The organism is Aquibacillus albus (assembly GCF_016908325.1).
Classification (GTDB): domain Bacteria; phylum Bacillota; class Bacilli; order Bacillales; family Amphibacillaceae; genus Aquibacillus_A; species Aquibacillus_A albus.
The window spans coordinates 1-57,671 of sequence record NZ_JAFBDR010000010.1 but is presented as its reverse complement, the minus strand read 5'-3'; the positions used below and the strand labels follow the sequence as shown (position 1 = coordinate 57,671).

Annotated in this window: 54 protein-coding genes, 1 tRNA gene and 1 rRNA gene (1 of these 56 running past the window's edge); 43 read left to right on the top strand and 13 right to left on the bottom strand. The window is 36.3% G+C overall.

The window, feature by feature from the left end:
* The 6 genes from hpaB to JOC48_RS10380 all read right to left on the bottom strand — a co-directional run.
* Positions 1-611, bottom strand: partial view of a 4-hydroxyphenylacetate 3-monooxygenase, oxygenase component gene (gene hpaB, locus JOC48_RS10405; protein ID WP_204499434.1) — the 5' end (the start) only. It extends 832 nt beyond the left edge of the window; 611 of the gene's 1,443 nt are visible here — the first part of the coding sequence; the start codon lies at positions 609-611; its stop codon lies off the left edge, out of view.
* A 212-nt stretch (positions 612-823) separates the two neighbouring features.
* Entirely contained in the window at positions 824-1,672 is an 849-nt protein-coding gene (gene dat, locus JOC48_RS10400) for a D-amino-acid transaminase (RefSeq protein WP_204499431.1), read from the bottom strand.
* 149 nt (positions 1,673-1,821) lie between these two features.
* Positions 1,822-2,697 carry a metal ABC transporter permease gene (locus JOC48_RS10395; RefSeq protein ID WP_204499429.1) on the bottom strand — a complete coding sequence of 292 codons (876 nt, stop codon included), beginning with the start codon at positions 2,695-2,697 and terminating at the stop codon, positions 1,822-1,824.
* Entirely contained in the window at positions 2,694-3,557 is an 864-nt protein-coding gene (locus JOC48_RS10390) for a metal ABC transporter permease (protein ID WP_204499427.1), read from the bottom strand. Before JOC48_RS10390 ends, JOC48_RS10395 begins: the two co-directional genes overlap by 4 nt.
* A gap of 1 nt (position 3,558) precedes the next feature.
* Positions 3,559-4,311: a metal ABC transporter ATP-binding protein gene (locus JOC48_RS10385; protein ID WP_204499424.1), complete on the bottom strand. Its 753-nt coding sequence runs from the start codon at positions 4,309-4,311 to the stop codon at positions 3,559-3,561.
* A 12-nt stretch (positions 4,312-4,323) separates the two neighbouring features.
* The gene (locus JOC48_RS10380) at positions 4,324-5,253 is read right to left on the bottom strand and encodes a metal ABC transporter solute-binding protein, Zn/Mn family (protein WP_204499422.1); all 930 of its coding nucleotides are present in this window, start codon (positions 5,251-5,253) and stop codon (positions 4,324-4,326) included.
* A gap of 466 nt (positions 5,254-5,719) precedes the next feature.
* Between JOC48_RS10380 and JOC48_RS10375 the strand changes: the two genes are divergently transcribed.
* The 20 genes from JOC48_RS10375 (at position 5,720) to JOC48_RS10280 (ending at position 31,126) form a co-directional block, all read left to right on the top strand.
* A tRNA-Gly gene (locus tag JOC48_RS10375) sits at positions 5,720-5,793 on the top strand.
* Between the two features lie 184 nt (positions 5,794-5,977).
* Positions 5,978-7,690 (top strand): ABC-ATPase domain-containing protein, encoded by a 1,713-nt coding sequence (locus JOC48_RS10370; protein ID WP_204499419.1) that lies wholly within the window; start codon positions 5,978-5,980, stop codon positions 7,688-7,690.
* A 37-nt stretch (positions 7,691-7,727) separates the two neighbouring features.
* Complete coding sequence (queG, locus tag JOC48_RS10365) at positions 7,728-8,867, top strand: tRNA epoxyqueuosine(34) reductase QueG (protein ID WP_204499417.1); 1,140 nt, start codon at positions 7,728-7,730, stop codon at positions 8,865-8,867.
* A 94-nt stretch (positions 8,868-8,961) separates the two neighbouring features.
* Positions 8,962-9,492 carry a methylated-DNA--[protein]-cysteine S-methyltransferase gene (locus tag JOC48_RS10360; protein ID WP_204499415.1) on the top strand — a complete coding sequence of 177 codons (531 nt, stop codon included), beginning with the start codon at positions 8,962-8,964 and terminating at the stop codon, positions 9,490-9,492.
* A 124-nt stretch (positions 9,493-9,616) separates the two neighbouring features.
* A complete protein-coding gene (locus tag JOC48_RS10355) occupies positions 9,617-10,483 on the top strand; it encodes an amidase domain-containing protein (protein ID WP_204499413.1) in 867 nt (288 codons plus the stop codon).
* 114 nt (positions 10,484-10,597) lie between these two features.
* Entirely contained in the window at positions 10,598-11,071 is a 474-nt protein-coding gene (trmL, locus tag JOC48_RS10350) for a tRNA (uridine(34)/cytosine(34)/5-carboxymethylaminomethyluridine(34)-2'-O)-methyltransferase TrmL (RefSeq protein ID WP_204499563.1), read from the top strand.
* Between the two features lie 456 nt (positions 11,072-11,527).
* Positions 11,528-13,426, top strand: coding sequence for a PrkA family serine protein kinase (locus JOC48_RS10345; protein WP_204499411.1), 1,899 nt, complete (start codon positions 11,528-11,530; stop codon positions 13,424-13,426).
* Between the two features lie 392 nt (positions 13,427-13,818).
* Complete coding sequence (locus tag JOC48_RS10340; RefSeq protein WP_204499410.1) at positions 13,819-16,671, top strand: 2-oxoglutarate dehydrogenase E1 component; 2,853 nt, start codon at positions 13,819-13,821, stop codon at positions 16,669-16,671.
* The gene (odhB, locus tag JOC48_RS10335; protein ID WP_204499409.1) at positions 16,668-17,951 is read left to right on the top strand and encodes a 2-oxoglutarate dehydrogenase complex dihydrolipoyllysine-residue succinyltransferase; all 1,284 of its coding nucleotides are present in this window, start codon (positions 16,668-16,670) and stop codon (positions 17,949-17,951) included. The genes JOC48_RS10340 and odhB overlap by 4 nt, the downstream gene beginning before the upstream one ends.
* 162 nt (positions 17,952-18,113) lie before the next feature.
* Positions 18,114-19,277: a sporulation protein YhbH gene (yhbH, locus tag JOC48_RS10330; protein WP_204499408.1), complete on the top strand. Its 1,164-nt coding sequence runs from the start codon at positions 18,114-18,116 to the stop codon at positions 19,275-19,277.
* Between the two features lie 221 nt (positions 19,278-19,498).
* On the top strand, positions 19,499-20,005 hold the full coding sequence (locus tag JOC48_RS10325) for a hypothetical protein (RefSeq protein ID WP_204499407.1): 507 nt from the start codon (positions 19,499-19,501) through the stop codon (positions 20,003-20,005).
* Positions 20,006-20,254: 249 nt separating this feature from the next.
* Positions 20,255-21,325 carry an undecaprenyldiphospho-muramoylpentapeptide beta-N-acetylglucosaminyltransferase gene (locus tag JOC48_RS10320; protein ID WP_204499405.1) on the top strand — a complete coding sequence of 357 codons (1,071 nt, stop codon included), beginning with the start codon at positions 20,255-20,257 and terminating at the stop codon, positions 21,323-21,325.
* 49 nt (positions 21,326-21,374) lie between these two features.
* On the top strand, positions 21,375-21,704 hold the full coding sequence (locus JOC48_RS10315; RefSeq protein ID WP_204499402.1) for a hypothetical protein: 330 nt from the start codon (positions 21,375-21,377) through the stop codon (positions 21,702-21,704).
* 140 nt (positions 21,705-21,844) lie between these two features.
* Positions 21,845-22,669: an aldo/keto reductase gene (locus JOC48_RS10310; protein WP_204499400.1), complete on the top strand. Its 825-nt coding sequence runs from the start codon at positions 21,845-21,847 to the stop codon at positions 22,667-22,669.
* 1,304 nt (positions 22,670-23,973) lie between these two features.
* Positions 23,974-24,795, top strand: a complete 822-nt coding sequence (locus JOC48_RS10305; RefSeq protein WP_204499397.1) for a S1C family serine protease — start codon at positions 23,974-23,976, stop codon at positions 24,793-24,795.
* A 460-nt stretch (positions 24,796-25,255) separates the two neighbouring features.
* On the top strand, positions 25,256-25,993 hold the full coding sequence (gene sigI, locus JOC48_RS10300) for an RNA polymerase sigma factor SigI (RefSeq protein WP_204499395.1): 738 nt from the start codon (positions 25,256-25,258) through the stop codon (positions 25,991-25,993).
* A complete protein-coding gene (locus JOC48_RS10295) occupies positions 25,990-27,135 on the top strand; it encodes an anti-sigma-I factor RsgI family protein (protein WP_204499393.1) in 1,146 nt (381 codons plus the stop codon). The genes sigI and JOC48_RS10295 overlap by 4 nt, the downstream gene beginning before the upstream one ends.
* Before the next feature lie 238 nt (positions 27,136-27,373).
* Positions 27,374-28,921: a bifunctional GNAT family N-acetyltransferase/carbon-nitrogen hydrolase family protein gene (locus JOC48_RS10290; protein ID WP_204499392.1), complete on the top strand. Its 1,548-nt coding sequence runs from the start codon at positions 27,374-27,376 to the stop codon at positions 28,919-28,921.
* Positions 28,922-29,054: 133 nt separating this feature from the next.
* On the top strand, positions 29,055-30,482 hold the full coding sequence (locus JOC48_RS10285; RefSeq protein ID WP_204499391.1) for a GAF domain-containing sensor histidine kinase: 1,428 nt from the start codon (positions 29,055-29,057) through the stop codon (positions 30,480-30,482).
* A gap of 2 nt (positions 30,483-30,484) precedes the next feature.
* Positions 30,485-31,126: a response regulator gene (locus JOC48_RS10280; RefSeq protein ID WP_239584299.1), complete on the top strand. Its 642-nt coding sequence runs from the start codon at positions 30,485-30,487 to the stop codon at positions 31,124-31,126.
* Positions 31,127-31,193: 67 nt separating this feature from the next.
* On the opposite strand, the gene JOC48_RS10275 is transcribed toward JOC48_RS10280, so the two are convergent.
* Entirely contained in the window at positions 31,194-31,430 is a 237-nt protein-coding gene (locus JOC48_RS10275; protein ID WP_204499390.1) for a YhdB family protein, read from the bottom strand.
* A gap of 317 nt (positions 31,431-31,747) precedes the next feature.
* On the opposite strand from JOC48_RS10275, the gene JOC48_RS10270 reads away from it, so the two are divergent.
* From JOC48_RS10270 to JOC48_RS10220, 11 genes are all read left to right on the top strand, one after another.
* The gene (locus JOC48_RS10270) at positions 31,748-32,503 is read left to right on the top strand and encodes a YhcN/YlaJ family sporulation lipoprotein (RefSeq protein ID WP_239584298.1); all 756 of its coding nucleotides are present in this window, start codon (positions 31,748-31,750) and stop codon (positions 32,501-32,503) included.
* A gap of 191 nt (positions 32,504-32,694) precedes the next feature.
* Positions 32,695-33,333, top strand: a complete 639-nt coding sequence (locus tag JOC48_RS10265) for a class I SAM-dependent DNA methyltransferase (RefSeq protein ID WP_204499388.1) — start codon at positions 32,695-32,697, stop codon at positions 33,331-33,333.
* 37 nt (positions 33,334-33,370) lie between these two features.
* A complete protein-coding gene (locus tag JOC48_RS10260; RefSeq protein WP_204499386.1) occupies positions 33,371-33,838 on the top strand; it encodes an S-ribosylhomocysteine lyase in 468 nt (155 codons plus the stop codon).
* Between the two features lie 11 nt (positions 33,839-33,849).
* On the top strand, positions 33,850-34,773 hold the full coding sequence (locus JOC48_RS10255; protein WP_204499385.1) for a PLP-dependent cysteine synthase family protein: 924 nt from the start codon (positions 33,850-33,852) through the stop codon (positions 34,771-34,773).
* Positions 34,773-35,906 (top strand): bifunctional cystathionine gamma-lyase/homocysteine desulfhydrase, encoded by a 1,134-nt coding sequence (locus JOC48_RS10250; protein ID WP_204499384.1) that lies wholly within the window; start codon positions 34,773-34,775, stop codon positions 35,904-35,906. Before JOC48_RS10255 ends, JOC48_RS10250 begins: the two co-directional genes overlap by 1 nt.
* 219 nt (positions 35,907-36,125) lie before the next feature.
* The gene (locus tag JOC48_RS10245; protein ID WP_204499383.1) at positions 36,126-36,320 is read left to right on the top strand and encodes a hypothetical protein; all 195 of its coding nucleotides are present in this window, start codon (positions 36,126-36,128) and stop codon (positions 36,318-36,320) included.
* 30 nt (positions 36,321-36,350) lie between these two features.
* On the top strand, positions 36,351-36,983 hold the full coding sequence (locus JOC48_RS10240; protein WP_204499382.1) for a DUF2085 domain-containing protein: 633 nt from the start codon (positions 36,351-36,353) through the stop codon (positions 36,981-36,983).
* A gap of 42 nt (positions 36,984-37,025) precedes the next feature.
* Positions 37,026-38,396 carry a dipeptidase gene (locus JOC48_RS10235; protein ID WP_204499380.1) on the top strand — a complete coding sequence of 457 codons (1,371 nt, stop codon included), beginning with the start codon at positions 37,026-37,028 and terminating at the stop codon, positions 38,394-38,396.
* Positions 38,397-38,656: 260 nt separating this feature from the next.
* Complete coding sequence (locus JOC48_RS10230; protein WP_204499378.1) at positions 38,657-39,025, top strand: rhodanese-like domain-containing protein; 369 nt, start codon at positions 38,657-38,659, stop codon at positions 39,023-39,025.
* A 19-nt stretch (positions 39,026-39,044) separates the two neighbouring features.
* Positions 39,045-39,305 carry a metal-sensitive transcriptional regulator gene (locus JOC48_RS10225; RefSeq protein WP_204499376.1) on the top strand — a complete coding sequence of 87 codons (261 nt, stop codon included), beginning with the start codon at positions 39,045-39,047 and terminating at the stop codon, positions 39,303-39,305.
* Between the two features lie 212 nt (positions 39,306-39,517).
* Positions 39,518-40,942: a SpoVR family protein gene (locus tag JOC48_RS10220; protein ID WP_204499374.1), complete on the top strand. Its 1,425-nt coding sequence runs from the start codon at positions 39,518-39,520 to the stop codon at positions 40,940-40,942.
* Between the two features lie 114 nt (positions 40,943-41,056).
* Here JOC48_RS10220 and JOC48_RS10215 read toward each other — a convergent pair whose 3' ends face one another.
* The gene (locus tag JOC48_RS10215) at positions 41,057-41,707 is read right to left on the bottom strand and encodes an HD-GYP domain-containing protein (protein ID WP_239584297.1); all 651 of its coding nucleotides are present in this window, start codon (positions 41,705-41,707) and stop codon (positions 41,057-41,059) included.
* Between the two features lie 180 nt (positions 41,708-41,887).
* Positions 41,888-43,354: a potassium/proton antiporter gene (locus JOC48_RS10210; protein WP_204499369.1), complete on the bottom strand. Its 1,467-nt coding sequence runs from the start codon at positions 43,352-43,354 to the stop codon at positions 41,888-41,890.
* 242 nt (positions 43,355-43,596) lie between these two features.
* Here JOC48_RS10210 and JOC48_RS10205 point away from each other — a divergent pair, with 242 nt between their 5' ends.
* The 3 genes from JOC48_RS10205 (at position 43,597) to JOC48_RS10195 (ending at position 46,044) form a co-directional block, all read left to right on the top strand.
* On the top strand, positions 43,597-44,187 hold the full coding sequence (locus JOC48_RS10205; RefSeq protein ID WP_204499366.1) for a YitT family protein: 591 nt from the start codon (positions 43,597-43,599) through the stop codon (positions 44,185-44,187).
* 267 nt (positions 44,188-44,454) lie between these two features.
* Complete coding sequence (locus tag JOC48_RS10200; protein ID WP_204499364.1) at positions 44,455-44,820, top strand: Na-translocating system protein MpsC family protein; 366 nt, start codon at positions 44,455-44,457, stop codon at positions 44,818-44,820.
* A gap of 216 nt (positions 44,821-45,036) precedes the next feature.
* Positions 45,037-46,044 (top strand): sodium-dependent bicarbonate transport family permease, encoded by a 1,008-nt coding sequence (locus tag JOC48_RS10195; protein ID WP_204499362.1) that lies wholly within the window; start codon positions 45,037-45,039, stop codon positions 46,042-46,044.
* A 27-nt stretch (positions 46,045-46,071) separates the two neighbouring features.
* On the opposite strand, the gene JOC48_RS10190 is transcribed toward JOC48_RS10195, so the two are convergent.
* Positions 46,072-46,677, bottom strand: coding sequence for a YczE/YyaS/YitT family protein (locus JOC48_RS10190; RefSeq protein ID WP_204499360.1), 606 nt, complete (start codon positions 46,675-46,677; stop codon positions 46,072-46,074).
* Between the two features lie 201 nt (positions 46,678-46,878).
* Here JOC48_RS10190 and cspD point away from each other — a divergent pair, with 201 nt between their 5' ends.
* The 4 genes from cspD to JOC48_RS10170 all read left to right on the top strand — a co-directional run bounded on the left by cspD (position 46,879) and on the right by JOC48_RS10170 (position 51,572).
* A complete protein-coding gene (gene cspD, locus JOC48_RS10185) occupies positions 46,879-47,079 on the top strand; it encodes a cold-shock protein CspD (protein ID WP_204499357.1) in 201 nt (66 codons plus the stop codon).
* A 248-nt stretch (positions 47,080-47,327) separates the two neighbouring features.
* Entirely contained in the window at positions 47,328-48,659 is a 1,332-nt protein-coding gene (locus JOC48_RS10180) for an ATP-binding protein (protein WP_204499355.1), read from the top strand.
* A gap of 287 nt (positions 48,660-48,946) precedes the next feature.
* A complete protein-coding gene (locus JOC48_RS10175) occupies positions 48,947-49,543 on the top strand; it encodes a DUF5317 domain-containing protein (RefSeq protein ID WP_204499352.1) in 597 nt (198 codons plus the stop codon).
* Between the two features lie 172 nt (positions 49,544-49,715).
* Positions 49,716-51,572, top strand: coding sequence for a bifunctional diguanylate cyclase/phosphohydrolase (locus JOC48_RS10170; RefSeq protein WP_204499350.1), 1,857 nt, complete (start codon positions 49,716-49,718; stop codon positions 51,570-51,572).
* Positions 51,573-51,618: 46 nt separating this feature from the next.
* On the opposite strand, the gene JOC48_RS10165 is transcribed toward JOC48_RS10170, so the two are convergent.
* On the bottom strand, positions 51,619-52,614 hold the full coding sequence (locus tag JOC48_RS10165; protein WP_204499348.1) for a TIGR00341 family protein: 996 nt from the start codon (positions 52,612-52,614) through the stop codon (positions 51,619-51,621).
* A gap of 172 nt (positions 52,615-52,786) precedes the next feature.
* Between JOC48_RS10165 and JOC48_RS10160 the strand changes: the two genes are divergently transcribed.
* The gene (locus JOC48_RS10160; RefSeq protein WP_204499346.1) at positions 52,787-53,416 is read left to right on the top strand and encodes a LysE family translocator; all 630 of its coding nucleotides are present in this window, start codon (positions 52,787-52,789) and stop codon (positions 53,414-53,416) included.
* 157 nt (positions 53,417-53,573) lie between these two features.
* On the opposite strand, the gene JOC48_RS10155 is transcribed toward JOC48_RS10160, so the two are convergent.
* On the bottom strand, positions 53,574-54,317 hold the full coding sequence (locus JOC48_RS10155) for a glucose 1-dehydrogenase (protein WP_204499344.1): 744 nt from the start codon (positions 54,315-54,317) through the stop codon (positions 53,574-53,576).
* A gap of 354 nt (positions 54,318-54,671) precedes the next feature.
* Here JOC48_RS10155 and JOC48_RS10150 point away from each other — a divergent pair, with 354 nt between their 5' ends.
* Positions 54,672-55,856: a DHHA1 domain-containing protein gene (locus JOC48_RS10150; protein ID WP_204499342.1), complete on the top strand. Its 1,185-nt coding sequence runs from the start codon at positions 54,672-54,674 to the stop codon at positions 55,854-55,856.
* A gap of 78 nt (positions 55,857-55,934) precedes the next feature.
* On the opposite strand, the gene JOC48_RS10145 is transcribed toward JOC48_RS10150, so the two are convergent.
* Positions 55,935-56,633 carry a DUF421 domain-containing protein gene (locus JOC48_RS10145; RefSeq protein ID WP_204499340.1) on the bottom strand — a complete coding sequence of 233 codons (699 nt, stop codon included), beginning with the start codon at positions 56,631-56,633 and terminating at the stop codon, positions 55,935-55,937.
* Positions 56,634-56,833: 200 nt separating this feature from the next.
* Here JOC48_RS10145 and JOC48_RS10140 point away from each other — a divergent pair, with 200 nt between their 5' ends.
* From JOC48_RS10140 to JOC48_RS10130, 3 genes are all read left to right on the top strand, one after another.
* Positions 56,834-57,133 (top strand): MGMT family protein, encoded by a 300-nt coding sequence (locus JOC48_RS10140; RefSeq protein ID WP_204499338.1) that lies wholly within the window; start codon positions 56,834-56,836, stop codon positions 57,131-57,133.
* 96 nt (positions 57,134-57,229) lie between these two features.
* Complete coding sequence (locus tag JOC48_RS10135) at positions 57,230-57,415, top strand: hypothetical protein (RefSeq protein WP_204499336.1); 186 nt, start codon at positions 57,230-57,232, stop codon at positions 57,413-57,415.
* Positions 57,416-57,609: 194 nt separating this feature from the next.
* Positions 57,610-57,671 (top strand): 16S ribosomal RNA (locus JOC48_RS10130); the annotation flags it as partial.

The following is a 57,671-nucleotide window of genomic DNA, read 5'->3' as shown; positions in this document are numbered from 1 at the left end:
AGAACAAGTAATTCATCAGTCATACCACCTTGTGTAGCCAACAGTTTCGCGCCTTTGACTACTAATCCTTCTTTATTTTTATCTATGATTGTTGCTGATATAGGTTCTTCAGCGTCTTCAAAGTAAAGCTGTGACCGGTTCACTTGTGGGTTAATAAAGGTATGCGTAAAAGACAAATCTTGCTCTCTTGCTTGTTCATAAAAGTGAACGAGGTTTTCAGGGAAGCAATTTTCCTTACCCTCTAATATACTTGCAGATGCAGCAAATGACATTAAGACGGTATTCATGTAATCCGGACTTCTTCCTAGCATACCACCGTTTGTTTTTGCCCATTCCATCGTCATTTTTCTCCGTTTAGTCAGATCCTCTTTTGTCTTTGGTTGTAAAAAAGAGGTCCCCACTCTATCTCCTGTTTGTGGAGAAAAGTAGGTCATCAAATCTTTTACATCCTCTTGATGTTGTAAATCATAGAGCATTGCTTGACTTTTGATTGCTCCTTTATAAGTAGGATGCTCGGAAATATTCCCGATTATTTTTTTACCTTCATGCCAAATATTCGCTTTTAGTTGATTGATGCGAAGAATATAATCCTTCCCGGTTATCGCTGGCATGTCAACACCCCTTGTTCGGTATGTTCATGATTAAAAACCTATAATTTATTTTATTGTTAATTAATGAATTCGTTCCGATGTTGCATGACATACCGGGAAAATAATAAGAATGGAATAAAAGAAAGGGAGAACGCGGCCTGAGAGTAATATAAGAGTAGAGGATTGGCCTGGTTTTTCAAAATACAGTAAAAAAGCTACCACAAATGGGTAGCTTATCGTAAACCAGCGTCTTTTTCATAAGCTTGCTGTATCGCTTTTGTTATTTTTCCTGGTGTTCCATCCTGTATGACAGTATCGTCCACTTTCGTTATTGGCATTACTTCAGCAGTACTGCTCGATAAGAATACTTCATCAGCATCGTGTAATTGCGAAAGGGTAAAGGCCTCTTCCTTAAATGGAATATTTAAATCTTTTACTAATTTTTTAACCCTTAATCGAACACAGCCATGTAAGATGTTATTCGTTTCAGGATGTGTATAAATCGTTCCATCCTTAACGATATAGGCATTCGAAGAGCTACATTCTGTTACGACATTATCACGGTGTAAAATGGTCTCAAAGCATCCATGCTCTTTTGCTTCTTGCTTCATCATGACATTTGGAAGTAAATTCAAACTCTTAATATAGCAATTTTGCCATCGTATATCTGGGCGAGTAATTGTCGCAACACCATTTTCTAACTTATCTAATGGGCGTGCTAAGTCTTGAGCATAAGCATATAGGTTCGCATCCGCATCAGGAAAAACATGATCCCGAGGTGCTGATCCCCGTGTGGCCTGTAAATATACTTTCGCATCACTTGAAATCTGATTTATTTCAAGTAACTCATCAAGGTAAACATACATTTCTGACTTTTGAAAAGGAAGCTTTAGCTTTAATGATTCAGCGGATCGGTATAATCGTTCTACATGTTCATTTAATAAATAGTATTTGCCATGATAAATGCGAATAACTTCATATATGCCGTCTCCAAATTGTAGCCCGCGTTCTTCAAAAGGATAATATAAGTCATTTTTGTCAATGAATCCATTTTGTGTTAAGACTTGCTGGTAAACTGCCAATTCTAGTCCCCCTCATATCCGAAATAACCAATTAAACTATATTATAACAAACTCTTCTTTATAATTTGTATGAAAAATAAATAAATTGTTTCATAATATAATAGTCGAAGGGGTCAGACCCCCGCAGGTAAAAGCGGGGGTCTGACCCCTTAGGATGCATATTGTTTATTTTTAATTTTTCTTACAATCACCCCGTGTTTAGGGCTGAAAAGAAAGGCGAATAAGAATAGTACACCGGATGCACTAGCCATCGATCCTGAAACAGAAACATTCCAATAAGCAGCAAACCCGTAACCGATTAAGGCAGAGAGAATTCCTATCCCGCCACTTAATAGTAACAATGGGAAAAAGCGGTCGGTTAGTAAATAAGCAGTCGCCCCAGGCACAATCAGCATGGCCACAACAAGAATGGCTCCAACACTATCAAATGACGCAACCGTTGAAAGTGAAACCATTGTCATTAGTAGGTAGTGAACAAATACGACAGGTACCCCAATAAGTTTTGCATACTGTGGATCAAAGGTAGAAATTTTAATTTCTTTATAAAAAATCCATATTAAAAATAGATTTAAAATCAATACGATTCCTAACATCCATACCGCAATGGGACCATAGTTCACACCATTGATTTGTAACGTATTCCAAGGTACAAATGTTATTTCTCCCATTAGAGCGTGCTTCGTATCTAGGTGTACTTGATCACCTATAAAGGAAATCAATACGACCCCGAGTGCGAACAAAGAGGTGAAAACTACTCCGATAGCAGCATCTGATTGTACCCCGGAGGAATGTAATGATTCCACAAAGAAAGCTGTTAGTATTCCTACAACGCCTGCTCCGATTAGCATTGGTAATCCATTTAGAGATTGACTGACAAAGAATGCCCCAACAATCCCTAACAACACCGTATGACTTATGGCGTCAGCAATCATGGACATCTTCCGTAAGACTAATAATGATCCAGTCACCCCACAGGTTAATCCAACTAAACTACCGGTTAGGATAATCCAAAGTGTGTAGGTCATAGCTGTCTCACCACCTTTACTGCCATGCCTTTTTTACTGCCAAACAATAATGAGAAAAAGAAGATGACGGATGCACATAATACAATCATTGGACCGGTTGGTAAATCATTTATTACTGAACTGAGTACAGCACCAGAAACGCCGGATATTGCTCCAAAAATACCTGCTAAAAGTGCCATCATTCCCAGTTTTTCTGTCCAATATTTTGCTGCTAGTGGAGGTGTAATTAATAAAGCCGCGATTAGTACGACTCCTACCATTTGGATACCAATCACAACAGCACCGACGACTAGAGCTAACAATAATCCGTTGAAAAAAGAAACCGGTAATCCAATTCCTCTCGCAAATTGTGGATCAAAAATACTAATCTTAAATTCTTTAAAAAATAGTGTTGTGACAATCACTAAAATAAGAGAGCCAATCGTTATCAACTGCACATCACTTCGAACAAGCGATGCTGCCTGACCGAATATAAATGAATCAAGACCAGCCTGGTTTCCGCTTGAATTTTGTTGAATGTAAGTTAATAACACAATACCGAAGCCGAAAAACACCGATATAATAATACCAATGGCTGCATCAGTTTTTATTCTGGAGTGTTTGACAATCGACTGGATAAAGTGTGTTGCTATTAAGCTAGTGATTGTTGCCCCGATCAAGAATAGCGGTATTGATTTTATTTCAAAGATAATAAACATGAGGCATACACCTGGCAGGGCAGCATGAGCCATTGCATCACTGATTAAACTCTGTTTCTTTAATAATACAAAACTTCCAATCACTCCATTGGCAAATCCAAGTAATAAGCTGCCGAAAAATACCCATTGGAAATTTGCGCTGGAAAATAGGTTGAAATCCATTTTATTCTGCCCCCTGCGGTACCACTGGGCTTTTATCTAAGAAAGCGATTTTTCCACCATAAGCTCTTTCTAAATTACTCAACGTAAATACTTTTTGCGTTTCTCCATACTGAATCGGCGTTTTGTTTAGCAATAGTACATGGTCGAAATAATCCTCAACGGTTTGTAAATCATGGTGCACAACGAGAACGGTCTTTCCCTCTGATTTCCAATCCTTCATTAATTGAATGATTGCTTTTTCAGTGGCTGCATCCACACCTGCAAATGGTTCATCCATAAAATATATTCTCGCATCCTGTGCCAGCGCACGTGCTAAAAATACACGCTGCTGCTGTCCACCTGATAATTGGCTGATTTGACGATTTGCATAGTCTGCCATTCCTACTTTGGCTAAGCAGGTTTTACCCCATTCGATTTCTTTTTTGTTAGCCCTTTTAAACCAGCCGATATGCCTGTAACGCCCCATCAATACAACATCTAATGCATTCGTTGGAAAATCCCAATCAACTTCGCTTCGTTGTGGTACGTAGCCAATGATCTTTTTTTGCTTTTTGTAAGGCTCATCAAAAACTTCTACACTCCCGGATAAAGTAGGCAGTAGCTGTAAGATGGATTTAATTAGTGTGGATTTACCAGCGCCATTCGGGCCGATAATTCCAGTTAGTGATCCCTCTGGGACTGCAAATGAAACATTTTCTAATGCAGGCTGTTTATCATACGTAACCGTTAAGTTATTAACCGATAAAGCAATCATGTTCATTCCTCCTTATTTAAGAGATTCAACAATGGTATCGACATTATGTCTGAACATACCAATATACGTTCCTTCTTCCGTGCCTTCTTCTCCCATTGCATCTGAATAAAGTTCTCCGCCGATTGATACCTGATGTCCTTCTTCATTGGCACCTTCGACAACAGCATTAATCGAACGTTCCGATACACTGCTTTCTACAAAAACCCCTTTAATATTTCGTTCAACGAGTACATCAATGATTCGTTGGATATCACTTACCCCATAATCGGAATCGGTACTTAATCCTTGTAACCCAATGACTTCAAATCCGTACGCTTCTCCAAAGTAGTTAAATGCATCATGAGCCGTAACAAGCACACGGCTTTCTTCAGGGATTTCTTCAAATCTATCGTTGGCATATTCATGCAGCTCATCTAACTCTGCTAAATAGGTATTTGTATTTTCTATATAATACTCTTCGTTATCTGGATCTAATTCAATCAAGCTATCTCTGATTACTGTTGCCGTATTTTTCCATAGTGTAATATCAAACCAAACGTGTGGATCAGGAATATCTGGACTTTCGGGATCCGCTAATAGCTGATCAGGTGAAAGTTTTTCTGCAACAGCTACCGTTGGTTTGTTTTGTTCCATCTCCTCAAAAATTTCACCCATTTGTCCCTCTAAATGTAAACCGTTATAAAAGATGATATCTGCGTTATCCATTTTTTGAATATCACCTTGAACCGCATTGTACAAGTGAGGGTCGACACCAGGCCCCATGATGCTCTCAACTTTTACGTATTCTCCTCCAATGTTTTTTGCAACATCTCCAATTTGTGCAATAGTCGTAACGACGTGAATGGTGCCGGAATCGTTGTTTTCCGAATTTCCTGTTTCGGCGGAACAACCAACTACCCCGATAATGATTAAACTCAAAAAACTTAAAAATAAATGTTTCATGAATATTTCCTCCTCTTAAAAAAGTTTACCTAAGGCAAAAAATAGTTTAAAAAAATAGTGGATATATATAAATATGGTAATAACCATAATTTTATGACAAAACTAAATGTTTTTTCTTAGATTTAAAAAGTTTCCTTAAGGCAAATTATATTCCTTTAGTAAAAAAAGTCAACAGCGATAGCAATTTTTTTGAAAAATTCTTTTCGACAAAAAATCTGAAAATCCGGTTGCATACTTTTGGTTGAATTGTTATACTATTTAACATCACATCAAATAAAACAAGTTCTACAGTAAGTAATCATCCTAAAAGCGGGTGTAGTTTAGTGGTAAAACCTCAGCCACGAGCAATACATCCACCGAATAAGCTACGAGTTGTCCCGAAGCATAATCAACTATGAATTAGCTAGAAGATGCAGGGACATGAAAAGCGCGTACGCCAACCAAATAAATAGTAATCATCCCAAATGCGGGTGTAGTTTAGTGGTAAAACCTCAGCCTTCCAAGCTGATGTCGAGGGTTCGATTCCCTTCACCCGCTCCATAATTATGTGAGCAACGCAGTGTTTCGTTGAATAACAATGAAGCATTGCGTTTTTTAATTGTGTAGAAAAGTCTTGCTCAGCTTTTCAAAATTTGCCTGTATATCTTGATTGCTTGAATCAACTCGGAGACAGGTTGTATCCTATGCTTATGTAAAGCAATGATATATATAGAGGTGAATGGCAATGAAACAATTACAAAAGCTATTAAGCCAAGTAGACGGAAAAGGTTATAAAGCTTATAAATCAATTCAAGGAAGATATTCCTTTCATCGTTTTGAATTAATCGTTGATTACGTTCAGGGGGACCCTTTTGCTTCCCCGTCCAAAATAAGAATTATTATTCCAGAAGCCTATCGTAAGGTAAAAGATGAATGGAAAACAGAAAAGCATAAACGCACGTATGTCGAGGACTTAATTGCCCGATATGTCGCATCTGCAATTGATAACAATGCAATTCAAGGTAAGGGATCGGGAAAAAGTGGAATGATTGCGATTGATTGTCCCGGACAACAAATTCTGGAACGAACCGCTGTCAGCATTGATCCAAATCATATTACCATTTGTCTGTCTGTCGGATTACCTGCTAATGGTCGGAGAATTAATGGCAAGGAAGCAGAGAAGATTTTTTTCCAAGCGATTCCTAACATCATGAGTCAGTCAATTTTTACATTAAAAGACTCAGAAATCGATCAGGTAGTACAACTAGCAGAACAGCATCAAGTCATTCGACAGCAAATGAATGAAAATGGCTGGGTGTCCTTTATCGCTGATGGTGCTATTTTACCTAGACAAAGTGGCGTGAGTGACAAGCCATTAAAAAGCGCGATTCCTTTTGAAAGTCCAGTAGAAGACCGAGTATCGATTGATATTCCATATCGTGAACAACCGTTAACGGGTATGGCCATTAAAAAAGGTGTCACGCTTATCGTCGGTGGTGGATACCATGGTAAAAGTACCCTGTTGAATGCTGTTGAACGGGGGGTGTATCATCATATTCATGGAGATGGCCGTGAGTATGTTTTAACAGACCCGAAAGCGGCTAAGGTTCGCGCAGAAGATGGTAGACAAGTGACGAATGTAGATATATCTGCTTTTATCAATGATCTCCCTCATAAACAGGATACGAAAAGATTTACTACGGAAAACGCTAGTGGTAGTACTTCTCAAGCTGCAAATGTCGTTGAAGCGTTAGAGTCAGGTGCAACAAGTGTGCTCATTGATGAGGATACCAGTGCGACGAATTTTATGATCCGTGATGGTCGCATGCAGGAATTAGTAGTGAAGGAAAAGGAACCTATCACACCGTTTATCGATAAAATTCAACAAATGAGAGATGAATTAGATATTTCTACTGTATTAGTCATGGGTGGTTCTGGTGACTATTTTGATGTAGCGGACCATGTTATTATGATGGATCAATATTTACCGCACAACGTTACTGAAAAAGCAAAACAAATTGCAGACAAGTACCCTACGGCTAGACGTGAGTACAAATCAGGCTTCGGAAGCTTGCCAAGTCGCCAATTTTTACCAAACAGTTTACAAACAAGAAGAGGTAAAAAGTCGAAGGTTCAAGCAAAAGGTTTAACTACGATTATCATGGGAAGAACTGATATTTCCCTCCATTATGTAGAGCAGTTAATTGATAGTTCGCAAACGAGAATGATTGCTGAAATCATCCAATTCCTAGATAAAAAGGGAATGCTGAAACGTGAAATGCCTTTATCGCAGTTATTGGATCAAATCGAGAATCAAATGGAAGAAAAGGGACTCGGGTCCTTTGCGCCGTTTCCAGATCAACATCCTGGTGAACTAGCTAGACCAAGAAGATTTGAGATAGCAGCAACACTCAACCGAATTAGAACAGCAAAAGTAAAAGATATATCCGCGAAGTAAGTTGCACAAGCTAATGAATAGAAAGGAGGGGTATGCAATGGCTTACGAAACCCTGAAACAAGAAATAATCGAATATAGTAAACAGATTGGAATTGACAAAATAGGATTTGCGTCTGTGGATGAGTTTTCGGAATTAAAATCACGCTTAAAGCTTCAGCAGGAATCAGGCTTTCAGTCAGGATTTGAAAAGGGAACGATTGAAGAACGAACACAACCCGTTCGTTTAATGCCTGAAGCACAGTCAATCATCGCAATAGCACTTGCATATCCCTCTCGTATGAAAAATCCACCGAAAAGTGTAAAAGGGGATCGGCGAGGAGTTTTTGCCCGGGCTTCTTGGGGAAAAGACTATCATCATGTGTTACGAGATAAATTGGAGAAGCTCGGAAAGTTTTTAGAAGCAAAGCTGGATGGATTTGAATACAAACCAATGGTGGATACTGGAGAATTATCCGATCGTGCCGTAGCTGAACGTGCCGGAATTGGCTTTAGCGGGAAAAATTGCGCGATTATTACGCCTGAATTCGGTTCCTATGTCTATTTAGGAGAAATGATTACCAATGTTCCCTTTCCACCTGATCAGCCAATTAGTGAGGAGGAAGGATGCGGCGAATGTACCAAATGCATTGATTCTTGTCCAACAGGGGCTTTAGTCGAGGGTGGCCGGTTGAATTCACAAAAATGCCTTGCATTTCTAACCCAAACAAAGGGCTTCTTACCTGATGAATATAGAGGAAAAATTGGGAATCATTTGTATGGATTTGACACATGTCAGGTCGTATGTCCGAAAAACAAAAACGTAGATTTCCACAACCATCCAGAATTTGAACCAGATCCAGAATTGGTGAAACCGAGATTGATGCCTCTGTTAACGATATCCAATAAAGAGTTTAAAGCAAAGTTTGGATACATGGCAGGTTCATGGCGTGGTAAAAAACCACTCCAACGAAATGCGATTCTTGCTTTAGCACATTACAAAGAAGAATCAGCAGTAGACCAATTGATCGAACTAATGGAGAAGGATCCTCGTCCAGTTATTCGTGGAACTGCGGCATGGGCGATTGGGAAAATTGGAACAAAAGAAGGCTTTGCAGCAATCGAAAGAGTAAGACAAAAAGAGAAGGATGAGGATGTCCTAAAAGAAATGGAAAAAGGACTTCAGTTTCAACCGGTTTAGCTTTTCGGTAAATCAAAGGGGAATTATTGCCATCGTCAACATCCGAGTAATTTTCCTCATGACACGATGAGTTCAAAGTAAAGAAGGGATTTAGTTGGGATTTTTGTATTATGATGAGGTAGAAACAGCGATTGGTCCTATTACAATGATTAAATCGAATCAAGGGTTGTGTAGGGTCGACTTTGGTTCGATGAATGAAGTGTTTCCTGTTGTTCAAACATGGGCAGATCGATTTTCGATTGGTTCTAAATTTATGAAAGACGAGTCACTATTGAAAGAGGAAAAACAACAATTAATGGAATATTTTTCGGGCAATCGAAAAATGTTTACCACGGAACTTCACTTAGTAGGGACACCCTTTCAACAAAAGGTTTGGCAGGCACTAATTGATCAAGTTCCCCATGGGGAAACCAAATCCTATAAAAATATCGCTGAATCTATTCAAAAACCGAAAGCAGTTCGAGCAGTTGGTGGGGCAGTAAACAAAAATCCAATCGTTATTCTGGTCCCCTGTCATCGAATTATCGGTAGTGACGGATCATTAGTTGGTTATAATGGTGGTTTGGAAAGAAAGCAGCAGCTGCTGCACCTGGAACATGCACCGGTGGTAAATAAAAAAAGATAAGTACTATCGTGTAAAGCACCTCTTTCGTCAACGCATAAAAAATGAACCATTTTCTTAAATCAGCTTATTTTCAATCATTCTCCTATTCCATATTTCATAGGATTGGTATGAAGGAGTGATGAAAATGGGATTTGGAGAACAATTACAACAATACTGGTATAACCATTTGGATTCAAATAAAGAAGATAGGCTACCGAGTTGGATTAGTAAAAAAAAGCAAAAGCTTGAAAGTAGAGGAAATAAGATTCCTAGAATTAGAGGAAAAGGGATAATCCTAGATAATCACGAGGCAGATAATGATGAAATAAAGGTCGATTATAAGTTAGGGGTTACATTTTTTGTGAAGCAAGGGGAAACTTCTTATTATCATGAGGAAGAAGAACGAATACATCGAGCCATTTTTTATAAAGATATATTAATCGAAGACGAGGAAATCAAGCCAGCTGTACAAGAGGAAACAACTCCAACGATAGACCCGTTGGTTCAAGAAGAAAGTCAACCTATGAGATTTGAATATGACCGTAGAGCGGCCGTTCAATATGCTGAAAGATGGTGGAATGATCATAATCCAGCATATAAAGACTTTGATGTTGATTGTACAAATTATGTTTCCCAATGTTTACATGCAGGTGGGGCACCGATGAGGGGAGCTCCAAATAGAGGGAGTGGCTGGTGGTACGAAAATAATAACTGGAGCTATAGCTGGGCTGTTGCTCATGCACTACGTTGGTATTTAAGTGGATCTAATCAGGGATTAAAAGGGAAAGAAGTGGATGACCCAAAGGATTTAATACCAGGAGATGTTATTTGCTATGACTTTGAAGGGGATGGTCGTTGGAATCACAATACGATTGTCGTAGAAAAGGATAGTAATGGGATGCCTCTCGTAAACGCTCATACAACGAATAGCAGACATCGTTACTGGTCCTATGAAGATTCTTATGCCTGGACACCTGATATAAAGTATAAATTTTTCCGGATAGGTGAATAAGTAACAACAGGACCGCTTACAATGTAGGCGGTCCTGTTTCTGAGGTGGAGCCTTTTAATGAAAAGGATGAAAAATGGAGATGATATGCTATAATAATCAGTTGAGGTGAAGAAAGTGCCAGTTCATGTTGTTTTATATCAACCGGAGATACCAGCAAATACAGGGAATATCGCACGCACATGTCTTGCAACCAATACTTCTTTGCATCTCATTCGGCCGCTCGGATTTTCGACCGAAGATAAAATGCTGCGAAGAGCAGGTCTTGATTATTGGCATGATGTAGATATTAATTACTATGATTCATTAGAGGAAATGTATCAAAAGTATCCCAAAGGTCAATTTTTTTATATTGAAAATTTTGGAACAAAATATTATACCGATTTTGATTTCAGTGACAGTGATGAAGAATTATTTTTTGTTTTTGGTAGAGAAACGAATGGAATACCCAAAGAATTGCTGGAAGGGAAAGAAGATAGGTGTTTACGTGTTCATATGACGGATAAGGTACGTTCCTTAAACTTATCCAATACAGCAGCTATCATTATCTATGATGTATTGAAACAACAAAACTTCCCGGGGCTATATTAATTCGTCCATAAAAAAACAGGCTGATGAGAATATCTCGTCAGCCTGTTGTACCATCTAATTATTTTTTGGACACTTGATCTGTTTCATAACCAGCAGCAAAAATCGCTGTGATAAATGCAACCCCAACACCTAACACTAACACAACTCCCATTTCGTAAGTCCTCCTTTATAGAAAACACAACTGTTTATTCATTAGTATGTAATGATTTTGTTCATTTTATTATAGCGAATGAATCAGTGATTGTGAACCTACTTCTAATGATTCACTTAATTTTTGTAATATTCATAAAAATTATAAACCGCTCTAACCCTTGTTTTATCAGCATTTTAGCAATTTTGTTTGAAAACAGTTGAACAGACTATTCATTATCTAGCTTGTTCCTACATAACTTATACTAAACAGCTTCAGCTAAATCTTTATAAGAAAAGTTTCACTTTATTTGGGAGGTAATCCTAGTGGATGATATTTTGCAAAAAGTCCAAAATTATCGAGAGGATCAAGAAAGGCTAAGATGGGAAGGGACACTGGCTGATTATTTGGAATTGTTGAAGGAACGTCCTTATTTAGCTCAATCAGCACATTCACGAGTGTACAACATGATTAAATCCAAGGGCGTAGAAGAAGTGGATGGCAGAAAGACGTATAAGTTTTTTGGGGATGAGTTATTTGGTCTAGAAGAAGCATTAGAAAGATTAGTAGAAGAATATTTTCATCCTGCAGCCAAAAGATTGGATGTGCGCAAACGTATTCTGCTGTTAATGGGGCCTGTAAGTGGTGGTAAATCAACATTGGTCACCTTACTTAAAAAGGGGTTAGAAGAATATACGCGTACGGATGAAGGTGCAGTTTATGCAATAAAAGGTTGCCCGATGCATGAAGACCCTTTACATCTTATTCCGCAACATTTACGTGATGAATTTAGAGAGGAGTATGGGATAAGGATTGAGGGCAATTTATCACCATTAAATATGATGCGGTTGGAAAAAGAGTATGATGGAAGAATCGAAGACGTAATGGTAGAACGAATCTTTTTCTCCGAAGATAAACGAACAGGAATTGGAACATTCAGTCCTTCTGATCCGAAATCTCAAGACATTGCAGATTTAACCGGTTCCATTGATTTCTCAACAATCGCAGAATATGGTTCCGAGTCTGATCCAAGAGCATACCGCTTTGATGGTGAATTGAACAAAGCAAACCGAGGTATTATGGAATTCCAGGAAATGCTGAAGTGTGATGAGAAATTTTTATGGCACTTACTATCACTGACTCAAGAAGGTAATTTTAAAGCTGGGCGCTTTGCGCTAATTTCAGCAGACGAGTTAATTGTTGCCCATACAAATGAGTCAGAATATCGCTCATTCATTTCGAATAAGAAAAATGAAGCGCTGCACTCTCGTATGATTGTAATGCCTGTGCCTTACAACCTTCAAGTTAGTCAGGAAGAGCGAATTTATGAAAAAATGATTCAAGAAAGTGATATTAAAAATGTGCACATTGCCCCTCATACTTTACGTGTTGCAGCAATGTTCACAATTCTGACAAGGTTGAAGGAATCCAACCGCGGAAACATAAGTTTATTGAAGAAAATGTATCTTTACGATGGCCAAGATGTCGAAGGATTTAGTGATGCAGATGTCAGTGAATTGAAAAAAGAATTCTCTGATGAGGGGATGAGTGGGATTGATCCTCGGTATGTAATCAATCGAATTTCATCCACCATCATTAAAAAAGAAATGACATCAATTAATGCATTAGACGTTTTACGTTCTCTGAAGGATGGGTTAGATGATCATCCATCTATATCAAAAGAGGCAAAAGAAGAATACATGAATTTTATTTCTGTAGCTAGAAAAGAGTATGATGAACTAGCCAAGAAGGAAGTACAAAAAGCATTTGTTTACTCCTATGAGGAATCAGCTAAGACATTAATGGATAATTACTTGGATAATGTGGAGGCGTTTTGTAATAAGTCTAAGATCCATGATCCATTAACAGGAGAAGAGATGCAGCCGGATGAGAAATTAATGCGTTCGATTGAGGAACAAATAGGAATTTCAGAAAATGCTAAAAAGGCGTTCCGTGAAGAAATACTTATCCGTATTTCGGCGTACGCTAGAAAAGGAAAGAAATTCAACTATCAATCACATGAGCGCTTGAGAGAAGCTATTCAGAAGAAGTTGTTTGCAGACTTGAAGGATGTCGTGAAAATTACGACTTCTACAAAAACTCCAGATGAACAACAGTTGAAGAAAATTAATGAAGTGGTTGCTACATTAGTTGATGAATACGGCTATAATTCAACCTCTGCAAATGATCTGTTACGATATGTTGGAAGCTTGTTAAATAGATAGGAATTTAATAAGGAGATTGTCCAAAAAAGGGTCTTACTTACTCGTTCCATAGCGAGGGGTAAGGCCCTTTTAATGCTTTTAGATTCGTAGTTAAAACTTTTAAAAATAGGATACTCACTTATAGAAAAAATAGCGCGTTATGGGTTTTATTTTTTTGTAGAAAGGGTAAGAATTGTAGGGATTGTAAGTTACACTTAACAGCTAATAAATTGCAGAAGAATTTACCAGTTTAATAATTTTTACAAATACTTGGAATAATCCGAGTTTAGTTGTTGTTTCCCTTCTTAAAATAGGGTATATTAGTTGTTGTAGAAAGAGCACAATCCTAAATTTAGCATGAGATGGGTAAGTGTTAAGCTGGAGAAAGTGAACTTCTAATGGGGGTATAAGACGTGACACAGAAAGAAGAATCTAATGAAAGATTCTGGAAAAATTTTCATGGTCCAAACATGGGGTATTTAGAAGAGCAGTATGAAATGTACTTGGAAGATCCTGTAGCTATCGATCAATCATTACGGGAATTATTTGATCAATATGGTGCTCCTGAATGGATGGATCAAATGGGGGAAATAGAAAAAACTGCATCTCACAAAACTTCACTTAGCGATATTAAGAAGCTAACCTCAGCAATAAAACTTGTTGAGGCTATTCGTCGTTATGGTCATCTAGAAGCAGAGATTTATCCGGTTGGTTCAGAGAAATCGAGGAAATCACCGCTTGTCGACCCCGTATCTTACGGATTGTCGAATAGTGATTTGGAAGCGATTCCGTCTAATTGGGTTTGGGAAGAATCCATAAATAAGGTGAATACGGCCTTAGACGTAGTAAATTATTTAAAGCAACAGTATGCCGGGACAATTTCGTTTGAGTATGATCACGTAAACAATGATGAGGAGCGAAATTGGCTGCAAAGCAGAATTGAAACCGGTGGATACAAGATGAATTATAATGAGGAAGAGAAAAAGCAATTATTGGAAAAGCTAGTCGATGTAGAAGGCTTTGAAAACTTTTTAGCCAAAACATTTGTCGCGCAAAAGCGCTTTTCCATTGAAGGTTTAGAAATAATGGTTCCGATGCTTGATCGCATTGTGCAAAATTCCTTTTATGATGAAACAGAGCATATATTGATGGGAATGGCACACCGTGGACGATTAAGTGTTTTAACACACATTTTAGGAAAACCTTTTGATAAAGTTTTCTCTGAATTCCATGGTTCTGATAAAGAATTAATTCCATCTCCAGGTTCTCAGGCAATTACGTATGGATGGACTGGAGACGTTAAGTATCATTTTGGTGCAGAACGCCAGGTTGGGGAAGAAAAGCCTTCGCCAACTCGAATTACGTTAGCTCACAATCCTTCGCACCTGGAGTTTGTCAATCCAATTGTAGAAGGCTTTACAAGAGCATCACAGGATTTTCGCTTTGCTGCTGGGGCTCCAAAGCAAAATCAAAATAAGGCATTAAGTATATTAATTCACGGGGATGCTGCGTTCATTGGTGAAGGTGTTGTAGCTGAAACATTAAATATGAGTGCGTTGCCAGGTTATCAAACAGGCGGAACCATTCATCTTATTGCAAATAATTTAGTAGGTTTTACAACAGGACAAGAACAAGGCAGATCCACAAGGTATGCTAGTGATTTAGCTAAGGGATTTGAAATCCCGATTATACATGTGAATGCAGATGATCCAGAGGCCTGTGTTTCTGCAGTTATGTTAGCATATGAGTATCGAAAAAAATTCCATAAAGACTTCTTAATTGATCTTGTTGGTTACCGTCGTTATGGTCACAACGAAATGGATGAGCCACGTACAACACAGCCAAAATTATATAAGGATATTGATGTTCATCCAACTGTAACTTCTGTTTATGCCGAACGTTTACAAGAATCAGGTGTTATTGACAACAAAGGATTACAGGTAATGAAAGACGCTGTCAACCAAAAGCTAAGGGATATATACGATAATATGGTTGAAAATAAACCAGTAGATCCTGAGGCCGAACCAGCACCTCAAGCGCTAAAAAATGGATTAAATGACATAGAAACCGCTGTACCATTAAATCAATTAAAAGCTCTAAACCAAGGATTATTAAAACGCCCGGAAGGTTTTAATTCCTTTAAAAAGCTCGAAAGAATATTAAAAAAGCGTGGTGAAGCTTTCGATAAAGATGAGAAAGCTGATTGGGCTACTGCTGAAACATTGGCATATGCATCGATTTTACAGGATGGAATTCCAATTCGCTTGACTGGACAGGATACTGAACGCGGTACATTTGCGCATCGTCATCTAGTTTTAAATGACGTAGAAACAGGAGAAAAATATTGCCCAATGCACGGATTGGAACAAGCAAAGGCAACTTTTGATATCCACAATAGTCCATTGTCAGAAGCTGCTGTTTTAGGGTTTGAATATGGTTATAGTGTACAGGCTCCTAAGACTCTGGTACTATGGGAAGCCCAATTTGGTGATTTTTCTAATGCTGCACAGGTTATTTTTGATCAGTTCATTTCTTCTGGCCGTGCAAAATGGGGAGAAAAATCAAATATGGTATGTCTTCTCCCTCATGGATATGAAGGGCAAGGTCCTGAACACTCCAGTGCAAGATTAGAGAGGTTCCTAACACTTGCAGCAGAGAATAACTGGATTGTTGCCAATGTAACGACAAGTGCACAATACTTTCATTTATTAAGAAGACAGGCTGCACTTGTTGATAGTGATTCAGCACGTCCGCTTATTGTCATGACACCAAAAAGCTTGTTGAGACACACAAGAGTTATATCTGATGCAAAAGATTTAACAGAGGGTAAATTTAAACCATTAATGCAACAGCCGGGACTGCCCAAAACAACGAAAAAGGCGAAACGTTTGGTTATTGGCAGTGGTAAAGTTATGGTTGATATTGAAGAGGCTATGAGTAAATCTGAAAGTAATTACGATCAGGTTCATGTTCTTCGTTTGGAACAAATTTATCCATTACCACTCAAAGATATTGAAAAGGTACTTAATGGCTGCCCAAATATTGAGGAAGTTATTTGGGTACAGGAAGAGCCGAGAAATATGGGTAGTTGGAATTTTGTAAAAGAACCATTATTTAAATTATTAAATGAGGATCAAGAGTTGCACTATGTTGGTAGATGTGAACGTTCTTCACCAGCAGTAGGGGACCCAAATATACACAAAACAGAACAAAAAAGAATTGTTCAGGAGGCACTAGAGCTGTCTAAAGGAGGAGATTCCAAGTGAAGGAAATTAAAGTCCCAGAATTAGCAGAATCAATAACAGAAGGCACTATTGCTCAGTGGCTAGTAAAAAAGGGTGACCAAGTTCAAAAAGGGGATGCAGTCGTAGAGTTAGAAACCGATAAAGTAAATGTAGAGGTTAATTCTGATTTTACAGGAGTCATTTCTGAATTTTTAAAAGATGAAGGTGATGATGTAGAAGTTGGGGATGTCATCGCGAAAGTTGACGAAAGCGGAGAAGCTGGTGGGGCTCCTACTGAAGAAAGTAGTGAAGCTGCTGCAGATACTTCCTCTGAAGCGAAAGAGGAACCGAAGGAAGATAAACCTAAACCTGCAGCTTCTCAGCAATCGAAGCCTCAGGAAGAACAAAAGACGAAAGATGGTTCTATTGTTGCTTCACCAGCAGCTAGAAAACGTGCGAGAGAACTAGGAATTGATTTAAGTGAAATCTCTCCGCGTGATCCACTAGGAAGAATTCGCCCAGAGGATGTCGATGCTCATGCAAAAGGAGAAACACAAAGCACTGCTCCAAAGAGTGAGCAAAAGAAAGAACAGAAGGCTTCAGAAAAAACAGAATTCGATAAGCCTGTCGAAAGAATTAAAATGCCTCGTCGTCGTCAAACAATTGCGAAAAGACTTGTAGAGGCTCAGCATAATGCAGCTATGTTAACTACGTTTAACGAAGTGGATATGACTGCTGTAATGAAATTGAGAAGTCAACGTAAAGATAAATTTGTAGAAAAGCATGGCGTAAAACTCGGATTCATGTCCTTCTTTACAAAGGCAGTAGTCGGTGCCTTAAAAGATTTTCCTTATCTTAATGCTGAAATTCAAGATAATGAAATTGTATTGAAGAAATTTTATGATGTAGGTATTGCAGTATCTACTGAAGATGGACTTGTTGTCCCTGTTGTACGTGATGCAGACCGATTAGACTTTGCAGGAATTGAAGAGGAAATCGGGCGTTTAGGTAAAAAAGCACAAAAGAAAGAGCTTCAGCTTGCGGAGCTGCAAGGTGGATCCTTTACGATTACCAATGGTGGAATTTTTGGATCACTATTATCTACACCGATTCTGAATACACCACAGGTCGGAATCTTGGGAATGCATTCGATTCAAAAACGTCCAATCGTAATGCCGGATGATTCAATAGAAGTACGACCAATGATGTATATTGCATTGTCTTACGATCACAGAATTGTTGATGGTAAAGATGCCGTTCAATTCCTGGTACGAATCAAGGAATTACTTGAAGATCCATATGACTTATTATTAGAAGGTTAATATAAAAAGCGGTGTTCTATTTATATATAGGACATCGCTTTTTTCTATCTTTAAATTTGTTACTTTAATGTCTATCTGAATTTAATAAAATTTCAAAATGTTTTAATCAAATCTACTTTTCCTGCATAGAATAAAATAATACAAGTTAAAGGAGGGGAAAAGTTGGCTGATTCTAAAAGTTTTGTAATTTCAGAAGAAGATTGGTCCCTCCATCGAAAAGGGTATGACGACCAAAAACGCCATCAAGATAAAGTGCAAGATGTCCTCAGAAAGAAGCTCCCCGATTTAGTAAGTGAAGAGAATATTATTATGTCAAGAGGCAAAGATGTAGTTCGTATTCCTATCCGCTCACTCGACGAATATAAAATCCGATATAGCCAGGAAAAGAATAAACATGCCGGTCAGGGTAACGGAGATAGCGATGTAGGTGATGTTGTAGCCAAAGATGGTACGCCAAAAAAAGGTGCAGGAAAAGGCTCAGGTGCGGGGGACCAACCTGGTGAAGATTACTACGAAGCTGAGATTAGCTTTGAGGAATTAGAAGAAACTTTTTTTAAACATTTAGAATTGCCAAACTTACAAGAAAAAGAGAAAGATAATATAATAACAACAGATGTTGAATTTCGTGACATTAGGAAAAAAGGGTTAATCGGTAATATTGATAAAAAACGGACCATGTTAGAAGCTTTTAAGCGTAATGCAATGGGTGGAGATGCCAAATTCAATCCGATTTATCCAGATGATTTAAGGTTCAAAACATGGGAGGATATTGAAAAGCCCGAGTCCAAAGCAGTTGTATTAGCAATGATGGATACAAGTGGTAGTATGGGGCAATGGGAAAAATATATGGCCCGCAGTTTCTTCTTTTGGATGACAAGATTTTTACGTTCCAAATATGAAACAGTAGAAATTGAATTTATCGCACACCATACGGAAGCAAAAGTGGTTGATGAAGAATCGTTCTTTTCAAAAGGAGAAAGCGGGGGAACCATTTGTTCTTCTGCTTACCGAAAAGCATTAGAACTAATTGAAAAAAAATATTCTCCAGATCGATATAATATTTATCCATTTCATTTTTCCGATGGAGATAATCTATCATCTGATAATAAACGATGTGTATCACTCGTCCTAGAATTAATGGAGTACTCAAGTATGTTTGGTTATGGTGAAGTAAATCAATTTAACCGACATTCTACTTTAATGCAAGTATTTCGTCATATAGAAGATCCGAAACTAAAGCACTATATATTAAGAAAACAAGCGGATGTATTTTATGCGATGAAGAAATTTTTTAGTAACGAAAGTGAAGAAATGCTTGTTCAATAGTCACAGAGTGTAAAGAGCTGACGATTCGAATAATAAAAGAATGGTAAAAATATAAGCCCTTCAGTCTAAAACTGAAGGGCTTATATTTATGTTGAGGGGTCTGACCCCATATGGAATTAAATGGTAGTTTGCGGAAATGTGTCAAAAATTGTAACTTTAAATCGGGTTCATTCGTCTGTAATATTAAGTGGTGAGATAACAAAAAGGTGGGAGGATTGACCATGCGAAAAATCATTACTTGTGCCTTCCTTTTGCTGCTGTGGCTACCCGCGTGTCAGAATAGCCAATCTGTTCCTGATGGCTATTACCCCTATGACATAGAAAAGGTAAAATCTGCAGTTCGTCAGCTTTCTTTTCAGCCAGAAATTCCGGGCTTTGTTCCAATACCAGTTCAAGTGTTAATTTCCGATCATTATCAAATAATGGATACGGAAGCAGAAGCGTTAGATGTAAGCTTTTATACGAATAATAACGACCTTTTATCTATTCAGTTTGTGAATGGAGAGATGGATGAGATCATGACAGATTCTGTAACTGTAACCATTAATGAGCGAGTAAAAGGTCATTATATAGACAACTCCTATGCCAAGATATTGTATTGGGAAAAGAATGGGATCAACTATAAGATGATTTATCGTTCAAGTGGTGGTTCTATTGGGGGAAAAAATGCAACAAAAGAAATTACAAAGTCTGATTTAGTAAATGTTGCTGAATCCTTTCATTCGTAAATACATGAACGAATCCCTCCAACATACCATACAAAGATGTAACCCTCTCTTAACCTATGCTAAAATATAGGAGGAGAGGGGTTTTTAACTACTTATTCCCCTTGCTGTTTTTCAAAAAAACATAACACTTGAATCATACAAACATATTTCGGCTATTAGAATAGTATAAGGATTTTTTAGTTAAAGACTAAACCATCCTCTGAGGTGGTTTAGATGTTTGAGGTGATTATTTAAGAAGGAGCGTTCAGCATGAGCCAAAAGCGGATATTATTTACGGGTGGGGGAACTGCTGGTCACGTGATTGTGAACCTGGCCCTTATTCCAGTGTTTCATAAAGAAGGCTGGGAAATTGATTACATAGGTTCCAAAAATGGAATAGAAAGAGAATTAATTACTCAATTAGATTATGTTGATTATCATCCAATCTCGACAGGGAAATTAAGAAGATATTTTTCCAAGGAAAATTTTAAAGATCCGTTCAAGGTATTGAATGGAACGAGACAATCATTTCAAATATTGGGAAAGAGAAAGCCATCTGTTATTTTTTCAAAGGGTGGTTTTGTTTCTGTTCCAGTCCTAGCAGCTGCTTGGCTAAGAAAGATCCCAGCAGTGATTCATGAATCAGATTATACCCCTGGCTTAGCCAATAAATTGGCGATTCCTTTTGCCAAGAAAGTATTGGCTACTTTTCCTGAAACGATGCAGTTTCTTCCTGAGAAAAAAGCGGAGTGGGTTGGTGCAGTTATTCGGACGGAACTATTTCAAGGTAGTAAGTCCAAAGGTTTATCAATCGCGAAGTTAAAGGGAAACAAGCCTGTTCTACTTATTATGGGAGGAAGCGGTGGAGCACAAAAAATTAATAAAGCCGTTCGAGACCAGTTGGATCGATTATTACAAGAGTTTGAGGTCATTCATATATGTGGAAAAGGAAACGTTGATAATCAAATACAAGTAGAAGGTTACACGCAATTCGATTATGTAAATAAAGAGCTACGTGATTTATTTGCAGCGACAGACTTTGTTCTTTCTAGAGCGGGTTCTAATGCTATTTTTGAATTTTTAGCATTAAAAAAACCGATGTTGCTAATTCCTCTTTCCCGACAAGCAAGCAGAGGAGATCAAATCGTGAATGCGAAGTCCTTTAAAAAACAAGGATTTGCTAGTGTATTAGAGGAAGAATCGTTAACTGGTGATCGTTTAGTTAAAGAATTAATAAAACTAAAAGAACAAAAAAGTAGCTTTCTAAGAAAGATGAAAAATTATGAAAGCCATCAGGCGAAAGATACCGTAGTCCGAATTATTAAAGAGTCGTCCCAATAATTGTTATAATGGTTGTTATTAACGAAACAACTCAAGAAAGGGAAAAAATATGAGATGTAATAGCTGTCATTTTTGTCATAAACAAATTGAGCGTAGAGACCAACTTATCGTAGGGAAGCGTTTCTTTCGTATTCGCCCTTTTCATTATATTTGTTATAATAAGATGGAACAGGAGACAAAGACTCCTTGGGGGTTTTGGGCTCCAGTAAATGGGCTAGCCGGTAATATTCGAGCTGTAGCTATGATTGGTTTAGCTATTTGGTTTCTAGCTTCTGATACACTGGAGGATGTCGGGGATATCATAGCAATATTGGCGCTTTATCAAGTATTTCTCCGTTTGCTATCCTATTTTCTCTATGAACGAAATATCCCGGTTTAAGTTAAGTGAAAACGCACACTTAAACGGGTGCTTTTCTACAAACTGAATCTGCTATCTGAATTGGTGAGTTTTTTGTTTTGATAATAAAAGGGAATGAAATAAAATAAAAGTATAATGGATAAAGAGAGGGGATGAAGGAAATGAGCTTAACGACGACAAAGAAGCTACATAATGGTGTTGAAATTCCTGCGGTTGGTTTGGGTGTTTACAAAATGGAAGATGGAACAGATGTTTATCAATCTGTCCTGTCGGCTCTTGAGATTGGTTATCGTCACATTGATACCGCTTCCTTTTATCAAAATGAAGAAGGGGTTGGAAAAGCAATCAAGGATAGCGGAATTCCACGCGAAGAAATTTTTGTAACAACAAAAGTGTGGAATGATGAACAGGGATATGAGAATACAAAAAACGCCTTTCAAGCGAGCTTGGACCGATTAGGGTTAGAGTATGTTGATTTATATTTAGTCCACTGGCCTGTACCAGGAAAATATAAAGAGACGTGGAAAGCACTAGAAGAATTTTATAAAGAAGGCAGAGCTAAAGCAATCGGTGTCAGTAACTTCTTGCCCCATCACCTAGAAGATTTAATGGAGGATGCGGAAATTACTCCAATGGCCAATCAAATTGAATTGCATCCACGGCTGACGCAGGTAGAAACGAGAGAGTTTTGTGATAAACACAATATCGTTGTTGAAGCATGGTCACCAATAGCAAAGGCACGTTACTTAGATGATCCAGTATTACAGGAGTTGGCTTCCAAGCATAATAAAACAGCTGCTCAAATTATTATTCGCTGGGACTATCAAAGTGGGATTGTTACCATTCCAAAGTCAGTAAAAGCTTCGAGGCAAAAGGAAAATGCAGATATATTTGACTTTGAGTTAAGTGAAGAAGATATGAAAAAAATTGATGCTATGGATCGGGAGGAACGAACAGGCCCGCATCCAGATGAGTTTAGCTATTAAGGCTATTCTTATAAAATGCAAAAGCGGGTGCTCTCATTTTGGGACATCCGCTTTTTAGGATCCATCAGGGATACTTATTATAAACTTACTAATTTCTTCAACCTTTTCATTTATACTTTTCAATATATAAGTAATCATAAAGTCAATAGATTTTAAATTGGAAATTGTTACAAAAAATTGAAAATTAACGTTGACTATCCAATTTTATAATAATATAATAAAAAAGCAAATAAAACGAGAGAGGAGGTCACGAAAATGGGAAAATTAACGGTTGTTAAAATGATGTTTGCTAACTTTATACAAAAAAGTGACCTTCTGGACTGTCGTTTAGCGTATGAGAAACAAATTGTTAAGTATTAGTTTCTTTATGTTTTTATATGCAATATATAATGTTCAAGGTCACGAAATTAGTCCGTGACCTTTTTCTATTTTTAGTGAAAACGCATGCGTTATGGACGTATGCGTATTTTTTGTTCTAAATATTGGCTTATACTTGGGTGTTTCCCAGTTTAAGATATAAATCTTAGGAAAAGGAGAGATGGAAGATGACAGTAATGAAGAGTAATTTAGTAGGTGTTGTAGGTTGGAGAGTATTTAGTGATGGGAAGTTCAAAAAGTTGGGTTGGTCGTTTCGAATATTTAATTAAGGTATTGTTTCGACAAGATCTATCTTTTTGAACGTAAACTTGAACAGAATAGGTGATTATATGTTTGCAATGTTTAGAAAGTTAGATTGGTTTTTTACGGATTTTATAAAAAGATATAAATTTGTGTTTGTCATTAAATTTAAAGAGAATAGTCCAAGGATTGACAAGCTGGTTTTAATCGTAACTAAAACAAATCAATAATTGGAAAGGGGTAGGACGAATGATTAGGGTACCTTGTTTAAGACAGAGAGCGGAACAATTAGTAGAGGATTGGAAAGAAAGTGGATAGTTAACCGGCATTCTATGCAAGACGGTGACGAGTGGTATGAGGAAAAAAAGAGGTAATATAAACAGATACTGTAACTATTACAGAAGAATGACAGACAATACTAGTTTTCTACACAATTTTGTCGAATATCACCATAAATGACCATGATATTTCCCGGGAAATGGCGATTCATGGATAGAATTTTTGAACGATATCCATTCTTATTGGATAAGTGAAGTTAGGCTATCAATTTTTGTTTCCATTCATGGTACAATAAAATCGTGTAGTATACACGTACACGAAAGATGCTGCGAAACCGTACGGATGAAAACAGATGTAGAAAGTAGTTACTTCCCGGAAACAATTGTAAAGCTCTAAGAGGTGGACAAATGACAAAATCAGATAATCATCAGCATCGTGATATTATCGATGAAGATTTATATGAAGAAATTGACGAGGAAGAGATGATAGAGCTAGTCGAAACAGAAAGGCAAAAAGCATTACAGCAACAGGATGAGGAAGAAAAACCAAAACGGCCATTTCCAAAGTGGGCGTTTTGGTTAATTGCGATTGCTATGTTCATTAATGTGGTTGCAATACTCCCTCAAACGTTCTCTATTCCTGCCATAGATTTTTTGGTAACTTCAGCAAAACTGTCAACGGATGATGCCATAAAAGAATACCGGCAGTCTGTTGTTGTAGTTGAGGCGGGAAATAGTAAAGGGACAGGGTTTTCGATAGCTTCAGATGGATTAATTATTACGAATCATCATGTGATTGATGATGAAACAAGGATCATGGTTGCTTTTCAAGAAGAAGGATTATTTGCCGCAGATGTGATAGAGAGCTATCCTGATATTGATTTAGCCGTCTTGAAGGTGGAAGGGAATGGATTACCTTCCTTAACGTTGGCTGATAAAACAGATTTTGAAATGAAAGACCATATTTATTTTATTGGTAACCCATTAAAGTTTCAAGGCATAGCAAATGAAGGAGAAATTGCCGGCTACACGAAACTAGAAAATTGGGAGAAAGAAGTGTTCATGTTAGAGGCACCAGTGTATCGTGGAAATAGTGGAAGTCCTGTTATCAATCAAAATGGGAAAGTGATTGGAGTAATTTTTGCTACTTTAAACCATGATGAGCATGGAAAGGTAGGCTTAGCAGTTCCCATTGATTATTTTCATGCAGCTTACCCTAGTGAAAAATGATGGTACCTACTTTGTGTGAGTAGGTATTTTTATCTAATAGGCGCTTATAAGGAAAAGGCTGAATATCCAATTGGCAAGGTAAGAAGTGTTTAGGTGTAGTTGTAGCAATTAATATATTTCTATTTGGTTTTCGTAACTAGGACGATATGACTAATTATTGCATTCTATCTTTAAAGAAATTGTAAACGAATTAGGATGGATTGATAAGGATATTTTTTGTACCATTGATTCTATTGAGTATTTTTATAATAGGTAGAAGTATTTTTTGTTGAAGTTCTATTTAAATTTCAATTAAATGTAGAATATACTTTTTTACGTTGAATATTTCTATACTAAGTCAAAAAAATGGAGAAGTAAGCCATGTTAATAAAATATTATTTATTTGATAAAATCGGTTATTGGAACCGTCAAAAAAAATTCATTAGAGTCGAAATATATAATAGCAAACTGGTGGTGATGGATGGTGATTGAGCATCAGTTTAAAAACAATAATATGTCTTTAGAAGAACAAGTAGAGAGGGTGCAGCAAGGAGACGAAGAATTGCAAAATTATTTATTAAAAACATATCAACCTTTCATCGCCAAGGCTGTATCAGAAGTCTGTAAACGTTACATTAGCTCAACTAGAGATGATGAGTTTAGTGTTGGCCTATTTGCGTTTAATGAAGCTATGATTTCATATCAACGCGGGAAAGGAAGTTCTTTTCTATCCTTTGCAAGGCTTGTGATAAAAAGAAAAGTTATTGACTTTATTAGAAAGGAAAAAAATAAGCCAACGACTAGTTCATTAGATGATTATTATGATGATGAAAAAATGGAAAATCCTGCAGAAATATCAGTATCAAAGGCTATGTATGAACAAGAGACAGATGAATGGTACCGGCGAGAGGAAATTTTTGAACTTGGTAAGAAGTTAAAGGAATATAAGCTTTCTTTTGAAGAATTAACACAAATATCACCAAAACATTCGGATGCGAGAGAGTCTGCAATACGAGCTGCACGCGTTTTATGTGAAAATGAAAAGCTAAAAGAATATGTAATTAGAAAGAAAAAAATACCGATTAAACAGCTCGTTAAATTCGTTGATGTAAGTAAAAAGACACTGGAGCGGAACCGAAAATATATTTTAGCGATCTTTATCATCTTAACGGAAGATTATATTTACCTAAAAGACTATTTAAAGGGGGTGGGTAGGTGAAAAAAGGGATAGTTGTTGAGCAACATAGACGATACACAATTATTATGGATAATAATGGGCAGTTCCATAAGGCGGAGCCAGTACATGATGCTGCTATTGGATCGGAAACTACCTTTTATCCAAAACAAATATCTCGACTTCAAACTTTGTTATTTTCCGATGCACCTGTATTGTTTAAAGCGGTGGCAACAGTTATCGTTTTATTAATCGTTAGTTTTCCATTATATCAACTGTTTGAACGAGATGAGGTCTATGCCTTTGTAGATATCTCCATTAACCCTAGTGTCGAGATTGCACTTAATGAGAAGATGGAGGTTGAGGAAATCCAACCGCTTAATCAAGATGCCAAGGCGTTACTAGAAGAAATAGAGGATTTGAGAGGTCAGTCTATTCAGACGGCTGCCGATGACTTAATTTCAAAAAGCCAAGAGTTAAATTTGATATCTGAATTGAATGCAGTCCTCATTGGGATTCATTATACAGACCAGCCAAATGAAGAGAGTCTGATCACAGAAATACTTGATGATTATTTTATTCAAAACCCTAAAAAAGAATTGAAAATTGCTACCTTTGAAATTCCAAATGACGTTCGAGAAAAAGCAGAGGCACAGAAAATATCCATGAATGAGTTATTAGCATCCTCATTAAATGAAGAATCTTCGTTACAAGATGATAGCTCAAAATTAAATGAAGAAGAAAAAGAACTGATACAAAGTTATTTCAATAAAGAAAACAAACTAGAAGAACCTACACCTACTCAAGACGAAGAAAATGATGTAGCAGAAGAGCAAATTGATCAGGAGAAGGAAGAAGAAGTAGAAGAAAAGATAGATGAAAAAGTAGAAGATAAGGTAGAAGAAAATGAAAAGGTTCCGGAAAGTAATGTAGAAGACAATCAGCCAAGTACAGACGAAAAGAACGAAGAGCCAAGGGAAAGCAAGGAAGAAGAAGAAGAGCTGACACCGGAAATACGGGAAAAGTTAGAGAATCTTCCACCTGGAATAAAAAAGAAATTAGAAGAATTATCGATTGATATCGAAGAACTGGAAGATCTCCCGCCTGGCCTCCAAAAAAGACTGGAAAACATACCGTTTGATCTTGAAGAGGAACTCGGTGAAGTTATTCCCGGCCTTGAGAGATGATAAAATAGGAAGAAAGAACAAGTGATTCTGGAAAAGGATTTCTTGTTCTTTTTTTCTACATTTTTCAATATGTTACATTCTTTAGTCGTAAAACAGTAAATGCAGGGAAGGTTATAATACAAAATGGTATAATAAAGAAATAGCTAAATTTTTCTTATTCATTAAATATATCGAAACATTCTACTATAAAATTTGCTGTTCACAGAATGAAGAACATAGTGTTGAAAGGAAGAGTAACATGTCTAAACTTGATTTATCCAATTTTGAGAAAAAATTAGAAGTGAGAAACTTAACGAAAGATGATATTGATCAACTGTTAGAAATGCAAAAGGTATGCTTTCCAAATATGGACCCATGGAAAAGAGAACACTTGGAAAGTCATCTATCCATCTTTCCGGAAGGTCAGTTTTGTGTAGAATATGATGGGAAAATTATTGGCAGCTGTTCTAGTTTAATTATAAATTTTGATGAATATGATGATAAACATACTTGGGATGATATTACCGACGAAGGGTATATCACAAACCATAACCCTGAGGGATATAATCTTTATGGAATTGAAGTGATGGTTGATCCGGATTTCCGAGGGATGAAGATAGGGAAACGGCTTTATGAAGCAAGAAAGGAATTAGCAAGAGAGTTAAATCTAAAAAGTATAATAATTGGTGGCAGAATACCCAACTATCATAAATATAAGCATGAGCTCAGCCCTCGAGAATACGTGGAAGAGGTAAGCAGTCAAAATATTTATGATCCTGTGTTAACGTTCCAAATTATGAATGGTTTCACGGTGATGCGAATTAACCCTGGCTATTTGCCTGATGATGCACAGTCAGTCCAATATGCGACACTAATGGAATGGAATAATATTGAATACCGTGCCAAAACAAAACGTCATTTTAAAACAGCGTATCCTGTTCGAATTACCGTCATTCAATATATGATGAAAAATATCGAGTCGTTTGAGGAATTCGCAAAACAGGTAGAGTATTATGTGGATGTTGCCTATGATTTTGACTCAGACTTTGCTGTATTCCCTGAAATTTTTACAACACAGCTTATGTCATTTTTAGAGGAAAAAGTACCTTCAAAAGCTATTCGTCGTTTAACTGACTATACAGAAGATTACATTGAATTATTTACAAATTTGGCGGTTAAATACAATGTCAATATTATTGGTGGATCACATTTTGTAGAAGAGGATGATCATATTTATAACATTGCATATCTTTTTAGACGAGATGGAACGATTGAGAAGCAATATAAGATTCACGTGACACCGAATGAAAGGAAATGGTGGGGAATTCAACCTGGAGATATGGTGAAAGTGTTTGATACGGATTGTGGTAAGATTGCCATCCAAATTTGTTATGATATACAATTTCCTGAGTTGGCCCGATATGCGGTTGACCAAGGTGCAAATATTATCTTTGTCCCTTTTTGTACGGATGATCGTCAAGGTTATTTACGAGTTCGATATTGTGCCCAGGCTCGTGCTGTAGAAAATCAAGTTTACACGGTTATTGCAGGGACTGTTGGTAACCTTACACAAGTGGAGAACATGGATATTCAATATGCGCAGTCTGGTATTTTTACACCTTCTGATTTTGAGTTTGCCCGTGATGGCATCGTTGGTGAGTGTCACCCTAACATTGAAACCGTCGTAGTTGGGGACGTAGATTTGGAAATACTTCGAAGACAACGAAAATCTGGTACAGTAAGGCAACTACGTGACCGCAGAAGAGATTTATTCGAAGTAAGCTACAAAGGTATAGAGTTGAAATAAAAGGATGTCCCGCGCTGGTTTAACTGCACCCCATCGATAACAATTGGAGGTGCAGTTTTTTTAAACAAGATAAGAAAGTATCATTTTTTCTGATATAATTAATTTAAGAAAATAAGAGTGGAGTGTCCGGAAGTTGATAAATGAAGAAAAGCGGTTGCATACGTTAAAAACGATTGCAGAATTGCTGAATCAATCACAGGATAGAGAGGAAATGCTTTCTAAGGTTCTTGCTGAATTTATTGGAATTACACATTTTGAAGCAGGTTGGATATTTATTGAAGAAAACGAATCAGTTCGATTAGCGACTTCTTATTCCTTGCCACCAGCACTTGAAAGAAATGATCAAGAGCCAATGTGTGGAGAGGACTGTTATTGTATCCAACGGTATAATCAACGTAAATTGAACAAAGCAACCAGTATAATTGGCTGTAAACGTATTGAAAAATCAATTAGTGCTGGTCAATCTGATACAAATGGAATTACTCACCATGCAACAGTACCTCTGAAAACTCCTAGCAACTATTTCGGCTTATTAAATGTGGCTGCTCCGAATAAATTGAGTTATGATCAAGCTGAGCTTGATTTATTAGAAGCAATTGCATTACAAATTGGTTCAGCCATCGATCGGATAAGTAAATATGAGTCAGAAAAAAAACGTGTACGACTATTGACGAATTTGCACCAATTTAACCAGAGGTTGCAACAGGTAACAACTTTTGAAGCCTTTCATCATGTCTTATCAAATTTCTCTGATGTTATACCGTATGATCGTTTACTTACTACTAGTAAGGGTTTTTCCAAAACAGATGGTCATGTCTTATCAGGGGAATATGGCGGCAATCAACACTTGACAATCGTTCGAAAAACGCCATTCTTGTTAGTAGAAAAAGATTGTTTTCGGCTTATTTTGGACTATCTTGATGTTGTTTATTTGCAACTGACATTAATGGAGAAGGAAAAAGAGTTGATAAAGGTTCAAGAGCGGTCTCATTTAGCTCAAGATTTACATGACTCGGTCAGCCAATTGTTGTTTTCTGTTGTGTTAACATCAAAAGCTTTGGAAAGTTCGACAAAGGAACATACGTTAAAGGAACAAATAAAATATATACATACAATCTCTTCTCAAGCTTTATCAGAAATGAGAACGTTAATTGCGAGGCATAAATCAGAAGGTCTTGAAATGGGCATTATCCATGGGCTAAAGGCTTATGGTGAAACATTAGGGTTAACTATGGAGTGCACTTCTGATGGAACAGTAACTCTTCCGTACGCAATCGAAGAAAATTTGTGGCGTATTGGACAGGAGGCACTTCATAACATTCGAAAACATGCAGATACAGAAGATGTTTTTTTGGAATTAAGAAGAAAAAAAGACGCTATCCATATGAAAGTAAAGGATTATGGCAAAGGTTTTACATGCAACAACAATTATGAAGATTTGGCTTCTTTTGGTTTAAAGGGAATGAAAGAGCGTACAGAAATGTTTAACGGTACCTTTGAAATTACTAGTGAAATTGGAAAGGGCACTGTCATTCATGTTTCTATACCATTGGGGGTTTAAAAATGAGTATAAGATTAATTATTGCGGATGATCATCAGGTTGTTCGAAAAGGGTTGACTTTTTTTCTACAAACACAGAATGAGATGGAAATTATTGGTGAAGCCTCAAGCGGGAAAGAAGTATTGGAGTTACTCAAGAAGAATGAAGTAGATGTAGTGCTTCTAGATGTTCAAATGCCTACAATGGATGGTGTTGAAACAACGAAAGCAATTCGCAGTCAGTTTGAAAATGTAAAAATCCTTATGCTTACAAGCTTTTCAGATTATGATTCCGTGATTCCGGCAATTAAAGCGGGTGCAAATGGTTACCAGCTGAAAGATATTGATCCCATTCAGTTAGCTGAATCGATAAGAAAAGTTTATCAAGGAGAAACGGCAATTGACGCAAAGGCAGCTGCTCACTTATTTGCACATGTAAATGGAACGAATGAGACAATGGAAGACCAAAAATTGGATGATCTCACCAATCGTGAATTGGACGTATTAAAGGAAATAAGGGAAGGGAAGAGTAACAAAGAAATTGCAGCTGATTTATTCATTACGGAAAAGACGGTAAAAACACATGTGTCCAACCTATTAAGTAAATTGGAACTTCATGATCGTACACAAGCTGCTTTATATGCTGTTAAACATTTAAAAAAGTAAGGATACGAGGATGATCACCGTTTGTGAACATCCTCGTATTTTTATCTCAATTTACTAATGTTATTTTTTACACTTCCATGACGGCAATTGGTGTATGTCCCATGGCGTGATCAATGTAGTGCAGTAATTCTTCATGCCGATCAATGACTGTCTGTTCACTAGTAGTATAATGAAAGGCATGTAGAAACATTTCAATTTTTTTTGATAATAAATCATCATTTGTCCTTACCATCAGGACAAGTAAATCATCCCATTGTCCCCATAGGGTGAAGTATAATGCTTTGTCGTAGTCTGGAATATACATGAACTATCCTCCCTTGCTAAAAGGGTAATCTTAGTATAATCCGATTAGCGTAATTCTATTGTCGTACATTATTGGTTCTTTTTCCAAGACTTTTTTTGACCATGTGTACTATAAGACAAATCTTCAACAGTCAAAAATCTGATGAATGTCGATTCAATTTCATCTATATAATGAACCGTTCACTTAACATGTTCCATGACACGAAATTATATTCTCCTTTGATTTTTTTGACCAAACATTGGCACAGGTTCATGTGAATAGATCATTGGCATAATTCCATACTAATGTTGACTCTTTATTTTAAGGAGGAATTGCCGATGAATTGGAAAACGGTTGGGTTGACTGTAGTTGCTACAGTATCGTTGACGGCTTGTGCAAATGATAACGGAATGGAAACTGGACAACAGCTAGACAATAGATATACGGATGGAACCAATTATGAAAACATGCGTTTCGGCCCAAATGATGGTGGAACGTATGATGGGAATTACAACGATTGGCAAAATGTAAGATACAATGATATAACACGAAACCGGGCTAATAATAACGGGGTTGGTGACAGAAGAGACAACGCACTTACACGAAACAATGACCCCCGACGCGATAACAATATGGGCTTTAATAATGCCAATTATGATGAGCGTAATGGTATCACCAATCAAAACATTAATAATAATGCCCGTGACAATCGTTGGAATGACGAAAACAACTTTGAAGTAGCGGATGAAGCTGCTGAAAGAATTGCAAGTCAAATTGATGATATCGAACGTGCATATGTATTAACAACAGATAATAATGCATATGTCGCTGCAGAGTTAAACAGAGGAGCAGATGGGAATAACCAACGTAATGGCGGAAATGGGGATAACGTCAGTGATCGAATGGAAAGACAGATTAAACAAATAGTTCAATCTGTTAATAACGATATCGATAATGTTTATGTATCGACAAATCCCGATTTTGTTAATTTAACAAATAATTATGCGGACGATGCAAATAACGGAGAGCCTGTTGAAGGATTTTTTGAACAAATGGGCGAAATGATTGAACGTATCTTTCCAAACCAACGATAACCCAAATTAATGAAGGCGAGGGCATATGCTCTCGTCTTTTTTCTATATACGTTCTATAGTGGGTTTCCCGTAGGGTTAGCCATTTTTTTCAAATTGATTATGCCCAATTTATATGCTATAGTAGTACCATTAATTCCGATAATTCATAGTGTATTAATAGGAATTAAACTGATTTGGGAGTTGATCAAACAATGGGGCGAGAATTTGTTGATTTATTTGATAAATGGGCAACATCATATGACGATACAGTTTCTGGGCATGATCAGCAGTATCGTGATGTTTTTGATAAATATGATACAATATTAACGGAAGTAACCAACCATGCAGAAGGAAACGTATTAGAATTTGGGGTTGGAACTGGTAATCTATCTGAAAAATTGTTAAAAGCTGGACACCATGTCATTGGTATAGAACCATCTCGTGCAATGCGTGAGGCTGCAGCATTAAAGCACCCAAGCTTAATTATAAAAGATGGGGACTTTCTTTCTTACCCTAAATTGGAAGAGCCAATATTTACAATCGTTAGTACGTTTGCTTTTCATCACTTGACAGATGAGGAGAAGGGAATAGCGATTAAAGGCTTTTATGATTTATTACCACCGAATGGAAAGGTTGTTTTTGCTGATACAGCTTTTGAAAGCGAAATAGCGAAGAAACAAATTATACAAGAAGCAAAAGATCATGGATATAATGATTTAGTTTATGATTTAACTACGGAATATTATCCGATGGTTGGTACACTACAAACGCTTTTTGAAGAAAACGGTTTTTATGTTACGTTTAAGCAAATGAATAAGTTTGCATGGTTAATTGTCGCAGAAAAAGAATAAATTTATTGGAAATACGATGAAATGAGGAGTGAATAAAATGGTAGAGAAAATGAATGTAGAAAGCTTTAACCTTGACCATACAAAAGTAAAAGCACCTTATGTTCGTTTAGTTGGAGTAACAACAGGTCAAAACGGAGATAAAGTATATAAGTACGATATTCGTTTTAAACAACCGAATAAAGAGCATATGGATATGGCAGGATTACATTCCATTGAGCATCTAATGGCAGAAAAAATTCGAAATCATATTGATAATGTACTTGATATCAGTCCGATGGGTTGTCAAACTGGATTTTATTTAGCCGTTTTAAATAATGACAGCTTTGAGGATATTGTTGATGCACTTGACAAAACACTTCAAGATGTACTAGAAGCAGATGAGGTTCCTGCATGTAATGAGGTTCAATGTGGATGGGCTGCTAACCATAGCTTAGAAGGTGCGAAAGAAATTGCATCTAGTATGCTTGAAGGTAAAGATGAATGGCATATTGTTTTTCCTGAATAGAGGTCGTGTGTATGGCGATTTTTAAGGGTATAAATCAGTTGATTGGAAATACACCATTGTATGAAATAACTAAGTTCCCCCTTACCGAGGGGGTTCGTTTGTTTGCAAAATTAGAGTATTATAACCCAGGAGGAAGCATTAAGGACCGATTGGGACAGGAATTAATTCAAGATGCATTAAAGTCAGGGAAAATAACAGCGGGTGGGACGATCATTGAGCCTACAGCAGGGAACACAGGGATCGGTTTAGCACTTGCAGCACTTGATCAAGACGTCCATGTTATTTTTTGTGTTCCAGAGCAATTTAGTCAAGAAAAGCAGCAATTAATGCTAGCGTTAGGTGCAAAAATCGTTCACACACCTACGAATGACGGAATGCGTGGAGCGATTGAAAAAACAAAGCAGCTGCTGGCAGAAATACCAAATAGCTATTCCCCGCAACAGTTTGCAAATGCCTCGAATCCAACAACCTATTACAAAACATTAGGTCCTGAAATTTGGGATGATCTTAAAGGTCATGTCGATGTATTTGTAGCTGGAGCAGGAACAGGTGGAACATTTATGGGAACATCCCGTTATTTGAAAGAAAAAAATAAATCGATTAAAACCTCGATTGTTGAGCCAGTGGGTTCCGTTATAGCTGGGGGAAAACCAGGTCCTCATAAAACAGAAGGGATTGGAATGGAGTTTCTTCCAGACTATATGGATCGCAGCTATTTTGATGCGATTCATACAGTGTCAGATGAGGATGCCTTCTACTATGTCAAGGAATTGGCTAAAACAGAAGGATTGCTTGTAGGAAGTTCATCCGGAGCGGCTTTTTTTGCTGCATTAGAGGAAGCTAAAAATGCTGATCCCGGTACTAATATTGTTACTGTTTTTCCTGATAGTAGTGAACGTTATTTAAGTAAAAGTATTTACCAGGGAGGGATTTGATGAAGAAGAAAACGAAAATGGTACACGGAGGTATTACCGGTGATGAACGTACTGGTGCTGTTTCCGTTCCAATATATCAAGTAAGTACCTATAAACAAGAAGCGGCTGGTAAGCATACTGGCTATGAATATTCTCGTACAGGTAATCCAACAAGACATGCACTAGAAACAGTGATTGCAGAATTGGAAAATGGAAAAGCAGGCTTTGCCTTTGGTTCTGGTATGGCTGCTATTACTTCTGTGATGATGCTGATGAATACCGGTGACCATGTAGTGATGACCGATGACGTTTATGGTGGTTCTTATCGGTTAACAACAAAGGTTCTGAACCGTTTTAACTTGGATCACACGTTTGTTGATACAAGTGATTCAGAAAAGGTGAAAGCTGCTATCAAGCCAAATACAAAGGCTCTATTTATTGAAACACCAACGAATCCGCTGTTAAAAGTAACAGATCTTAAACAGATGTCCGAAATAGCCAAGGAAAATAATCTGTTGCTAATCGTAGATAATACATTTGCAACTCCGTATTGGCAGACACCACTTGATTTAGGTGCGGATATTGTCGTTCATAGTGCAACGAAATATATTGGTGGCCATAGTGATGTTGTTTCAGGATTAGTCGCAGTTAACTCTGAGAAAATTGCAGAGGACTTACACTTTATTCAAAATTCGGTTGGTGGAGTTTTAGGTCCACAGGATTCTTGGCTTCTAATGCGCGGGATCAAAACGCTTGGATTACGAATGGAAGCAATCGAAAAAAATACGCACACTTTAGTTGCGTTTTTAGAAAATCATCCTCAGGTTGAAACGATTTATTATCCAGGTCGTCCTGACCATAAAGGTCATGATATTGCGAAGCAGCAAGCAACTGGATTCGGTGGTATGATTTCCTTTGATGTTGGTAGCGGAGAAAAAGCTGATCAAGTGTTAAGCCGGGTGAAATATTTTACACTGGCGGAAAGCTTAGGAGCAGTTGAAAGCTTGATTTCCATTCCAGCAAAAATGACGCATGCTTCCATCCCTTGGGAGCGTCGTCAAGAGTTGGGAATCACCGATGGACTCATTCGATTGTCTGTTGGTATTGAAGATAGTGAAGACTTAATAGAAGATTTAAAACAAGCGATGGAATAAAGCAAGGAAAATTAGTATAGATTTTTTAAAAGTAACGCTCAGATTTAGTCTGAGCGTTTTTCTAATGCATGAACAGCCTAATAGTGTTTGTTCTTCTTTCGTTTTACTGGTTTTCTTTTATAACAATTGGTAGGATATAACTGTTCTGCAATCAAAAAATTTTAGTATTTGTTAATATAGAAGATATACTAAAAAGAAGATTATAGTAGGAGGGATAGGATGTCATCAGGTATAAAAATATTAGTTTATATTCTTTCGGTAATATTTCCTATAGTTGGGCTAATAGTAGGGATTATTTGGATGACAGATAATGACGAAGAAAAAAAGCAAGCAGGGAAAACTGCTTTAACGATCTCCATTATCGTTATCGTTCTTGGTTGTATTTGTTCATTTATTACAGCTGGCGCACTTTAATAAATAGAGGTAGATTGGAGAAAGGTAAAGATGGAGCAAATAGGATGGATGCACTTTCTCGGGCGTGCCATTTGTCACCAAATTCCAGAGCGGTCGTTTATCATTAACGGTGTTCAAATGCCAGTCTGTATTAGAGATACCGGCATTTACCTCGGTATTTTTAGTTCGATAATTATTCTTTTTCTCATGAAAAAACATAAGGCTAACATGATACCGAATAGATTTGTTAGTCTATCGTTACTGCTATTCATGTTCCCGATGGCTTTTGATGGCATAACGTCTTATTTGGATTGGCGTGAGACAAATAACTTTCTTCGACTAACAACTGGAATCCCGTTTGGGGCTGTTTTACCAATGTTTGTCGTACCATTATTAAATATAAAGAAAAACCAGAAGGAAAGTGAGCAAATTAATCCAACATTCCGTGATTACTTTATAGCGATCATCGTTGCATCATTACTGGCACTGTTTTTTTATACTAGTCTAATTCACGGTGTTATTTTATCTGTATTCCTCTTATCGATTATTATTTTATGGTTCACACTCATTATCATGTTAGTATTTAAGCTAACTAGATGGGATACCTTTTCTCGAGTACGAATATTAGCGTCGGGTGGAATATCCATGATCGTATTGGTTACTCTGTCATTCCTGTTTCAATAATCCAATAACGTAGAAAAAGTAAATAAAAAGGAAGTGAAAAACGTGACAAGCAAACCATTAAACTACCTTCAAGAAAACAATGAACGATTACAAGAAAAATTAAATGAATTTCTCTCCATTCCTAGTGTGAGTACAGATAGCGTACATAAAGAAGATGTTGATAAGGCTGGAAAATTTGTAGCTGCCTATTTAAATGAGATTGGTTTTAACAGTGTCGAAGTAATCAAAACAAAAGGGCATCCACTCGTATATGGAGAGTGGTTAGGAGCGGGAAGTGATGCACCAACAGCACTTTTTTATGGCCATTATGATGTTCAACCAGCTGATCCATTAGAATTATGGGAGAGTGATCCGTTTAAGCCCGAAATACGGTATGGTCGACTTTACGCACGTGGTGCAAGTGATGATAAAGGTCAAGTTTTTATGCACTTAGCAGTATTTGAAGCATTTTTGAAAACAGAAGGAAATCTTCCAATAAATGTAAAGGTATGTATTGAAGGGGAAGAAGAAATTGGTAGTGAAAACTTGTACGATCTTTTACAACAAAAGAAAGAACAGTTTGCTGCTGACTTTGCTGTTATCTCTGACTCTGGAATGGTTGATACCGGCCAACCAACGATTCTATATGGCTTAAAAGGCTTTACAGGTTTAGAATTCACGTTAACAGGTCCAGAAAATGACCTTCACTCTGGCATGTATGGTGGTGCAATTAGAAACCCGATTATGGCAATGTCTCATTTATTATCGACAATGAAGGATATGGATGAGGTAGTTCAAGTAGAAGGTTTTTACGATAGCGTAGAAGATATAACGGAGGAAGAGCGTCAATTAATTAAAGATGTTCCTAGCGAGGATTTTGTACAATCAACAGGTGTAACTCAAACTGTTTCTGAGAAAGGATATACAGCGAAAGAGCATACGATGGCACGACCAACACTTGAAATCAACGGAATGTTTGGTGGCTATCAGGGCGAAGGAACAAAAACGATTATTCCTTCCTCAGCAACTGCAAAATTAACGTGCCGGTTAGTACCGAATCAGGAACCAGATCATATTCAACAATTACTTGTCGATCATTTAGAAAAGCATGTTCCAGCAGGGGTAAGGCTTAAGGTTAAACGCGAACCGCTTTCAGCAAAAGCGTATAAGGTTGATCCGAACCATCCATTAATTGAAAAGGCAGCAACTAGTTATGAAAAGGCCTTTGGCAAAGAAGTGGTATATGTTCGAATGGGTGGATCGATTCCGGTCGTTGAGTGGATTGATTCGATTTATGACATCCCTGTTGTGTTATTAGGCTTTGGGACACCGGAGGATAGGCTTCATTCCCCTAATGAAAGCTTTCCAATTGAAAACTTTGAGAAAGGAATGGAAACACTCGTTTATTATTGGGAAGAAGTAAATAAACAATAAATGTAGAGGTGAATGGGCTTAAATTGCAAAGCAATTTAATGCCCTTTTTTACACTTAGTATAAAACTTTCAGTAAATAAGTATAAGAACAATTAAGCAATCCCTGCACCGCATATTGAGTAATCGAGTTTAAAGATTGACATTTTGACCTTGTAGAGCATAAGATTGTTTTGGTTATAAGTATTTCTTTATATTGAAATGATTTGGGAAAAAGGTGGGTTTGTTGCTGCATTCAGCCATATCCACGAGGAGGAAAGAGCAATGACTACATTCATTATCCTTTTTATACTAAGTGTAATTTTGTATGTGATGTATTTAAGGTATTTTCCGATCAAAGGAATTCCTTGCATAGATATTAGTAGTGATCAGCTAGAGAAAACGAAGACAAAGCTAGACATTCGAGATTATAACACGTCATCAAAGCAAGAAGTAGATGGTTCAATCGTGATGCCAATTGCTTATTTAAGAAGATATCATCATGAAATTCCTTCAAAAGAGGTTCATGTGATTGCAGCAGATAAAATGGAAAAAAATCTTGCTATACGCTTCTTACGTAACAAAGGTTTTAAAGTTATTAGCTATACTTTAACGAATTGTAAATGTAAAAAGAAATCGAATCAAATTGCCTAGAATGGGGTGAAATATAACCATGGAATACGATGCACAAATGAAAAACAGAGTGAAGCGAATGGAAGGTCAACTGAGAGGAATTCTTAAAATGATGGAGGAAGGCAGTGACTGCAAGGATGTTATAACGCAGATGTCGGCTGTCAGAACTGCAATGGATCGAACCATTGGCGTTGTAGTTAGCTCTAATCTTGTTGCATGTGTTAAAAAGGCAGAAGAACAAGGGGAAGATTCAGAGGAGTTCGTAAAAGAAGCTGTTAATCTACTAGTAAAAAGTCGTTAATTTTATCGTGAAGATTTTTTAAGGTGTGATGATAGGAATTCCTACCATCACACTTTTTTTAAAAAAAGAAGTGCTTTATCATATGTTTTGGCGATATTTTAAAAAAATATTTTCGGTTACACTCTATTAATTTTAAATAATCATGCTTTTCCTTCATCATCCCCTTGTACAAATCATATATTATTGTAATACAGCAAAAGGGGAGATCGATGTTGAAGCAAGATTATCAAAAGCAATTGGAAAGGGCCATTTCTGAAATAACTGAAATTGCAGAAGGCTTTGGACTTGATTTTTACCCAATGCGCTATGAAGTTTGTCCTCCTGAAATCATCTATACCTTTGGCGCATATGGAATGCCGACACGTTTTTCTCATTGGAGTTTTGGAAAGCAATTTCATCGAATGAAGCTTCAATATGATTTAGGGCTTAGTAAAATTTATGAACTTGTGATTAATTCCAACCCTTGTTATGCTTTCCTGTTAAATTCGAATAGCCTAATCCAAAACAAATTAATTGTTGCCCACGTGTTGGCACATTGTGATTTTTTCAAAAACAATATGCGATTTCAGAATACGAATCGCGATATGGTTGAAAGTATGTCAGCTACAGCTGAACGAATAGCAGCATATGAGAAAGAATATGGAATTGAAGAAGTAGAGTCTTTCTTAGATGCAGTACTTGCTATCCAAGAGCATATTGATCCTTCGTTAGTAAGACCAAAGCTTGAGTGGAGCGTAGAGGAAGAAGAGGAGGAGGAAGAAGATGAAAAACCTCCTAGAGCAACACCATATGACGATTTATGGCGCTTAGATGAACCTCAAAAAGAAATTAACCCGACACGAAAGCGGAAGAAGAAGGCATTTCCACCTAGACCCGAAAAGGATTTGTTACTTTTCATTGAGGAGCATAGTCGAGCATTAGAAAATTGGCAACGGGATATCTTAACGATGATGCGTGAAGAGATGTTATATTTCTGGCCTCAATTAGAAACGAAAATCATGAACGAAGGCTGGGCTTCTTATTGGCATCAACGAATATTACGTGAGATGGATTTAACATCAGATGAATCAGTCGAGTTTGCGACATTAAATGCTGGTGTAGTACAGCCATCAAAAACACAAATTAATCCATACTATTTAGGTGTAAAAATGTTTGAGGATATTGAAGAACGGTTTAATAATCCAACAGAAGAAATGCAGCAAATGGGGGTTGAACCAGGATCTGGACGAGAGAAGATTTTTGAAGTACGTGAAATAGAATCAGATATCAGTTTCCTTCGAAACTATTTAACGAAAGAATTTGTTGATCGAGAGGATTTATATTTATTTCAAAAGCAAGGGAATGAATACAAAGTTACCGATAAGAACTGGGAAAATGTAAGGGATCAACTGATAACGATGCGCTTAAATGGAGGGTTCCCTTATATTACTGTTCAAAATGGTGACTATTATCATAATGGGGAGTTGTATTTAAAGCACCATTATGAAGGTGTTGAGCTTGATCTCACTTATTTAGAAAAAACGCTACCATATATTCATCAACTATGGGATAGAAGAGTTCATATCGAAACAGTCGTTGAAGATAGAAATGTGCTATTTACGTATGATGGCAATAAAGTTACGAAGAAGTATTTATAAAAAAGAAGCAGGCGTTTAGCCTGCTTCTTTTAGTCTGAAGTATAAGAAAAGTGGATGTTTTTCATTTATATAATTACAATTCTTCAAATTCATTTCTATTTGGAAGGGAAATGTTTAAAGAAAGTCATCAGCATTATCTATTTTAGAGTAAATTCTTTCGATAAAATTGGCATCAAATGAATGGTACCAAGAATCAGGTAGTTCAATCTCTGAAAGCACTGTGATAAAGGCTTCAACAAGATTGCCATCAAATTGCTGCCAAGAGCACTCTTTTAATTCTTGAAAAGCTTTATCATAGGTCATAGTAGTCTGTTTGTAATTCCTAGTATCATAAGTCATGACATCAAAAGAATCGCAAATACGAATGATTCTACCTTGAATTGAAATTTCCTCCCCTGTTATCCCTCTTGGATATCCAGTCCCATCCCAGTTTTCGTGGTGATCTCTAACAAATTTTGCAGCCCTAGTTTTTCCTAGTTCTTTACGAATAATAAGGTTTCCAACATGGGAATGACTTTGTATAATCGTTTTTTCTAAGCTAGAAAGACGACCTTCTTTAAAAAGAATTTGACTTGTTATTCCCATTTTGCCAATGTCATGAAGTAAAGACGCTACTCTTAAATCTTCGTCATATTGTCCAACTTGTTTTGCAAGTATTGTTGACAGGTACATCACTCGCAATGAATGGTGTTTGAATTCTTTTATTACTTCATTGTCTTGGGTAATATGTTCAAATAATATTTCGGGGGTTCTTTTAACCGTCAATACTACGACCTCCATTCTTACTTAACCAAGGTGTATAAGGTTGCATATCTTCCTTTTTATTTGAAAACAGTTGATTTTAACCATACGAAACCTTCATCTTTGCTATACCCCATTTATATATAAGACATGCATGATTTTGGAAAAAATTTGAGCGGGTGCCCCAACCTTGTGGGACACCCGCTAGTTACTTTCCTCAATATTGCCTAAGAAAACATGCTGTACCTGTTTCCTTTTTGATTTTGGAGCGAGAACATATAAAATGTCCCCTTGTTTTAGCTGCGTTTTACCGCCAGGAGTAAGTACACTTTCGTTTCTAATGATAGCAGTAATCAATGTATGCTTTGGCAATTTAATTTCGAATAATGACTTACCAATAACAGCAGCGTTTTCTTTCACTTGTATCTCTAGTATTTCAGAAGCTGATTTCCCCATCGAAACTAATTCAAGGGAGTGAGGCGATTGTATTTTTTCTCCATTTGAAAGCCTTAATAGATTAGCTAAGGGAGTAATTGATGCCCCTTGGATAAGAGCCGATGTTAATACGACGAAAAATACTACGTTAAAAAGCAATTGGCTGTTTTCTATTCCTGCGATCATTGGATACGTGGCCAGAACAATCGGAACAGCCCCTTTTAATCCAGCACTTGAAATAAAGATTTTCTCGTTCAGGTTGAATCCCATTTTTATTGTACTGAGAAAAACCCCTATTGGTCTTGCGATTAACATGAGAATGAGTGATAAAAGTACTCCTTGCCAGAATATATTTAAAAGCTGATTCGGAAATACTAGCAATCCCAGCAATATAAACATAAGAATTTGCATCATCCATGCAAACCCTTCGTTAAAACGAAAGATAGAATGCCGGAAAGTTAATTCTGAATTGCCAACCAATACTGCCATTGCATATACTGCTAAGAAGCCACTGGCATTTAATAAAGAGGTTAGACTATACGTTAAAATTGCAAAACCAAGAGCTAATATCGGGTATAACCCAGATGAGTCAAGATTGATTTTATTGATACTCCAAACTGTGAGCTTCCCCATGGCCATTCCTAACAGCAAGCCAATTCCCATTTGCCAGAAAAAGCTTAATGTTATCCCGACTAGGTTAGTAGCTGGGTTTTGGATTAATGCAATGAAAGAAATGGTTAAAAATACAGCCATCGGGTCGTTTGTTCCTGATTCTGCCTCAAGTGTAGAAGCTAATTTTCGTTTTACGTTTTTCGTTCCAATTACTGCAAAAACAGCTGCAGCATCTGTTGAACCTACAATTGCACCAAACAGAAATCCTTCCAGCCATGAAACCTGAAGTATGTATTTAGCACATATTCCAATAACAACAGTAGTTACTAGAACGCCTAACGTTGCTAACGACAAAGAGGGTTTAATTACCTTTCTTGTCTGTCTCCAATTACTTTGCATTCCACCTTCAAATAGAATAACTACTAAGGCTAGAATCCCAAATAACTGTGTGAGATGGGTATTATCATAATAAATAAAATGAGAAAGAATCATCCCGACAATGATATAAAAAACAAGAGAAGGTAAACCAAGACGTGAGGAAAATTTTGTTGTTATAACACCGATAACTAATAAAATAGCAATGAGTAAAAATAAGTTGCTTGTACCATCTAATAACGTATTCATATATCGCCACCTATTCTATTAGAACATATGATAAGAATGCTTGTACTTATCCTTTAACAATGACTCTGTTAAAGGATAGTGTTGATAATGAGTATATTTTTATTATAGCAAAAAACACTTTAGTATTTCAGAAAATTGACTTCGTGGATGACAAAATTTGTTTCATTCAGTATAAGTTGTCTAACTACAAACATATATATGAAACATGTCCAAATCCGAAAGAATAATGGAGATGATTTGGGATGTTTCTCACTAAAAAAATTACCTCAATCATCCTAGGTAGCTTAATGTTGTCCGTAGGTATTAACTTTTTTTTAGTTCCATTTAAGCTTCTAGATGGTGGTATTATTGGCCTTGGTTTAATTATAAAGTACCTAACAGGCGTACAAGCAGGTTTGGTTATTATTGGGTTAAGTATTCCTATTTTTATATTAGCATGGGTTTATCATAGGAATTATTTTTATAATAGTTTACATGGCATGCTTTTTTCATCATTTGCCATTGATTATCTCGCTCCACTTCATTACCCTTTTATTGAAAGTCTAAAACTAGCATCGATCCCTAGTTCTATAGTTGGGGGAATTTTTATTGGATTAGGTATTGGGATCATGCTACGATATGATACGAGCACAGGCGGAACTGATTTATTAGCGCAGCTTTTATCAAAAATAATTCATGTTAATGTGGGTATTATTATTTTTATGATTGATGCTGTCATTATTGGGATTGGTGGATTGCTATTTTCTACCGAAACATTGTTACTATCGGCATTAACCATTATTTTTGTTGGGGTGTTTACAAGTCTTTGTACATGGAATATTGGGTATCCATAGTTAGAGTGAACGAAAGTGTGTGGGAAATATTGTTATTGACAGGTCGTTTTCTGAAAGATATAATACTTTCTAGATTATAAAATGAATAAATCCGGTAGATATTTATTTATCTTCTTGTTTCTAAGACTTTAGCACATAGTTAACCATTCATTGATTGACTACGTGAAAAAGTGACGGAAAAAATGAGAAGCGTGAATAAAAATAAGTCGGTATATTTCTTATCTAGGTGGAGATATACCGACTTTTATTTTTAGGGGGGAATCTTCGATGGAGAAGTCTAAAGGATCTGTTGAAGCAGAAATCAGCAAGTCTTTAACGCAGTGGGAGAAGGACTTTCTTGGTAGAGGATCAGTATCCGTAAAAACAGATATAATACGAGATATGGTGATTGTTTCTTTGCAGGGTGTGCTAACTCCTGCTGAATACTCTGTTTGTGAAACCAAAGATGGATTGTTGTCGATAAAAAGGAATCGGTCTAGTTTGGTAGAATCAGGAATCGATGATTTAAAGGAAATTATTTTTAATATAACTGATGTAAGAGTGAAAAGCTTTTTTAGTGATATCAGCACACAGACAGGTGAACGAGTAATGGTATTTAGATTAAAGGATAATCTAGAGAAACACTTTGAATAAATGACTGTGTTAAAGTTCGGTGTTGAATTTTTGATACCAAAAACATACTAACTATCAAGACTAACCTTTAACAGAGCCTAATAAATAACGGGAGAGCTTCAAAAAACTTAAATGGTTCGTTGAAGTTAAACCGACAATGAGCAGATTTGTTGTCTCTGATGACAACAAAATTCTGTCGTTGTCGGTTTTTTTAGTTTCATAAAGGAGGAACTGTAAATGTCTGAAATTATACTTGATAATTTGTTATCCCCAGTTGTGCTGTTTTTTGTTTTAGGAATTATTGCAGCAATCGTTAAATCAGATTTGAAATTTCCAAGTGGTTTAAGTGAAGGTTTAAGTATTTATTTATTAATTGCGATTGGAATAAAGGGTGGAATTGAATTTTCCCACTACTCGATTGACTCAGTGATTGGACCTGTGTTAGGTGCGTTATTTCTAGGTGGGATCATTCCGCTTATTACACTGTTTATTTTACGTTTTTTAAAGATGGATTTAAAAAATGCGATTGGATTAGCAGCTACGTATGGATCAATCAGTATCGTCACATATGGATCCGCAATCGCTTTTCTTGAAAACAGTGGAGTTTTCTATGAAGGATTTATGAATGCTCTTGTTGTTTTAATGGAAAGCCCAGCAATCTTAGTATCACTACTGTTATTAAAGATTATTGAGAAAAACAATACAGTTTCAGTAGTGCCAGCACAAAGATTGGGGATTATTTCAGGATCTATGCGTTTTATTGATAAGGACGTATTAAAAGAAAGTTTATTTGGTAAAAGTATTTTGCTATTAATTGGAAGTTTATTTATTGGTCTAGTACTTGGAGAGCGTGCTGTGCCAATGGTTAAACCTCTATTTATTGATTTATATCAGAGTGTTCTTATATTGTTCTTGTTGAATATGGGCATAATTGCTGGACAGCGTCTACCAGAAATTAAAAAGTATGGTGTTAAATTACTACTATTTGGCTTACTGACGCCGCTTTTATTTGGAAGCCTAGGTATAGTTGTTGGTAATATCGTAGGCCTATCCTTAGGTGGAACTACATTAATGGGCGTTTTGGCAGGTAGTGCTTCCTATATCGCTGCTCCTGCCGCATTAAAAACTTCTGTACCAGAAGCGAATCCATCCATTTATTTGGGATTAGCGTTAGGTGTTACATTTCCATTAAATCTCATTATTGGAATACCAATTTATTATGAGATTGCGCAATGGATACAATAGGGGGAGATTTTATTAATAATGTGTTGGTTATACTTCCTGGAATTTATCAACTAATTTTTCGATTCTTGGATGGATGACGTGGATCAGTGGTCCGATTAATATGGTAACCAAAATAGTACCAATTCCAATTGGACCTTTAAACAATATAGCAAACGTCAATGCTAGTAGCTCACCAATTGTCTTTGCAATACTCATCCGAACACCAAAACGTTTGTGGATAGCAATCATCAGGTTATCAATTGGAACAGGGGCAAATTTGGCTTGTAAATAAATCGATATTCCTAACGTTAAAAATAATAAACCAATAATAAACGTTCCGTATTTACTTACAAACGTTTGTGGAGTGAATGGCTGTAACAGGTACAACCATCCATCAACACCTAGTCCAACAATAAGAATCGTAATGATTGCATAAAAATCAGGTTTTGCTTTTAAGATGGTAGCGTTTATAATGATTAGAATAATACCTACGATAATAACCCACGTACCAACAGTAAATAATATTTTTGACAAACCAACATTTAATGCATCCCAAGCCCCTGTTCCAATCGTCGATTTTATAGTACAGGTAACGCCAAAAGACAGGATAAGTAAACCTAGAACGTAACTGAAAATCCTCCAGTGAAATTGCATGTCAAACTCCTAACCGAACTAATTTTAGTGTATAGCTTTATTTGTATATCGCCCTATCAAAAAATAACAACAATGGTATTATCTCTGGAATCAGCTCCTTTTATGTTAAAAATAAATTCAAATTATGTATAAATCTAATGTTTATGGATAATATAGGGTTGCAAGCAATTTTAATTAGTTGTTGAATTAGGAGGCATAATTATGGAACAAGGAAAAGTAAAATGGTTTAATAGTGAGAAAGGATTTGGATTCATCGAACGCGAAGGTGGCGACGATGTATTTGTTCACTTCTCAGCTATTGAAGGAGAAGGATTTAAAACATTAGAAGAGGGGCAAGAGGTTTCTTTTGACATAGAAGAAGGTCAACGTGGTCCACAAGCAGCTAATGTTACAAAATTATAAGGAAATGAAAAAGGGCTGTTTTATTCAGCCCTTCTACTCTTTCATTTGCTACTTTTTCATCTCACATCATTCCTCATTTTTTCTGCCAACCCAAAGAATAGAATGTCAGCAAAAAAGACAAAAGACTTCTTAAACAAGGTAAATACCGCTTGTTCATTCCGTATTCTCTAAACTTAGACAAGCCTTGAAAAGTTATATAAAATTGTTATACTTAACAAAAAAATATCGAATCATTTCATTTTATTTACATGGTTGTTACGAAAAGACGAATAATGAAGGGGCTAGATAAAATGGTTTCACTAAAAGACAAGACAGAGGAGTCTCAATTGAACACTCAAAATGGTCTTTCTGATGGAGGACATATTTTATATATTTATGAAGATGTAACAAAATATATAAAAAATGCGATTAATTACATTGTAGAAGGTATTGAAAATAACGATCAGGTCATTTTTGTAGATTCAGATGAAAAGATTGAAATGGTTTTAGGGGGGCTTCGTGAAAAGGAAGTGTCAAAAGCCGCTTTAACTTATCTAACACTTGTAAATGCAGATGACTTTTATCATACATATTCCGATACGGGAGCACCTGATTTGGAGGTTTTAGAGGTCTTTACAGAGCCTCATCTCAAAAAAAGTCGCTCCATTCGGACATGGGGACATGTCACGCCAAAAGATATTGAGAAATTATTAGACTACGAATATGATAGTGATGCTTACATTAACAAATATCAAATATATTCTGTGTGTGCTTACGACGGGAAGAACATTTCAGCTTCTTTCATGATGAAAATGCTATCCGTTCATGAATACTTAATGACGGATGAATCAATTGTCCCTTCCAACCTCTATCAAAAACAAACAAGCTCCTCTCCTTCCATTGTGGAACAAATTAACTTAGAAAAAAAAGAAGCAAATATTCGCTTGCGGTCAGAACAATTAACATTTGCTGGGCAATTTGCAGCTGGTATTTGCCATGAAATTAGAAACCCCCTAACAACAATTAAAGGCTTTTTCCAACTAATGAAAGAGGAAAGTACGAATGATAAATTTAATCAAGTGATAGAACAAGAGCTTGAGCGGATACAACAAATTACAAGTGAATTATTACTGTTAGCTAAACCAAATTCTGAACAAAGAGACAAACATAATCTCATTGATATCATTCAAGATGTTAAGATTTTGCTTGATTCTCAGGCAGTAATGAAAAGCATTCAAATTAAAACTATTTTCGAGTATGACTCGCTGATCATTGATTGTGATGATACAAAAGTAAAGCAAGTAATCATTAACATTGTAAAGAATGCGATTGAAGTAATGGAAAACGGTGATATTACAATTAGACTGACAAAGAAAAACAACTTTGCGGTTATGTCCATAAAGGATCAAGGACCGGGAATAGCAAAGGAAGTGATGAATAAAATTGGTCAACCGTTCTTTACGACAAAAAAGGATGGAACAGGACTAGGATTAATTATTTCTTTTAATATTATAAAAAGTCATGGTGGAAATATTAGTATTCAAAGTGAGGAGGGGATTGGAACAACCTTTAATATCGTACTACCTTTGATGGAATCCTAGTATTCCTTTTTTTTGTGTTCTATAAAACGATCAATTCAAATTGGTTAAATTTACCTATAAATATTACAAATTCAAACATCTGTTTTTGCGTTAATTGTATATGTGTGTCGAAACGTTAATGAGAATGTCATTTCATTCCTATTTTTTTTGAACGTTTATTCCTTCTATTATCCTAGTTTTGGAATATTATTCCATTTTGACGAATTTGATATTTTTTGTAGATTTAATTATATTAAACACATGAACATAACACTTGTTGTTAAAAAATATAACTTAGGTGGAATATCATGGTAGCTGATGGGATTATTTGGTCTTTAATCGTTGGTTTTTTTCGAAAAGGGAATTTAAAGTGGCTTGCTGAGAAGAAATTGTTTAAATGGGGCTGGATATTCCCGGTAATATTTATATTGCAGTTTACAGTTTTTTATTTTCAGAATGCAATAGAGTTTATAGGAAGTATTAGCAATTATCTATTTATTTTTGTTTATATCATAGGTTTGATCTTTCTTTGGGTGAATCGGTTTCAGTATGGTATATCTATCATTTTTTTAGGAGTTTTATTAAACTTCATTGTTATGATTGTTAATGGTGGACGAATGCCCGTTTCAGAGGAAGCCGCTAATGTGTTAGATCCGATGTATATTCAAGCGTTAAAAGATGGCTTGTATGGTAAACACATGATACTAACTGAAACTACCAAATTAGCTTTTCTCGGGGATATTATCCCAATCACATCACCATATCCCAAATCACAAGTAATTAGTATAGGGGATGTCATTATGAACATTGGTATCTTTCTTTTTATCCAAGATAAAATGTTATATAGAAAAAAATCTGAAAAAGAAAGTACAAAAGTTAGAAATTTGCAAGGAGGTGAAGTATAATGAAAAAAACGGAGCGTACCACATTTGGTATTAAACTTACTGGTTTAGTAATTAATGCGTTTATCATTTATTCCCTTGTTTCAGCTTTAACATCAGGATTTAAAGTAACTCATTAATTATTAAGATAAAGGGGGAGCAAGTCTCCCCTATATTCACTTAGAGAGTGATACATATGAAGAATAAATACTCTATAAAAAATGAACATATATATTTTACCCTAATACATATAATAGGTGTAATCTTGTTTGTTAAATTGGGTGATATTTCCTTTCATTCACTTGACAAATGGGTATTAGGTTATGTGATTATTGGGGCTACACTTTTGCTTAACCATTTTAAAATACAGCTTCCGCCAGAAGGAAATTCTCTTTCCATGGATTCAGCTGTGTATTTGGCTTGTATATTTGTTTTTAACCTGGAAATTACGTTGACGGTTTTATTATATTCTAGTTTAATCTATTTTTGTTATCAAAGGTCTACCCCTTGGTGGGCTCATTTCTTTAATTTCTCACTTTATACAATAATGATGACTGGCGCTTATTATACATATATTTATCTTGGGGGAGTAACAGGAGAGATAGAGCCATCCAATTTATTATCGTATGCGGGAGCGCTAACTGTATATTTTATTATCAATGTGTTGCTAATTAGCACATATTTCTTTGTGTTAGGAAGAACTAGTTTACTTGATGCACTCAAGGGTTTTTTGAAGGGGACGATAGAAAGCTACATAAGTACTTTGTTACTTTCTATTATATTGGGCTTTATGCTACAAGCGGAACCTTTTTTTGGACTATTTTTATTCTTGGTGATTTCGATATTACTTTCATTTACTTTTAAACAACATTTTAATTTATATCAGGAAGTTTCAAACAAAGCTAATATTGATCACCTGACCGGCTTGAAAAACCACGGTTATTTTAAAGAGTTATTATCTGAAACGTTAGATGAAGTCAAGCGAAACAAGACTTCTCTTAGTCTAGCAATGATAGATATAGACGATTTTAAAAAGTATAATGATGGGAATGGTCACTTGCAGGGTGACCATTTGTTAACGTTCTTTGGAAGTTTACTCGAAAAGGAGTGTAGTCCCAAGGATTATATTGTTGCGAGATATGGTGGGGAAGAATTTGTCATATTAATGCCTGATACAACTGTGTCAGAAGCATCTTCGTTTATTGATTGTTTAAGAAAAAAAGTGAACGATACGTATTTTGAAGGCGTAGAGCTTTTACCTTACGGCTGTCTTTCGTTTTCTGCGGGAATTATGGAGTGGAACAGTGAAATTCATACTGCTTCGGAGTTTTTGAGCCATGCTGACCAAGCCATGTATTATGCCAAGGCACAGGGGAAAAATAATACACATATTTACGGCAATGAAATTGGTACTATTGATATTGATCAACCAATGGAAGAAATGGAACAGCAACTAAAGTTGTTTTTGGCAAGGGATATTTATACGTATCGCCACAGCAAACGCGTGTTTAGGTATGCAGTTGAATTCGGAAAACAGTTAGATTTAAATGATTATGAAAAGAAAGTCTTAATGTTAGGTGCATTAATTCATGACATTGGTAAGCTTGAAGTACCTAGGGACATTATAAATAAAAAAGGAAAGCTAACATCAGATGAATGGGAAATGGTAAAGAAGCATGTCACATGGGGGAGAGATATTGTTGCTGCTTCTAAAAAATACGAGGATATTCTCCCTCTAGTAGAGTTACACCATGAGCGATATGATGGAAAAGGTTACCCATATGGATTAATAGGAGAAGAAATTCCTAAACTAGCAAGAATATTATGTGTGGTCGACTCTTTTGATGCGATGACAACGGAAAGACCATATCAAAAAACAAAATCGTATTACGAGGCAATGGAAGAATTACAAGCTTGTGCTGGAACACAGTTCGATCCATTTTACGTTGAAGCTTTTATTGATTATTTTACCGGAAAAAATGAATCGGATGATATAAGGGAATATCAAGATTCAAAGTCTTCTAGCTCTTCCATTAATGAGACAAAAGTATAATAATAAAAACTATAGCTTTCAACTTAGCTATAGTTTTTATTATTCATTAAAACGTAATAAAATAAATAACGATAAACAATAAGATAACAATTAGACTTACAAATAGAAGTGCATATTTTCTTGAGGTATTGGCTGCCTGTATTTCTGTCCACTCTACAGGTTTGATGCCGCTGATCCAAAACACTGAAATCGCAGAAAGTACAATCGAACTAATGTTAACAAGTAATAATAGTAATGGTGTAATAGATGCTGATAGGTCACCAGAACCAAGAATCATACCTAATACGATCGCTGGTGGGAGTAATGCTACCGACACCATTACACCAACTAATGCTTCTGAAACCCTTTTTATAAAAGAAAGTGCACCTGCAGCACCAGCTGCTAATGCAACAGCAATATCCATGAAATCTATATGTGTTCTTGCTGTGAATTCTGTGCTATTTATCGGTAGTTCAAAAAATAACCCAAATAAGAATGCAATGGAAATAGGAACAGATAAACCATATAACGCAGTAATGACAGATTGTCGCATCAGTTTATAGTCGCCTAATATAGATGCAAACGCTAAGGATGTAAATGGACCAATTAATGGAGCAATAACCATAGCTCCAATAACAATTGCTGGACTATTTTTGACAATGCCTGCTCCTGCAACGATTGCAGATAAAAATAAGAACCATGTAAAACTATGTGATATTTTGCTTGATGTACGAACTACCGAATATAATTCCTGTCTACTTGCTCGAAGTATAGCTGCTTCATCATTTTCTTCTTTTTTCTGCTGTTCATCTTCTTCCAATCGGGGAATATATGTATGAACATTGTATAAAAGGGCGTGTATATCATCGTTATTTTCGGCGTGTAGTTCTAAAAAATTTAATATTTCCTCTGATTGAGTTTTCTTGACCAAAATCCGAACGAGTTCTTGGTTTTTTTTCTCATTTGAATGCCAGTGTGAAATCATCGGAAAGTCTTCTATTTTCTTGAAAAATTGAGGTAAAATTTCAGTTGGCAGGTAAACTTCAATTAGTTGTAAATCCATTTTTACACACCTACCTTCTAGCGTTTTATAATAGTAGTATGAAAAATCAGAACGGAAGATATACATTTATCATTTTTTTAGGGGATTTATCAGTAGATATGAAAAATAGGCGAAGCTTTAGTATGAAAGTTAAATCGATTAGTATAAAAACAACGAGAAAGAGGTGGAAGACATGGAGAATTATTATTTGTTTGTATTCATGTCTATATTACTAGTATTATTGCCAGGACCTGATACAGCAATAGCCACAAAAAATACCATTATGTATGGAAGAATAGAGGGGTTGAAAACAAGCTCTGGAACGATAACCGCTATTTTGATACATACTCTTGCTGCTGTCGTTGGTATTTCAGCTATTATTGTCAAGTCTGCTTTAATCTTTTCTGTTATTAAATATATTGGTGCTGTTTATCTGGTTTATTTAGGGATTAAGGCATTATGGTCTTTAACACAAAAGCAGGGATTTGAATCCACTAGTAATTTTGATGAACAGAAAAAAATGAATGTTCATTGTTTTCGACAAGGATTTTTCACTAACTTATTAAATCCAAAAATAGCTGTTTTCTTTCTAACTTTTTTACCTCAGTTTGTTGATCCAAGTCATACGGTTATTCCACAGTTTATCTTCTTAGGTGTTACTTATTCGGTGTTAGCGGCTATTTGGTATTTTGTATATGTCGTTTTAATTAATAAATTGTACCTTTTTATGCGTAAAGCTTCTACACAAAGAGCAATTGAAGGACTTACCGGAGTTGTATTAATTGGTTTTGGCATCCGGTTAGCGTTTGAAAAAGCTCATTAATTGTTTCCATAAAATACGTGATCGAATTTTAGAAATAGCCCTCTTTATTGAGGAGGGCTATTTTAAAAGTATAGAATATTGTTGCGCTTACGCATGATAGCTTTATTCAATTAGGCTTAGTTGTAAAAAAGCAACAATCAATCGGAAAGTACTCTTCCTAATAAATCATTTTTCGGGTCATTCCACCGTCTATAATGAGGTTTTCACCTGTAATAAAATCATTCCTTGGGTTTGTGAGGAAAATGCAAGCACGAGCGATGTCTTCTGGTTTTCCTACCCGTTTAGATGGGTGCTGGTTGTGATCGATTTCTCTTAATTTACTGTAATCACCAGTTGCTATCCAGCCGGGACTGATCGAATTTACTGTAATGAAGTCATTCTGCAAAGAAATCGAAAGGGCATGGGTCAAGGCGACAATGCCGCCCTTTGTCGCAGCATATGCTTCTGATTGTTCTTCAGACATAAAAGCACGTGTGGAGGCAATGTTCACAATGGCCCCACCATGTTGATTCTTTCTTATGTATTTAGCAGCTTCTCTTGCACATAGAAATGTCCCTCTTAAGTTAATGTTTATGACATCGTCCCATTCTTCGACAGATAAATCATAAAGCGGTTTAAATCTAGAGACACCCGCATTGTTAATTAGGATATCGATTTTTCCGTATAATTCGATAGTTTTGTTCATCAAATCGACAATATTAACAGGGTTTCGGAGGTCTGTTCGAACATAGCTTGCATTTCCGTTATTATTCTTTATTACTTCCACAGTATTCTGTCCAGCTACTTCATCAATATCAGCAACAACAACATATGCTCCTTCACTTGCATAAGCTTCTGCAATACCTTTTCCGATTCCATTGGAGCTCCCGGTCACTATTACTACTCTTTTATTAAATTCCATTCCAATCACTCTTTCTTCTTTTAATAGTATTGGTAGTACTTTTTCTGTTCAAGCTTGTTTCTAATCAGCCCTTAGTGTGTCCCAGTCAATTAGTTTTGCTTGTGTTAAATTTTTATCTTGGTCATCGACAAATAATATTTTTTCTTCTTGATTTAAATTTTATCATAAAATGATTCAAGGACTTTAGAACTAAAAAGTACAACAAAAGTTAATTGCAAAAAGCTATAATGGACAATAAAAGATAAATGCGTAAGGGACATGGTATTATTCTAAGAACCTAGTATAGCAGGATGACAAGAAGTGTTAGAATTAGTATATAGTGTAAACGAATAGAGAATAGTTGGAGTGATAGTCGTGACAAAAAAATTATTTTATGATGACCCCTATTTACAATCATTTTCAGCAAAAGTTAAAAAGCAGGAATTGGATTTGGGTGGTCTGTACGTTGTTTTAGATCAAACTGCCTTTTATCCAACTGGTGGAGGTCAGCCGCATGATATAGGGGTCATACAAGGTACACCAGTTGTGAATGTTGAAGATATCGATGGAGAGGTGAGACATTATCTTGAAAAACCGTTATCAGACCCGGAGAAAGTCGATGGTGAAATTGACTGGGATCACCGCTTCGATCATATGCAACAGCATGCTGGTCAACATATATTATCTGCTAGCTTTGAAGAGCTTTTTGATTTAAAAACCGTTAGCTTTCATCTTGGTAAAGAGATTTGTACGATAGATTTGAATGCGGAAGTTGTAAATGATGAACAGTTAGAAATAGTGGAGGATTTTGCAAATCAAGTCATTCTGGAAAACCGTCCAATCGAGACGAAATGGGTAAAAGAAGAGGAACTTAAACAATATCGTCTTAGAAAACAGTTATCTGTTAAAGAAAATATACGTTTAGTTATTATCCCGGAACTTGATTATAATGGCTGTGGAGGAACACATCCAAATTCAACTGGTCAGGTAGTTATAATCAAATTGTTGGGATGGGAAAAACAACGACATCATGTTCGAATTTCATTTATTTGTGGTGGTAGAGTACGGGAACAATTTGGTCAGAAGCATGGAGTCATCCGTGAACTTAGTCAACTTTTAAACACACCTGAACCACAATTACCTGAAACGTCGGAACAGCTATTAAAATCGCGGAAACAATTGGACAAGACAATGGATGAGTTAAAAGCAAAATTACTCGAATATGAAGCCAATGATTTGGTACATAAAGCAACAGATAAAGAGAAGCTTGTTTATGTTTTTCGTAACCGTTCGATCAAGGAGCTCCAAAAACTTGCTCAACAGATGACGGCAGAGACAGAAACATCAATTATTGTTCTTATTAGTGAAAATGAAGATAAATTACAGCTAGTTTGTATACGTGGAAAACTACGTAGTGAAAGTATGAAACAGTTCATTCAATCGATTCTACCTCTAATTGATGGAAAAGGTGGCGGGAATGATGTTCTTGCCCAGGGTGGGGGAGCTGCTTCTATATCAGGACAAGAATTAGCGGATAAGGTAAGAGAAGTGATGAGTTAGGGTCATCACTTCTTTCTGTTAATGAGGAACACGTTCTTAAAGGATAAATTTTAGATGCTTGGTGCTAATCGATTTTTCCTAATGCACTACATCGTTTTTTGTATCAATATACAAGGAACCATCCTTTTGTACTTCGGCGTAAAATACCTCTAAAATATCGTCTATTCCTGCTTTCGATAATTCTTGTTTTAACCAGTCTTCACTCAAGTTTAACTCCTGTAAATTTTTCATATTTATCATACCATCAGAGACAACCTCTGTAGGTATTGGAAATTTACTTTCCATAGTGGGTGCCGTAAAGGTGTCTGCTTTTGTTGCTGTTTGCTTCGGTTCTTTCTTCATAACTGATAATTTGCCATTCGTTTCAAATATGGCGTAATCAACGTCCGCAACAGAAAAAACTTTCTTTTCACGTAACATAGCATTTAATTTATTAATGTCTAACCTTGCCTTCCTCATCTCATGCTCCATAATTTGTCCATCTTTAATAAGAATGACAGGCTGACCTGATATGACTTTTCTTCCTGTTATCGATTTGATATCAATAAAGCCCATAATAACAGTTAGAATACTCCAACCAGCTAGGGCCAATATCCCATTTCTGATACTTAAGTTTTGATTTACAACAAGATTTGCCCCAATTGAGCCAATAGCAATCCCGGACACAAAGTTAAAGAATGTCATTTGGCTCAACTCTTTTCTTCCCATCATCCTTGTCAATGTTAACAAAACAATAAAGGTTAATAAGATTCTAATTAAAATTTCGTACATGCTCATTACTTTCACCTCCCGTTAAGTATTAACATCCCATAATTTTAGCTGTATATCCTTTTTAAATTAAAGTTGGACCAAATGGGAAGAGGCTTTTTATTTAGGCTGTGTTAAAGTCCGATGTCGTTAATCTATTATGGTAAAATGTATCGAATAGTAAATTGTTATGAAAAGGAAAGATAATTAAAACAGAAAGGAGAATTAAGTTGACTCCATTCACGGAAGCAGTTCTTCAAATTATCCTTGATATCCCAAAGGGGAAAGTAATGACCTATGGACAAATAGCGCACATGGCAGGAAATCCTAATGGTGCAAGGCAGGTTTCAAGGATTTTGCATGCAATGAGCAAAAAATATAATCTTCCATGGCATAGAGTTATAAATAAGAAAGGAGAGATTAGTTTATCTGGTGAAGGGTTAGAAACACAGAAACAATTACTAGAAAGAGGAGGAGTGAAGTTTCTTAATTCGAAGAAGGTGGATCTTCAAAATATTTATCATAGTTGAACATCCTCTTATAACGAATCAAGTGTTTAATGTTTTGTCTTTTGTAAGAAGTGGTATATAGAATCTATATAAAGGAAGAGGTTTGGATGGATTAATTTGGAATGGATAATAGCATTGAATCAATTGGATAATCGTGATATATTGGTAATCCCTCAACAAGGTCAAGCCTATTGGGGAATAACTTTTAATTTATTTCAGAAAAAACCATTGACTTCCACGAAGTTAAATGATATTATTATTTATGTCGCCGCGAGATGGCGTAAACAAATTTTAAAAATATAAAAAAGTCGTTGACTTCCGCGAAACAACCTGTTATACTATAAAAGTTGTCGCGTTAAAGAACAACAAACATTTGATCTTTGAAAACTGAACAAAACAACCAGTATGTTAAATAGAAAGCGTAGGCGACTGTCAAGGAGCCGAAGCTGGATTAAGAAAGAAATGCTAGTCAAGTTATTGAGTAAGCAAACTCAACTTTATCGGAGAGTTTGATCTTGGCTCAGGACGAACGCTGGCGGCGTGCCTAATACATGCAAGT

Bases quoted from the DNA above. Each gene is read 5' to 3' on its own strand.
- JOC48_RS10395 (WP_204499429.1), bottom strand. From the start codon at position 2,697: ATGACCTACACACTTTGGATTATCCTAACCGGTAGTTTAGTTGGATTA.
- JOC48_RS10390 (WP_204499427.1), bottom strand. From the start codon at position 3,557: ATGGATTTCAACCTATTTTCCAGCGCAAATTTCCAATGGGTATTTTTC.
- JOC48_RS10385 (WP_204499424.1), bottom strand. From the start codon at position 4,311: ATGATTGCTTTATCGGTTAATAACTTAACGGTTACGTATGATAAACAG.
- JOC48_RS10380 (WP_204499422.1), bottom strand. From the start codon at position 5,253: ATGAAACATTTATTTTTAAGTTTTTTGAGTTTAATCATTATCGGGGTA.
- JOC48_RS10370 (WP_204499419.1), top strand. From the start codon at position 5,978: ATGAAACAATTACAAAAGCTATTAAGCCAAGTAGACGGAAAAGGTTAT.
- queG (WP_204499417.1), top strand. From the start codon at position 7,728: ATGGCTTACGAAACCCTGAAACAAGAAATAATCGAATATAGTAAACAG.
- JOC48_RS10355 (WP_204499413.1), top strand. From the start codon at position 9,617: ATGGGATTTGGAGAACAATTACAACAATACTGGTATAACCATTTGGAT.
- JOC48_RS10325 (WP_204499407.1), top strand. From the start codon at position 19,499: ATGCGAAAAATCATTACTTGTGCCTTCCTTTTGCTGCTGTGGCTACCC.
- JOC48_RS10320 (WP_204499405.1), top strand. From the start codon at position 20,255: ATGAGCCAAAAGCGGATATTATTTACGGGTGGGGGAACTGCTGGTCAC.
- JOC48_RS10315 (WP_204499402.1), top strand. From the start codon at position 21,375: ATGAGATGTAATAGCTGTCATTTTTGTCATAAACAAATTGAGCGTAGA.
- JOC48_RS10310 (WP_204499400.1), top strand. From the start codon at position 21,845: ATGAGCTTAACGACGACAAAGAAGCTACATAATGGTGTTGAAATTCCT.
- JOC48_RS10305 (WP_204499397.1), top strand. From the start codon at position 23,974: ATGACAAAATCAGATAATCATCAGCATCGTGATATTATCGATGAAGAT.
- sigI (WP_204499395.1), top strand. From the start codon at position 25,256: ATGGTGATTGAGCATCAGTTTAAAAACAATAATATGTCTTTAGAAGAA.
- JOC48_RS10290 (WP_204499392.1), top strand. From the start codon at position 27,374: ATGTCTAAACTTGATTTATCCAATTTTGAGAAAAAATTAGAAGTGAGA.
- JOC48_RS10280 (WP_239584299.1), top strand. From the start codon at position 30,485: ATGAGTATAAGATTAATTATTGCGGATGATCATCAGGTTGTTCGAAAA.
- JOC48_RS10275 (WP_204499390.1), bottom strand. From the start codon at position 31,430: ATGTATATTCCAGACTACGACAAAGCATTATACTTCACCCTATGGGGA.
- JOC48_RS10270 (WP_239584298.1), top strand. From the start codon at position 31,748: ATGAATTGGAAAACGGTTGGGTTGACTGTAGTTGCTACAGTATCGTTG.
- JOC48_RS10265 (WP_204499388.1), top strand. From the start codon at position 32,695: ATGGGGCGAGAATTTGTTGATTTATTTGATAAATGGGCAACATCATAT.
- JOC48_RS10260 (WP_204499386.1), top strand. From the start codon at position 33,371: ATGGTAGAGAAAATGAATGTAGAAAGCTTTAACCTTGACCATACAAAA.
- JOC48_RS10255 (WP_204499385.1), top strand. From the start codon at position 33,850: ATGGCGATTTTTAAGGGTATAAATCAGTTGATTGGAAATACACCATTG.
- JOC48_RS10250 (WP_204499384.1), top strand. From the start codon at position 34,773: ATGAAGAAGAAAACGAAAATGGTACACGGAGGTATTACCGGTGATGAA.
- JOC48_RS10245 (WP_204499383.1), top strand. From the start codon at position 36,126: ATGTCATCAGGTATAAAAATATTAGTTTATATTCTTTCGGTAATATTT.
- JOC48_RS10240 (WP_204499382.1), top strand. From the start codon at position 36,351: ATGGAGCAAATAGGATGGATGCACTTTCTCGGGCGTGCCATTTGTCAC.
- JOC48_RS10230 (WP_204499378.1), top strand. From the start codon at position 38,657: ATGACTACATTCATTATCCTTTTTATACTAAGTGTAATTTTGTATGTG.
- JOC48_RS10225 (WP_204499376.1), top strand. From the start codon at position 39,045: ATGGAATACGATGCACAAATGAAAAACAGAGTGAAGCGAATGGAAGGT.
- JOC48_RS10210 (WP_204499369.1), bottom strand. From the start codon at position 43,354: ATGAATACGTTATTAGATGGTACAAGCAACTTATTTTTACTCATTGCT.
- JOC48_RS10205 (WP_204499366.1), top strand. From the start codon at position 43,597: ATGTTTCTCACTAAAAAAATTACCTCAATCATCCTAGGTAGCTTAATG.
- JOC48_RS10200 (WP_204499364.1), top strand. From the start codon at position 44,455: ATGGAGAAGTCTAAAGGATCTGTTGAAGCAGAAATCAGCAAGTCTTTA.
- JOC48_RS10195 (WP_204499362.1), top strand. From the start codon at position 45,037: ATGTCTGAAATTATACTTGATAATTTGTTATCCCCAGTTGTGCTGTTT.
- JOC48_RS10190 (WP_204499360.1), bottom strand. From the start codon at position 46,677: ATGCAATTTCACTGGAGGATTTTCAGTTACGTTCTAGGTTTACTTATC.
- cspD (WP_204499357.1), top strand. From the start codon at position 46,879: ATGGAACAAGGAAAAGTAAAATGGTTTAATAGTGAGAAAGGATTTGGA.
- JOC48_RS10180 (WP_204499355.1), top strand. From the start codon at position 47,328: ATGGTTGTTACGAAAAGACGAATAATGAAGGGGCTAGATAAAATGGTT.
- JOC48_RS10175 (WP_204499352.1), top strand. From the start codon at position 48,947: ATGGTAGCTGATGGGATTATTTGGTCTTTAATCGTTGGTTTTTTTCGA.
- JOC48_RS10170 (WP_204499350.1), top strand. From the start codon at position 49,716: ATGAAGAATAAATACTCTATAAAAAATGAACATATATATTTTACCCTA.
- JOC48_RS10165 (WP_204499348.1), bottom strand. From the start codon at position 52,614: ATGGATTTACAACTAATTGAAGTTTACCTGCCAACTGAAATTTTACCT.
- JOC48_RS10160 (WP_204499346.1), top strand. From the start codon at position 52,787: ATGGAGAATTATTATTTGTTTGTATTCATGTCTATATTACTAGTATTA.
- JOC48_RS10155 (WP_204499344.1), bottom strand. From the start codon at position 54,317: ATGGAATTTAATAAAAGAGTAGTAATAGTGACCGGGAGCTCCAATGGA.
- JOC48_RS10145 (WP_204499340.1), bottom strand. From the start codon at position 56,633: ATGAGCATGTACGAAATTTTAATTAGAATCTTATTAACCTTTATTGTT.